Origin of the sequence: Paractinoplanes abujensis (assembly GCF_014204895.1) — a bacterium.
GTDB lineage: Bacteria > Actinomycetota > Actinomycetes > Mycobacteriales > Micromonosporaceae > Actinoplanes > Actinoplanes abujensis.
The window spans coordinates 287,623-345,021 of the sequence record NZ_JACHMF010000001.1 but is presented as its reverse complement, the minus strand read 5'-3'; the positions used below and the strand labels follow the sequence as shown (position 1 = coordinate 345,021).

General features: G+C 69.9%; 49 protein-coding genes and 1 riboswitch (2 of these 50 cut by a window edge). Of the genes, 21 read left to right on the top strand and 28 right to left on the bottom strand.

The features are described from left to right. The 6 genes from BKA14_RS01215 to BKA14_RS01190 form a co-directional block, all read right to left on the bottom strand. Positions 1-798, bottom strand: the 5' portion of a protein-coding gene (locus BKA14_RS01215) for an esterase-like activity of phytase family protein (RefSeq protein WP_184949092.1). The gene continues 375 nt to the left of window position 1, outside the view; only the first 798 of its 1,173 coding nucleotides appear in the window; its start codon is at positions 796-798; its stop codon lies beyond the left edge, outside the window. Positions 799-859: 61 nt separating this feature from the next. Then, positions 860-1,807 carry a glycosyltransferase family 2 protein gene (locus tag BKA14_RS01210; protein WP_184949091.1) on the bottom strand — a complete coding sequence of 316 codons (948 nt, stop codon included), beginning with the start codon at positions 1,805-1,807 and terminating at the stop codon, positions 860-862. Positions 1,808-2,150: 343 nt separating this feature from the next. Continuing rightward, complete coding sequence (locus tag BKA14_RS01205; RefSeq protein WP_184949090.1) at positions 2,151-2,498, bottom strand: hypothetical protein; 348 nt, start codon at positions 2,496-2,498, stop codon at positions 2,151-2,153. A gap of 34 nt (positions 2,499-2,532) precedes the next feature. Beyond that, on the bottom strand, positions 2,533-3,702 hold the full coding sequence (locus BKA14_RS01200) for a cytochrome P450 family protein (protein WP_184949089.1): 1,170 nt from the start codon (positions 3,700-3,702) through the stop codon (positions 2,533-2,535). A gap of 16 nt (positions 3,703-3,718) precedes the next feature. Further along, positions 3,719-4,780, bottom strand: coding sequence for a winged helix DNA-binding domain-containing protein (locus BKA14_RS01195; RefSeq protein ID WP_184949088.1), 1,062 nt, complete (start codon positions 4,778-4,780; stop codon positions 3,719-3,721). A gap of 9 nt (positions 4,781-4,789) precedes the next feature. Next, positions 4,790-6,580, bottom strand: coding sequence for a thiamine pyrophosphate-requiring protein (locus BKA14_RS01190; protein ID WP_184949087.1), 1,791 nt, complete (start codon positions 6,578-6,580; stop codon positions 4,790-4,792). A gap of 69 nt (positions 6,581-6,649) precedes the next feature. On the opposite strand from BKA14_RS01190, the gene BKA14_RS01185 reads away from it, so the two are divergent. Beyond that, positions 6,650-6,904, top strand: coding sequence for a hypothetical protein (locus tag BKA14_RS01185; RefSeq protein WP_184949086.1), 255 nt, complete (start codon positions 6,650-6,652; stop codon positions 6,902-6,904). Here BKA14_RS01185 and BKA14_RS01180 read toward each other — a convergent pair. The 7 genes from BKA14_RS01180 to BKA14_RS01150 all read right to left on the bottom strand — a co-directional run bounded on the left by BKA14_RS01180 (position 6,893) and on the right by BKA14_RS01150 (position 15,548). After that, positions 6,893-7,597, bottom strand: coding sequence for an alpha/beta fold hydrolase (locus BKA14_RS01180; RefSeq protein ID WP_184949085.1), 705 nt, complete (start codon positions 7,595-7,597; stop codon positions 6,893-6,895). The genes BKA14_RS01185 and BKA14_RS01180 overlap by 12 nt on opposite strands. A gap of 65 nt (positions 7,598-7,662) precedes the next feature. Beyond that, positions 7,663-8,709, bottom strand: a complete 1,047-nt coding sequence (locus BKA14_RS01175) for a M24 family metallopeptidase (protein WP_239092850.1) — start codon at positions 8,707-8,709, stop codon at positions 7,663-7,665. Further along, positions 8,693-10,087, bottom strand: a complete 1,395-nt coding sequence (locus BKA14_RS01170; protein ID WP_184949083.1) for an alpha-amylase family glycosyl hydrolase — start codon at positions 10,085-10,087, stop codon at positions 8,693-8,695. Before BKA14_RS01170 ends, BKA14_RS01175 begins: the two co-directional genes overlap by 17 nt. Then, positions 10,084-11,748 (bottom strand): SulP family inorganic anion transporter, encoded by a 1,665-nt coding sequence (locus BKA14_RS01165; protein ID WP_184949082.1) that lies wholly within the window; start codon positions 11,746-11,748, stop codon positions 10,084-10,086. The genes BKA14_RS01170 and BKA14_RS01165 overlap by 4 nt, the downstream gene beginning before the upstream one ends. 128 nt (positions 11,749-11,876) lie before the next feature. Further along, on the bottom strand, positions 11,877-12,311 hold the full coding sequence (locus BKA14_RS01160; RefSeq protein ID WP_184949081.1) for a hypothetical protein: 435 nt from the start codon (positions 12,309-12,311) through the stop codon (positions 11,877-11,879). Between the two features lie 41 nt (positions 12,312-12,352). Further along, the gene (locus tag BKA14_RS01155) at positions 12,353-13,225 is read right to left on the bottom strand and encodes a patatin-like phospholipase family protein (RefSeq protein WP_184949080.1); all 873 of its coding nucleotides are present in this window, start codon (positions 13,223-13,225) and stop codon (positions 12,353-12,355) included. Positions 13,226-13,235: 10 nt separating this feature from the next. Then, on the bottom strand, positions 13,236-15,548 hold the full coding sequence (locus BKA14_RS01150; RefSeq protein WP_184949079.1) for an ATP-dependent Clp protease ATP-binding subunit: 2,313 nt from the start codon (positions 15,546-15,548) through the stop codon (positions 13,236-13,238). 203 nt (positions 15,549-15,751) lie between these two features. On the opposite strand from BKA14_RS01150, the gene BKA14_RS01145 reads away from it, so the two are divergent. After that, the gene (locus tag BKA14_RS01145) at positions 15,752-16,540 is read left to right on the top strand and encodes a hypothetical protein (protein ID WP_184949078.1); all 789 of its coding nucleotides are present in this window, start codon (positions 15,752-15,754) and stop codon (positions 16,538-16,540) included. A 7-nt stretch (positions 16,541-16,547) separates the two neighbouring features. On the opposite strand, the gene BKA14_RS01140 is transcribed toward BKA14_RS01145, so the two are convergent. Next, positions 16,548-16,751, bottom strand: coding sequence for a hypothetical protein (locus BKA14_RS01140; protein ID WP_184949077.1), 204 nt, complete (start codon positions 16,749-16,751; stop codon positions 16,548-16,550). Between the two features lie 69 nt (positions 16,752-16,820). Here BKA14_RS01140 and BKA14_RS01135 point away from each other — a divergent pair, with 69 nt between their 5' ends. The 4 genes from BKA14_RS01135 to BKA14_RS01120 are packed head-to-tail and all read left to right on the top strand — an operon-like array spanning position 16,821 to position 19,123. Continuing rightward, positions 16,821-17,201: a YbaB/EbfC family nucleoid-associated protein gene (locus BKA14_RS01135; protein ID WP_184949076.1), complete on the top strand. Its 381-nt coding sequence runs from the start codon at positions 16,821-16,823 to the stop codon at positions 17,199-17,201. After that, positions 17,191-17,508, top strand: a complete 318-nt coding sequence (locus BKA14_RS01130; RefSeq protein WP_184949075.1) for a type VII secretion target — start codon at positions 17,191-17,193, stop codon at positions 17,506-17,508. The genes BKA14_RS01135 and BKA14_RS01130 overlap by 11 nt, the downstream gene beginning before the upstream one ends. Continuing rightward, a complete protein-coding gene (locus BKA14_RS01125; protein ID WP_184949074.1) occupies positions 17,505-18,746 on the top strand; it encodes a WXG100-like domain-containing protein in 1,242 nt (413 codons plus the stop codon). The genes BKA14_RS01130 and BKA14_RS01125 overlap by 4 nt, the downstream gene beginning before the upstream one ends. Continuing rightward, positions 18,743-19,123 (top strand): hypothetical protein, encoded by a 381-nt coding sequence (locus BKA14_RS01120; RefSeq protein WP_239092849.1) that lies wholly within the window; start codon positions 18,743-18,745, stop codon positions 19,121-19,123. The genes BKA14_RS01125 and BKA14_RS01120 overlap by 4 nt, the downstream gene beginning before the upstream one ends. Here BKA14_RS01120 and ku read toward each other — a convergent pair whose 3' ends face one another. Then, positions 19,124-20,092 (bottom strand): non-homologous end joining protein Ku, encoded by a 969-nt coding sequence (gene ku / locus BKA14_RS01115; RefSeq protein ID WP_184949073.1) that lies wholly within the window; start codon positions 20,090-20,092, stop codon positions 19,124-19,126. 109 nt (positions 20,093-20,201) lie between these two features. Between ku and BKA14_RS01110 the strand changes: the two genes are divergently transcribed. Continuing rightward, positions 20,202-22,007 (top strand): sensor histidine kinase, encoded by a 1,806-nt coding sequence (locus BKA14_RS01110; protein WP_184949072.1) that lies wholly within the window; start codon positions 20,202-20,204, stop codon positions 22,005-22,007. A gap of 125 nt (positions 22,008-22,132) precedes the next feature. Here BKA14_RS01110 and BKA14_RS01105 read toward each other — a convergent pair whose 3' ends face one another. Then, complete coding sequence (locus tag BKA14_RS01105; protein ID WP_184956482.1) at positions 22,133-24,085, bottom strand: cellulase family glycosylhydrolase; 1,953 nt, start codon at positions 24,083-24,085, stop codon at positions 22,133-22,135. Between the two features lie 234 nt (positions 24,086-24,319). Between BKA14_RS01105 and BKA14_RS01100 the strand changes: the two genes are divergently transcribed. Next, on the top strand, positions 24,320-24,784 hold the full coding sequence (locus BKA14_RS01100; protein ID WP_184949071.1) for a hypothetical protein: 465 nt from the start codon (positions 24,320-24,322) through the stop codon (positions 24,782-24,784). Positions 24,785-24,851: 67 nt separating this feature from the next. On the opposite strand, the gene BKA14_RS01095 is transcribed toward BKA14_RS01100, so the two are convergent. Continuing rightward, positions 24,852-25,445: a hypothetical protein gene (locus BKA14_RS01095; RefSeq protein ID WP_184949070.1), complete on the bottom strand. Its 594-nt coding sequence runs from the start codon at positions 25,443-25,445 to the stop codon at positions 24,852-24,854. Between the two features lie 54 nt (positions 25,446-25,499). On the opposite strand from BKA14_RS01095, the gene pepN reads away from it, so the two are divergent. Next, positions 25,500-27,929 carry an aminopeptidase N gene (gene pepN, locus BKA14_RS01090; protein WP_184949069.1) on the top strand — a complete coding sequence of 810 codons (2,430 nt, stop codon included), beginning with the start codon at positions 25,500-25,502 and terminating at the stop codon, positions 27,927-27,929. Between the two features lie 345 nt (positions 27,930-28,274). Beyond that, complete coding sequence (locus BKA14_RS01085) at positions 28,275-29,138, top strand: sulfotransferase domain-containing protein (RefSeq protein WP_184949068.1); 864 nt, start codon at positions 28,275-28,277, stop codon at positions 29,136-29,138. 96 nt (positions 29,139-29,234) lie between these two features. Here BKA14_RS01085 and BKA14_RS01080 read toward each other — a convergent pair whose 3' ends face one another. Together BKA14_RS01080 and BKA14_RS01075 are read right to left on the bottom strand one after the other, a co-directional pair. Beyond that, positions 29,235-29,657: a DoxX family protein gene (locus BKA14_RS01080; protein ID WP_239092846.1), complete on the bottom strand. Its 423-nt coding sequence runs from the start codon at positions 29,655-29,657 to the stop codon at positions 29,235-29,237. A 37-nt stretch (positions 29,658-29,694) separates the two neighbouring features. Further along, positions 29,695-31,299: an RICIN domain-containing protein gene (locus tag BKA14_RS01075; RefSeq protein WP_438861867.1), complete on the bottom strand. Its 1,605-nt coding sequence runs from the start codon at positions 31,297-31,299 to the stop codon at positions 29,695-29,697. Between the two features lie 257 nt (positions 31,300-31,556). Here BKA14_RS01075 and BKA14_RS01070 point away from each other — a divergent pair, with 257 nt between their 5' ends. Continuing rightward, positions 31,557-32,978 carry a WGR domain-containing protein gene (locus tag BKA14_RS01070; protein ID WP_184949066.1) on the top strand — a complete coding sequence of 474 codons (1,422 nt, stop codon included), beginning with the start codon at positions 31,557-31,559 and terminating at the stop codon, positions 32,976-32,978. Here the strand turns inward: BKA14_RS01070 and BKA14_RS01065 are convergent. From BKA14_RS01065 to BKA14_RS01055, 3 genes are all read right to left on the bottom strand, one after another. Next, entirely contained in the window at positions 32,975-34,093 is a 1,119-nt protein-coding gene (locus tag BKA14_RS01065) for a glycoside hydrolase (RefSeq protein ID WP_260416725.1), read from the bottom strand. The genes BKA14_RS01070 and BKA14_RS01065 overlap by 4 nt on opposite strands. A gap of 70 nt (positions 34,094-34,163) precedes the next feature. Beyond that, on the bottom strand, positions 34,164-36,374 hold the full coding sequence (locus BKA14_RS01060) for a M4 family metallopeptidase (RefSeq protein WP_184949065.1): 2,211 nt from the start codon (positions 36,372-36,374) through the stop codon (positions 34,164-34,166). A gap of 243 nt (positions 36,375-36,617) precedes the next feature. Beyond that, positions 36,618-37,169, bottom strand: coding sequence for a LysM peptidoglycan-binding domain-containing protein (locus tag BKA14_RS01055; protein ID WP_184949064.1), 552 nt, complete (start codon positions 37,167-37,169; stop codon positions 36,618-36,620). 2 nt (positions 37,170-37,171) lie between these two features. Then, positions 37,172-37,329, bottom strand: a riboswitch (cyclic di-AMP (ydaO/yuaA leader). Positions 37,330-37,529: 200 nt separating this feature from the next. Between BKA14_RS01055 and BKA14_RS01050 the strand changes: the two genes are divergently transcribed. Then, positions 37,530-38,690 carry a serpin family protein gene (locus BKA14_RS01050; protein ID WP_184949063.1) on the top strand — a complete coding sequence of 387 codons (1,161 nt, stop codon included), beginning with the start codon at positions 37,530-37,532 and terminating at the stop codon, positions 38,688-38,690. Here BKA14_RS01050 and BKA14_RS01045 read toward each other — a convergent pair. Beyond that, positions 38,687-39,118, bottom strand: coding sequence for a universal stress protein (locus tag BKA14_RS01045; protein WP_184949062.1), 432 nt, complete (start codon positions 39,116-39,118; stop codon positions 38,687-38,689). The two genes, BKA14_RS01050 and BKA14_RS01045, sit on opposite strands and share 4 nt — an antisense overlap. Positions 39,119-39,274: 156 nt before the next feature. On the opposite strand from BKA14_RS01045, the gene BKA14_RS01040 reads away from it, so the two are divergent. Continuing rightward, complete coding sequence (locus tag BKA14_RS01040; protein ID WP_184949061.1) at positions 39,275-41,152, top strand: universal stress protein; 1,878 nt, start codon at positions 39,275-39,277, stop codon at positions 41,150-41,152. On the opposite strand, the gene BKA14_RS01035 is transcribed toward BKA14_RS01040, so the two are convergent. Then, positions 41,130-42,239, bottom strand: a complete 1,110-nt coding sequence (locus tag BKA14_RS01035) for a M50 family metallopeptidase (RefSeq protein ID WP_184956480.1) — start codon at positions 42,237-42,239, stop codon at positions 41,130-41,132. The genes BKA14_RS01040 and BKA14_RS01035 overlap by 23 nt on opposite strands. A gap of 58 nt (positions 42,240-42,297) precedes the next feature. Between BKA14_RS01035 and BKA14_RS01030 the strand changes: the two genes are divergently transcribed. Then, complete coding sequence (locus BKA14_RS01030) at positions 42,298-43,602, top strand: SWIM zinc finger family protein (RefSeq protein ID WP_184949060.1); 1,305 nt, start codon at positions 42,298-42,300, stop codon at positions 43,600-43,602. Beyond that, the gene (locus tag BKA14_RS01025) at positions 43,599-46,217 is read left to right on the top strand and encodes a DUF6493 family protein (protein WP_184949059.1); all 2,619 of its coding nucleotides are present in this window, start codon (positions 43,599-43,601) and stop codon (positions 46,215-46,217) included. Before BKA14_RS01030 ends, BKA14_RS01025 begins: the two co-directional genes overlap by 4 nt. 44 nt (positions 46,218-46,261) lie before the next feature. Here the strand turns inward: BKA14_RS01025 and glgX are convergent, their stop codons facing one another. Together glgX and BKA14_RS01015 are read right to left on the bottom strand one after the other, a co-directional pair. Further along, on the bottom strand, positions 46,262-48,367 hold the full coding sequence (gene glgX / locus BKA14_RS01020; RefSeq protein WP_184949058.1) for a glycogen debranching protein GlgX: 2,106 nt from the start codon (positions 48,365-48,367) through the stop codon (positions 46,262-46,264). A gap of 94 nt (positions 48,368-48,461) precedes the next feature. After that, the gene (locus BKA14_RS01015; protein WP_184949057.1) at positions 48,462-48,668 is read right to left on the bottom strand and encodes a hypothetical protein; all 207 of its coding nucleotides are present in this window, start codon (positions 48,666-48,668) and stop codon (positions 48,462-48,464) included. A 67-nt stretch (positions 48,669-48,735) separates the two neighbouring features. Between BKA14_RS01015 and BKA14_RS01010 the strand changes: the two genes are divergently transcribed. From BKA14_RS01010 to BKA14_RS00985, 6 genes are all read left to right on the top strand, one after another. Next, on the top strand, positions 48,736-49,707 hold the full coding sequence (locus BKA14_RS01010) for an aldo/keto reductase (protein WP_184949056.1): 972 nt from the start codon (positions 48,736-48,738) through the stop codon (positions 49,705-49,707). Between the two features lie 22 nt (positions 49,708-49,729). Next, on the top strand, positions 49,730-50,272 hold the full coding sequence (locus BKA14_RS01005) for a TIR domain-containing protein (protein ID WP_184949055.1): 543 nt from the start codon (positions 49,730-49,732) through the stop codon (positions 50,270-50,272). Positions 50,273-50,926: 654 nt separating this feature from the next. After that, positions 50,927-52,186 (top strand): CHAT domain-containing protein, encoded by a 1,260-nt coding sequence (locus BKA14_RS01000; protein ID WP_184949054.1) that lies wholly within the window; start codon positions 50,927-50,929, stop codon positions 52,184-52,186. A gap of 40 nt (positions 52,187-52,226) precedes the next feature. Beyond that, a complete protein-coding gene (locus tag BKA14_RS00995; RefSeq protein WP_184949053.1) occupies positions 52,227-54,272 on the top strand; it encodes a cellulose binding domain-containing protein in 2,046 nt (681 codons plus the stop codon). A gap of 286 nt (positions 54,273-54,558) precedes the next feature. Next, entirely contained in the window at positions 54,559-54,903 is a 345-nt protein-coding gene (locus BKA14_RS00990) for a hypothetical protein (protein ID WP_184949052.1), read from the top strand. A gap of 9 nt (positions 54,904-54,912) precedes the next feature. Beyond that, entirely contained in the window at positions 54,913-55,218 is a 306-nt protein-coding gene (locus tag BKA14_RS00985) for an antibiotic biosynthesis monooxygenase family protein (RefSeq protein ID WP_184949051.1), read from the top strand. Between the two features lie 110 nt (positions 55,219-55,328). On the opposite strand, the gene BKA14_RS00980 is transcribed toward BKA14_RS00985, so the two are convergent. Further along, the gene (locus BKA14_RS00980; RefSeq protein ID WP_184949050.1) at positions 55,329-56,291 is read right to left on the bottom strand and encodes a hypothetical protein; all 963 of its coding nucleotides are present in this window, start codon (positions 56,289-56,291) and stop codon (positions 55,329-55,331) included. 14 nt (positions 56,292-56,305) lie between these two features. Then, positions 56,306-57,399: the 3' portion of an OmpL47-type beta-barrel domain-containing protein gene (locus BKA14_RS00975; protein WP_184956479.1), read on the bottom strand. It continues 394 nt past the right edge of the window; the window shows 1,094 of its 1,488 coding nt (coding positions 395-1,488); its start codon lies beyond the right edge, outside the window; it ends in the stop codon at positions 56,306-56,308.

Here is a 57,399-nt window from a genome sequence, read left to right as displayed (position 1 = left end):
GAAGTCGGGGTTGTCGAGCTGGTAGGCCCAGCGCCGGCCGGTGTAGGACCGCGTACGAAGGTCGAACTCGTTGAGGCGCAGCGAGCCGGCCGGGTCGCCGGTCACCGTGCCTTCGAGCAGCGCGTACAGGTGCCGGCCGTCGGGGGCCAGGGCCAGGCCTTCGAAGCCTTTGCTGCTGCGGGCGGTGGCGGTTTCCCCCGTCCGGGCGGCGGTTTCGGGCGCGATCACGCCCGGCAGCGCGACCGGCGCGTCCAGCAGCCGGCCCGCGCGGTCGAAGTGCAGCAGGTAGGGGCCGAATTCGTCGCCGATCCAGTACGTGCCGTCGGCCGCCCGCACGATCGACTCGGGGTCGAAGTCGGCTCCGGTCAGCACCCGGTCGGCTCGGGTCAGCTTCCACGGGACCTTGGTGTCGGGGTCGGTCAGCGTGATGCCGCCGAGCACGTCCACGGTCCCGGTGCGGAACGAGGGGGCCAGCTTCTGCACGCGCAGCAGGAAGTCGCCCGAGTTGGCCTGGTTGCCGTAGCCGTTGTCGGAGAGCACGTCGAAGGTGCCGTCGCCGTTGTCGACGATGCCGGAGAAACCTTGGATCGGCTGGTCGGCGAAGGGCGCGGTGAAGCCGTTGAGGTTGCCGGTGACGAGCGCGCCGGAGGGCTCGCTGCCCGCGACGAACGTGCCGGCGGGCAGCGCGGCCCAGCCGGTGAGGGTGGGCTTGGTGACGTGGCTGCCGCCCGCGTACGAGGGGGTTCCCACCAGTGTCGCGGTGAGGGCGAGCAGGCCGATGACGGCGATCTTTCGCATGAGCCCGGACGTTAAGGACCCCGGGTTAATCGGCGGCGACGAATGGCTGACCGGATGCAGGTCAGCGGGTGGCGGCCTCGGACTCGCCGAGGGTGGAGATCGTCTCGACGCCACCGCCGAACCCGGCCGCGGCCACGGCGGCGATCACGGTGGCGGCGCGCAGGGCGTGGAAGCCGCCGCGGCCCAGCGTGGCCGCCTTGAGGTTGCGGGCGACCGCGCGGGGCAGCGTCCGCCGGATGTAGTCCTGCTCGGCGCCGAGCTTCTGGTCCCGCGGCAGCAGGCCGGCCATCTGCACTTTGCCGCGTCCCTCGGCGTAGCAGCGGCGCAGGAAAAAGCGGAAGGTGGAACGGTCCAGGGGCACGTCGTGCTCGATGACCGAATCGGGCACGTACATCCAGTGGCCGCCGGTCTCGGCGCTGATCCGCAGGCAGAGCTCGGTGTCCTCGGGACGGTTCTGGTCGCCGAGCTTGCCGAAGCCGACGCGGAATCCGCCGACTTTTCCGAAGGCTTCGCGGCGGACCATCATGCTGGCCGACCAGACGTTGCGGATCTCGGCGACCGAGGTGGGCATTCCCGCGTACGAGACGCCGACGGTCCAGAGCAGCTCGTCGGGCATCCAGCTGGGCCGGGTGCGTTCCCACGCCGGGACGATGAGGCCGCCCGCGCCGACCACTGCCGGGTTGACGAACGGGCGGGCCAGGTTGCCGAGCCAGGTGGGGTGGGCGACGGTGTCGTCGTCGAGGAAGGCGATCAGCTCGGACCGGGAGTGGAAGGCGCCGGTGTTGCGGTTGCCGGAAGCCCCGCGCAGCGACGTGTTCTCGAGCACCGTGACGCCGGGGAATTCGGCTTTGACCCGCTCGAACAGGTCGGGGTTGTGGTCGACCACGACGATGATCTCGGCCGGGGCTGTTTTCTGGTGCTGCGCGGAGGTGACCGTACGGCGCAACGACGCCCAGCGGCGTTCGCTGTGCGTGGGGATGACGACGCTGGCGTCGATGCTCTCGGTCATGACAGGGCGCTCCATGAGGGCGTGAAAGCCAGTTGATCAACTGGCTTGCGGGACCCTACACAGGGAATCTATGAATTGCATAAGAGAGCAGCCGGGGCCTATTTAGAGTTCGAGAACAATTGTTTCTGGCCGGAAAACGAAGCGGACAATTATGGGCAGGACGGCGCCCGAAAGCTTTTTGCCGCAACGAATTCGGAGGCGAACGGCTGAGGGCTGATCATCCGTTCGGCGCGCTTTGTCGCGCGAGTCACGGGCGGGATTGAATCAGCCCTCGGCCTGAATCCAGGAACGCCGTCCGGAGTCGGCATCACGCAATGTCCGGCCGGACACGAAGCGTGACGGCTCAGCGCCAGAAGACGGCGACCGCGGCGTTGGCCAGGGTGAGCGTGATGATGCCGATGAAATGGCCCTTGTTGACGTCCGCGCGCTTGCGCGAGAAGAAGACCATGATGAAGATCAGGACGGCCAGCAGCAGCTTGACGCCCAGCTTGACCGGGCTCGGTTCCGCGTCGCCTCCGCCGCGCAGTGGGGCGGCCAGCCCGAGGCCCGACACCAGCTGGATGATCGAGCCCCACAGCACTGCCGGGTTGATCCGGAACTTGCCGGACAGGAACTGGGTGATCGCCCCGCCGAGCAGCAGCGCGAACCCGATCAGGTGGACGAAGAGCAGGATCAGCCGGAGTGCTTCCACGCCGGAAAGCTTGCCAAACCCGCCGAAACCCGGCTCACCCGGGGGTCACGGGCAGGGTGAACAGCCCGCGCAGCAGCAGACCGGGGCGCCAGGCCAGCTCGGACTCGTCGACGGCCAGCCACAGATCCGGGCACGAGGCGGTCAGCGCGGTGAAGGCGATCTGCGCCTCCAGCCGGGCCAGGGGCGCGCCCAGGCAGTAGTGGATGCCGTGCCCGAAGGCCAGGTGCGGGTTGGGGGCCCGGTCGAGCTCGACCGCGTCGGGGCCGGGGAAGCGGTCGCCGTCGCGGTTGGCCGACAGCAGCCCGATGAGCACCGGCGCCTGGGCGGGGATCGTACGGCCGCCGATGTCGACGGCCTCGGTGGTGATGCGGAACGTGGCCGTCTCGACCGGGGACTCGTACCGGAGGAATTCTTCGATCGCCGTGGGGATCAGCCCCGGGTCGGCGCACAGCCGCTGCCAGCGCTCGGGCTGGGCGAGCAGCAGATACATGCCGTTGCCGATCAGGTTGACAGTGGTCTCGTGGCCGGCGATCAGCAGCAGGAAGACCATGGAGATGAGCTCGTCCTCGGTCAGGCTGTCACCGCTGTCGCGCGCCCCGATCAGGCCGGAGAGCAGGTCGTCACCGGGCTCGGCGCGGCGGGCGGCCAGCAGCCCCTGGATGTAGCCGACCATCGCGGCCGCGGCCGAGGGGAACTGCTCCTGGTAGGCGACGCCGCCGACGATGATGTTGGACCAGGCCCGGAAGGCGTCGCGGTCGTCGGCCGGAATGCCGAGCAGTTCGCAGATCACCTGGATGGGCAGCGGGAACGCGAACGCGTCGATCAGGTCGAACGGATCATCGGGAAACTGGCGGATCAAGCTCTCGGTGATGGCCGAGATGCGCGGGCGCAACGCCTCGATCCGGCGGGCCGTGAAGGCGGCGGTGACCAGGCGGCGCAGGCGGGTGTGGTCGGGCGGGTCGACGGCGAGCATGTGCCGGGACAGGGCGCGGTCGATGGCGCTGGAGGGATGCCGGTCGTCGCCGCCCGTCTTGGAGAACCGGGGGTCGGCCAGGGCGTGCCGGGCATCGTCGTAACGCGTGATCAGCCAGGCGACCGCGCCGCTGGCCAGCCGCACCTGCCGGACCGGGCCCTCGCGCCGCCAGGACGCGTACGAGGGGTGGGGGTTGGCATGAAACGTGGGATCGGCGAGGTTGTCCGGCATCCATGCGCCTCCGGCGTTATCGGCGGATTTCCACCACCGTACGCCCTTCGAGGCCGTGCCACGCCCGGAGCCGATCGCCCTCGTGCTCGACGGCCTCGGCCCCGTCCGGCCCGAACAGCGTGACCTGCACATCCTTCTCGGTGGGCCGCCACCGGCCCGCGACACGCCCGCCAACGAGGACAAAACGGGTGCCCTCGACACTGAGTCCGCGATGGGCGTCGTCGATGATGCGGCTGCGGTCGTCGAAGCCCAGCACCACGTTGTCGAAGGCGGGCAAGAACCGCGGCGGCGCATTCTCCGGCCCGCTCTCACCGAGGTCCCCGTCCAGCACGTCGAAAAGCTCCCTTCCCCGTACGTCGCGGAAGGTGCGCAATTGTGGACGGAGCCGGTTGAGCGACTCGCGCAAACCACTCAACCCCGACCACGCGCGAATGTCGGCCGACGCCGCCGGGCCGAATGCGCGCAGATAACGCAGAACCAGCTCGTCGGCGTTCCCGGCCGGTTCGTGCGGGCGGCCCAGCCAGGCCTCGATCGTGGTGTTGCGGGCCGGCGCCTTCTGCCCCCACACCCCGCGCGGCGTCACCTGCACGAGCGGAACGAGCGAACTGAGCATGTCGCCCAGCGCGCGCGGCGCCACCTCCGGCCACCGCTTCCCCACCGCCCGCCCCGCCTCGGCCAGGATGCTCGGCTGCGCGGCGAAGATCGGCAGCCCGGCCGCGGCCAGTTCCCCCAGGTCGACGCCTTCGAGCTCGCGGCGATACACGGCCCGCATGCGCGCCTCGAGCATCGGCTGATGCAAACCGCGCAACTGCACGCAGTCGTCCGCCGTGACCAGGTGGATCGTGCGCCGCATGAGCAAAGTGCGCACGACCTTGCGCGTTTCGAGCAACTCCACGAGCTCGGCCGGCTCGAACCCGTCGAGCCGGCTCCACAGGCCGTAGTAGGGCTCGTGCGGTTCCTGCGCCTGCAACCCGCACAGATGCTCGATGGTGCCCGACGCCGTCCGGGTGTGCCGCCGGTCGAGCATCTGACGGGCGAGCAGGGCCCGGTTGAGCGCGCGGTTGTCGAGCACCGTCATGCGGGCAGGTTAGTCGGTGTACCCCTCGTCGGCGCGTTCCCGGCGCAGGTGTTGCTCGGCCCGGCGGGCCAGCGGGCCCTCCTCGGCCGCGAGCCCGGTGAACATGCCCTCGACCTGCTCGGCGGTGCGCCCCGGAGGCAGCAGCGGGATGGCCGGGTCGGTGCGCGCGTCGATCACCACCGGACGGTCGGCGGACAGGGCCGTCTCCCAGGCCGCAGCCATGTCCTGCGGCGACTCCACCCGCAGGCCGCGCAGCCCGAGCAGGTCGGCGTAGCGGTCGTACGGCACGTCGGGCAGTTCCTGCGAGGTGGTGAACCGGGGTTCGCTCTCCATCTCGCGCTGCTCCCAGCTCACCTCGGCCAGGTCGCGGTTGTTCAGGACGCACACCACGAACCGCGGGTCGGCCCAGTCCTTCCAGCGCGCGGCCACCGTGACCAGCTCGGCCAGCCCGGTCATCTGCATCGCCCCGTCGCCGCTCAGCACGACGGCAGGCCGGTCGGGAGCCGACAGTTTGGCCGCCAGCCCGTACGGGATCCCGCAGCCCATCGAGGCCAGCGTGCTCGACAGGTGGGCCGGCACCCCGCGCGGCAGCCGCAGGTGGCGGGCGTACCAGTAGACGACCGAGCCGACATCCACGGCGACCTGCGCGTTCTGCGGCAGCCGGGCGGTGAGCGACCGTACGACGTGTTGCGGGTTGAGGGGTTCGGCCGGGGCGTCCGCGCGGGCCTGCGCGATCTCGTGCCAGCGCCGCACCCAGTCCTCGACCTGATCGCGCCAGGCACGGCCGCCGGACGGTTTGACCAGTGCGGTCAGCGCCCGTACGGTCTCGGTCGCGTCACCGGTCAGCGGCACCTCGATCGGATACCGTACGCCCAGCTGCCGCCCGTCGATGTCGATCTGCACCGCCCGCGCCTGCCCGGGCACCGGATAGAACTCGGTCCACGGGTCGTTGGTGCCGATCAGCAGCAGCGTGTCGCACTCGGACAGCAACTGCTGGCTGGCCGTGGTGCCGAGGTGGCCCATCACGCCGGTGTGGAAGGGCAGGGTCTCGTCGAGCACCGGCTTGCCCAGCAGGGACGCCGTGACGCCGGCGCCCAGCCGCTCGACCAGCTCGACGATCTCGGTCGCCGCCCCGTAGGCGCCCTGGCCCACCATGACGGCCACCCGTTGCCCACTGGAGAGCACGTCGGCCGCCGCACGCAGGTCGTCGTCGTAGGGCACGACCCGGGCCGGCCGCAGCCCCGGGCTGGTCATCATCACGCCGTGCTCGTGGGTGCTCTCGTCGGGCGCCGGGGCCGTCTGCACGTCGTGGGGCAGGATCACGCACGTCGGGCTGCGCGTCGCGAACGCCGTACGGAAAGCTCGGTCGAGCAGCATCGGAAGCTGCTCGGGAGTGTGCGCGGTCTGCACGAACTGCGCGCACACGTCGCCGAACAGCCGCTGCAGGTCGATCTCCTGCTGATACGAGCTGCCCAGCACCGTCGACGCCTGCTGACCGACGACAGCCACGACCGGCTTGCCGTCCAGCTTGGCGTCGTAGAGCCCGTTGAGCAGGTGCACCGCGCCCGGCCCCTGGGTCGACAGGCAGACGCCCGCGCCACCGGTGTACTTGGCGTGGCCGACCGCCATGAACGCCGCGTTCTCCTCGTGCCGGGCCTGCACGAACAACGGCTTCCCGGCCCGGCGCAGCGCCCCCATCACGCCGTCGATGCCGTCGCCGGCGTACCCGAAGACCCGCTCGACACCCCACGCGGCGAGCCGCTCCACCACCAGATCCGAGACCGTGCGCTCGTTCGTCATGGATCGCGACTACCCCACCCCGCAGCGGGTATCCGTAGGACATCCACCCCTTCGTCCCAGGAGCTCGCCATGACGAACCCCTCAGGTCCGCAGGCTGTCCCGGTCGCCGCCGCGCTCTCCGACGACTTCGGCGACAAGGTGCGCGAGGAGACCGGCGCCACCGCGGACGGCCCCACCGTGGGCGCCGCCGACGCCGACGCCGACGCGGTGGCCTCCGGCGCCGGGCCGGACGACCGCCGCCTCACCGACGTCACCCGCGACTCCGACGGCGTGCCGGTCGGTGCGGATGACGTCGAGGAGGACAAGCGGCAATCAGGCGCCTGACGCCGCCTCCCCGATCAGTTCGACCAGCTGAGCGGCCTCGGGGATCGCGACCGTGTGCGATCCCCCGGCCAGCTCGACCGTGCGCCGCGAACCGGCCCGCTCGGCCATGAAGCGCAGGGCGGCGACGGGGATGTTGAGGTCGTCGCTACCGAACAGGAACAAGGACGGGATCGACTTCCACGCCGGCTCGCCGGGGGACGCCTCGCCCAGGGCGGCCTCGGTGATCGGGCGCTGCGTGACGGCCAGCACCGCGGCCGCTTCGGCGGACGAGTCGGCGGCGAACTGGTGGTGGTAGAGCTCCTGCTTGATGTAGAGGTCGGTGCTGCCGTCGGGCAGCTTGACCGGGCTCAGGGTCTCGCCGAGCGAGCTGCCGGGGAACTTGCCGGCCAGGTCGCCCGCGCTCTCCCCCAGGTCGGGCGCGAAGGCCCCGACGTACACCAGCGCCTTCACGGCCGGGTTGCCGGTGGCCGCGTTGGTGATCAGCATCCCCCCGTACGAGTGCCCGACCAGCACCACGTCGCCCTCGATGGAGGCCAGGGTGGCGCGCAGGTAGTCGGAGTCGTACTTGACGCCGCGCAGCGGGTTGGCCGCGGCGACCGCCGGGTAGCCCTGCGCCTTGAGCAGTTCGATAACGCCGTTCCAGCTGGCCGACTCGGCGAACGCGCCGTGCACAAGAACGATCGTCGGTTTCATGACTCCCCCAAGTCTCGCGGTTCAGGTCCCCCGAGTCTGCCCCCGGTGTTCGCTGCGGGGAAAGATCAAACGACTGTGACGATCGTTCTTTCGGTGTTGTTCAGCCGCCGGCCGCCGTCGGGGGTCACGGTGACGATGTCCTCGATGCGGACCCCGAAGCGGCCGGGCAGATAGATTCCCGGCTCGATGGAGAAGCACATGCCCGGCACCAAAGGCTGAGTTTCCCCGCGTACGAGATAGGGCGGCTCATGCGTCTCGAGACCGATGCCGTGCCCGGTGCGGTGAATGAAGAACTCGCCGTATCCCGCGTCCACGATGACCTGACGAGCCACGCGGTCGATCTCCTGACATTCCACCCCCGGCCGTACGGCGTCAGAAGCGGCCTGCTGCGCAAGGCGCACAATGTCGTGGACCTCTTGTTCCTCGCCGGTCGGCCGTCCGACATGCACAGTACGTGTGGTGTCGGAACCGTAGCCGTTCTTGAGGCCGCCGAAATCGAGCACGACCATGTCGCCGTGCGCGATGACGCGGTCGCCGGCCTCGTGATGCGGGTTCGCCCCGTTCGGCCCCGCGGCGACGATCGTGAAGTCGACCTGTTCGTGCCCGTTTTCCTGCAGGAGGCGGGCCAGGTCGGCGGCCACGTCTTTTTCGGTACGCCCGCCAAAACGTAGTTCCTTGACGGCGTCGAACGTCTTGTCGGCGGCCACACCGGCTGCCGCGAGTCGTTCGACTTCGTCGGCGTCCTTGACCGCGCGCAGCATGGGCAGCGCTTTGGTCATCGACGTGAAGGTGAGCCCCGGCCTCTGCAGTTCCAGCAGGTGCATGGCCCACGCCGAATCCGAGATGGCGTAGCGGCCTCGGCCGAGTCGTCGCGCGACCAGCTCGTAGGGGTCGTCACCGTCCGACCAGGTCTCCGCGTCGATTCCCTCGGGTTTCTCCAGCCGCGGCACGATCAGGTGCGGCGTCTCGCCGTGCCGCAGGATCAGCATCGTGAGGCGCTCGGTCACCGGTGGTTTCAGGCCCGTGAAATAGGTGAGATCGGGGCCTGGCGTGATGAGCAAGCCGTCGAAGTCTCTGGCTTGCTCGAGCGCTTCATCAGATCGCCAGGACATGGCACCCCCACGGCGGCAGCTCGACATAGAGACCCTCGGCGGCCAATTCTCTGCCGTCGCGGTCGAAGACCCGGTCGTCCAGCAGATCGGTCAGCCGCCGATCCGACCCGTCCGAGAACCACGGTGCCCGTACGCGGGTTCGCGCGGTGCTGTCGGCGAAATTGATGACGACGAGGTGGCGGTCGTCGCCGTTCTGCCACGTCCAGGCCAGCACGTCGTGGTGGTCGAGCAGGTGCCACTCACCGGTGTTGATTCTCAATCCGGTCAGCTTGCGGTAAAAGGCGAGCAGTTCCTCGTCGACCGGCTCGTCGGGACAGCGGCCGAGGAAGACCGGAAGTTTGACGCGGCGGCCCTCGAATTGGCCGTCGTGCCAGAGGGTGGCGCCGGGCAGGGTCGCGATGGCCACGGCGGCGGCCCTGTTCCGGGGGCCGAGTGCGGCGGCGGCACGGGGTTCGTCGTGATTCTCGGTGAAGCGGATCAGCCGGTCCTGATAGGCGCGGTCGGCCTTCAAATGCTCCCGTACGGCATTCGCGTCCTCATGGGCGAGCCGGTCGTAGAGCCGCTTGTCGTAGCAGAGGTGGAAACCCTGCTGCTGAAGCGTCCACTCGGTGTCCCAATAGGCCTCGGCGATGAGCAGAAAATCGTCGGGCAGGGCTTTGATGACCGCGGGCCAGAACTCCTGCGCCGGTTTCGGGCCCGCGTGCTCGCCCCACGTGCCGGCGAAGATGTCGTTGAACATCAGCATGGCCATGTCGACGCGGACGCCGTCGCACTGCTCGGCGATCGTGTTGAGGGTTTCCGCGGTGGCCTTGCGCAGGCCCGGGCTGAAGGCGTTGAGCTGGGCCACGTCGGGCCAGGGCGGGAAATACGGGTCACGGCCATGAGCGATGATGCGGTCGCCGGCCCGGAACCAGTCGGTGGGGTTGTTCACGAGGTCCTCGGGGGTGCCGTTGATGAACCAGTCGGGGTATTCGGTGATGGCCGGGTGGTCCGGGGCCACGTGGTTGGGGACGTAGTCGAGGATCAGTTTCTGGCCGCGCTTCTTCAGCTCCTCGCGGGCCGCTCCCAGGCCGTTTTGTCCGCCGAGTGCGCGATCGACTTCGTAGCGGCGGACGCAATAGGGCGATCCGACGACATCCTCGGTCACCAAGTCGGACAAAGCGGACTGGAAGTCGCGCTGCAGGCCCTCGTCGGCCAGGGCGATCTCCAGGCCGGCCGGGCTGCGCTCCCAGACGCCCATCAGCCAGACCGCGTCGCCCCTGGACGTCACGTCGTCCCAGACCTCGCCGGGCACGTCGCCGAGCGTCACCGTCCGCCCGTACCGGCGGCTCAGGCCGGCCAGCCACGGCCAGGTGTCGATCTCGTAGACCGCCGTCATGCGTTGCTCCTTCGGAAGGCTGCCACTGCATCATCCAACGTCGGGTAGAAATGCGCCGGGTCGATGGTGCCGGTCAGCCCGTAGCGGTCGATTTTCTGCTTCACCGGCATCTTCATCCCGGCGAACACGAGCGAGATCCCCCTGGCGTTGAGCTCCTGGTCGAGCTCCTCCAGCATGTCCGCCGCAGTGGTGTCGACGTCGGTGATCGGCTCCGCCGCCACCAGAACCCAGCGCGTGCCGTCGGTCGCCAGGTGCCGGATCTCCTCCCGGAACGTGCGCGCGTTGGCGAAGATGAGCGGCGCGTCGAACCGGAAGATGACCAGCCCCGGGGTCTTGCCGGCGTCCGGGTATTGCTGCAGGTCGTGATACCCGTCCACGTCGGCCGGCTTGCCCAGTTCCGTACGGTAGGGCCACCACGCGCGCCGGAACACATTGAGCACCGACAGCGCTACCGCCCACGCGATACCCGGCAACACACCCAGCACCGCCACCCCGACAAACGCGGCCGCCGCCAGCGCGAACTCGATGCGCCGCTGCTGCCACAACCGGACCATGCCCTTGACGTCGGCCAACCCGATACTCGCCGCGATGACCACCGCCGCCAGCATCGGCTGCGGCATGTCCTTGAGCAGCCCCGGCACCAGAACCAGCAGCAATGTGATGGCGACCGCCCCGACCAGCCCCGTCACCTGACTCCTGGCCCCGGCCGAGAAGGCCACCGCCGTACGGGACCCGCTCGTGCTCACCGGAAACCCCTGAAACAGCCCCGCCGCCAGGTTGGCCGCCCCGATCCCGCCCATTTCCTGATTGCCGCGCACTTCCTGCCGCGTGCGCCCGGCGAAAGCCGACGCGGTCGAGATCGTGTCGGTAACCGAAACGAGCGTGATCCCGACGGCCGCCGCCGCCAGCACCCCCAACTCGCCCAACGAAACGGTCGGAATCGTGAACGGCGGAAACCCCTGCGGCAGCGCCCCCACCACATCCACGTCGAGGTCCAGGAGCGAGACCGCGCCGATCGCCCCCACCACAGCCACCAGAATGGCCGGCACCTTGGGCAGAAACTTCTGCAGAACCAGAATGATCAGCAGCCCACCCCCACCGACCGCCAGGGCCGCCGGCACGGTTTCGTCCACCCCGGTCACGAAGCCCGTGATGTCCGCCCACAGCCCGTCCCCCTCGGTGGAGAACCCGAACAGCTTGGGCAGCTGCCCGGCCAGAATCGTGACCGCCAGCCCGTTCACATACCCCAACTGCGTCGGATGCGAGAGCAGATCCGCCACGAACCCCAGCTTGGCCACCGCCGCCACAGTCATGAAGAGCCCGACCAGCAGAGCCAGCACAGAAGCCAGCGCCACCGCCCGGCCCGGGTCCCCACCCGCCACCACCATCGGCACCACAACAGCCGCAATCATCGGCCCCAGGGCCGAATCAGGCCCCAGCACCAACACCCGGGACGGCCCGAAAACGGCGTAGGCCAGCAAACACAGAATCGACGTGTAGAGCCCGGTAATGGGCGGCAGCCCGGCCAACTCCGCATAGGCCATCCCCTGCGGCACCAGGAGCGTGGTCAGCACGACCCCCGCGACCAGGTCCCTCGGGAACCACTCGGCCCGGTAGGTGGTGGCCACCTCGATCCCCGGCACCCAAGCCAAGCTGCGCATCCGTCTCCCCTCACCACCGTGAGGACACCCTAGAAGGCGAACCGCTCAAGTCCCTGCGCGAGCTTGGTCAACACAAGACTCGGCCGGTGGAACGGTCGAGGCTTAGGGCCTGTGGCGCGACGACGGCCTCAGTGAGTGCCGTCGGCCTGGAAAGTCATTGCCGCGCCGGAGCCGCTCACTGTTACGCGCTCGTCGCCGATGAGCAGCTTTCGGATTGCCGGCCAGGCACGGCGGTAGTCCTCGTCGGTGATGCCCAACGCGGTGACAGCGGCCTTCAGGTCCTTGCCCGTCATGGGCGCCGCTGCTTCTTTGAGCGCCAGCACGACGAACTCGCCCGGGTCGGCCTCGAAACCTTTCCGCAGAGCTTCTGGGTCGACCAGCGACTGGAATCGCAGGGACCCCCGGGCGCAGAGGAACTCGTAGTCGCCGAGTTTGACCTCCTCGTCGCCGCCGTTGTCCCATTTGACCTGGTAGAGGTCACCCTCCTGGGAAACAACGGTTCCCACTCGGATGACTCCGTTTGCCGTGTAGGGCAGTCGAACGACAGCCTGCTCAAGGTTCACGGTTGTCATTTTACTGGCCCGTCGACCCGGGTGCCGTTGCTTCAGTAGCCGGCGTCGTCGAGGGCCTTGTTCGTCAGGTCGCGGCCGATCGTGATCAGGTCGGCGGCGCGGTGGAAGTCCATGATGCCGCTGGTGCTGACCGGGACCGTGATGTGGATGTCGGGTGGCAGGCCGGCCATCCGGTAGCGGGCGATCAGGTCCTGCATCGCGTCGAGGGACAGGCCGAGCACGTCGGAGATGCGCAGGTCGTCGGGGATAGGTGAAGCCGGCGTGGCCTGCGCACTTCTGCTGCTGAACACCTGGCGCAGGCGAGCCCAGGAGGGGGCCGCGGCCGCGCGGACGGGGCTGGCGGGCTCCTGCGCCGGCCGCGGCGCCTGCAGCGACACCGCGACGGTGAGGTCGGCGCCGGAGGCCGCTGTGGGCTCGATCGGGACGGGGTTGAGCAGGCCGCCGTCGGCCAGCAGGCGGCCGTTGACCACGACCGGGGTGATCACGCCAGGGATGGCGATGGAGGCGCGGATGGCCGAGCGGAGCTGGCCTTTCTGGAACCAGACCTCGCGCCGGTTGGTGAGGTCGGTGGCGACTGCCGTGTACGGGATCGGCAGGTTTTCGATCTCGACGTCGGTCAGGAAGTCGTTGAGGTGATTGATCAGCCGGTCGGCCCCCATGGCGCCGGCGGCTGACCATTTGGGGTCGATCAGGCGGAGCACGTCGGGGCGCTTGAGCGCGACGGCCCACTCGGTGAACGCTTTGAGCCGGCCCGCGGCGAAGATGCCGCCGACCAGCGCGCCCATCGAGGTGCCGGCGACCGCGACGATCTCGAAGCCGCGTTTCTCCAGCACCTCGATCACGCCGATGTGCGCGTAGCCTCGGGCGCCTCCCGACCCCAGTGCGAGCGCAACCCGTTGTGACATGTCCCCGATGCTAATCGGCGACCGGCTGGCGTTCGGTGAACAGCAACCCTTCGTCGTCGGCGTCGATCACCACCTGGTGTCCGGGGCGCAGCTCGTTGAACAGGATCTTCTCGGCCAGCGTGTCCTCGACCTCGCGCTGGATCGTGCGCCGCAGCGGACGGGCCCCGAGCACCGGGTCGAATCCTCGGGCGGCCAGATGAGCGCGGGCTCGATCGGTGAGCTCGAGGGCGATGTCCTTGTTGCGGAGCTGGGCCTCGATGCGGTTCATCATGATGCCGACGATCTGCAGCACGTCGTCGTGCCCGAGCGGCGGGAACACGATCGTGTCGTCGATGCGGTTGAGGAATTCGGGGCGGAAATGCTGTTTCAGCGCCTCCCGCACCTGCCGTCCGGGAGCTTCCTCGACCGCGCCGAAACCGAGCGGCACTCCGGAGAACGAACGTGTGCCCAGGTTGGTCGTCATGATGATGACCGTGTTCTTGAAGTCGACGATCCGGCCCTGCCCGTCGGTCAGCCGGCCGTCCTCGAGAATCTGCAGCAGGGTGTTGAACACGTCGGGATGGGCCTTCTCGACCTCATCGAAGAGCACGACCGAGAACGGCTTGCGGCGGACCTTCTCGGTGAGCTGGCCGCCCTCGTCGTAGCCGACGTATCCGGGTGGGGCGCCGACGAGCCGGGACACGGTGGAACGGTCGTGGAATTCCGACATGTCGAATTGCACCAGCGCGTCGTCCGAGCCGAACAGGAAGGCGGCCAGCGCCCGGGCCAGCGAGGTCTTTCCGACGCCGGACGGTCCGGCGAAGATGAACGACCCCGAGGGCCGCCGGGGATCTTTCAACCCGGCCCTCGTACGGCGGATCGCGCGCGACACCGCGGCCACGGCCTCACCCTGACCGACAATGCGGCGGTGCAGTTCGTCCTCCATGTGCAACAGCCGGACGGTTTCCTCCTCGGTCAGCTTGAAGACGGGAATGCCCGTCCAGCCGGCCAGCACCTCTGCGATCTGCTCGTGGTCGACCTCCACCAGCTTCTGGGCCACCGCTTTCTTCTCGTCGTCGCGAATCCGGGCGGCCCGCTCGAAATCCTGGGCGTCGATCGCCGCTTCCTTCTCGCGCCGCAGCCGGGTCAGCGCGGCATTGCGGCCGGGCTCGGTCAATTGCCGGATCCGGGCCCGGGAACCGGCCTCGTCGATCAGGTCGATCGCCTTGTCGGGCAGGAAACGGTCGGCGACGTAGCGGTCGGCCAGAGTCACCGCCGCGGTCAGGGCGCCATCGGTGTAGGAGACCCGGTGGTGGGCCTCGTAACTGTCGCGCAGCCCTTTCAGGATCTCGATGGTTTGCGCGTACGTGGGCTCGTCGACCTGCACCGGCTGGAAGCGCCGGGCCAGCGCCTTGTCCTTCTCGAAGTGCTTACGGTATTCGGTGGTGGTCGTGGCGCCGATGGTCTGCAGCTCGCCGCGGGCCAGCATGGGTTTGAGGATGCTGGCGGCGTCGATCGCGCCTTCGGCCGCGCCGGCGCCCACGATCGTGTGGATCTCGTCGATGAACAGGATGATGTCGCCGCGGGTGTGGCATTCCTTGACGACCTTTTTGAGGCGCTCCTCGAAGTCGCCGCGGTAGCGCGAGCCGGCCACGAGCGAGCTCATGTCAAGCGTGTAGACCTGTTTGGCGCGCAAATTGTCGGGGACGTCGCCGCGGACGATGCGCCGGCTCAGTCCGTCGACGACCGAGGTCTTACCGACTCCCGGCTCGCCCAGCAGGATCGGGTTGTTCTTGGTGCGGCACGACAGCACGACCATGACGCGTTCGACTTCCGGGTCGCGGCCGATCACCGGGTCGAGTTTGCCGTCGCGGGCCAGCTGGGTCAGGTTCACGCCGAACTGGTCGAGAATCGTCGACGGAAGCGCGACGGCCGTCTCGGGAGCCCCTCTGAGCAACGTCAGCACGGCATCGCGTACGGCGTCCGGGGCGGTCGGCAAAAGGCCTTTGTCCTCGCGGATCAGACCCAGCAGGATGTGCTCGGTGCCGATGTAGTTGTGGCCGAGCTGCAGAGCTTCGCGCAGCGACAGTTCGAGCACTTTCTTGGCCCGCGGAGTGAACGGCATGTGAGTGCCCGGAGTGGTGGTTCCTTCCGGCAAGTGGTCGCGAACAATGTCGGCGGTGATGCCGACGGTGCGCAAAGCCTGGCCGGCGATGCCGTCGCCCTCGGCGATGAGACCCAGCAGTAGATGTTCGGTGCCGATGCTGGGGTGGTTGAGCAGGCGGGCTTCTTCTTGAGCCAGCACCACAACTCGGCGGGCCTGGTCGGTGAACCGTTCGAACACGACACTCACGTCCTCGCGGCGAGGGCCCACGCACCTCACCCGGAATAGACGCATGCGTCATCGGAAAAGGGTGAAATGCGCTGAGTCCTAGCCTCTTGGCGTGAACGCGCGGCCCGCGTGGGGGGCCTCGCTCCGCTCGTGCAGGCGCGCTGCCCCCTCAACATACAACCGTCGTCCTACGATGGCCCGGAGGGAGGACAGCGATGACCGGAACGAAGCGACGCCATCCCGTGCCCGACCGAGCCCGCCGCCGTGCCATTCGCGCGCTGGCCGCCCAGCTGGGGGTGGCTTACTCGGTCGCGGCGCGGCTGCTGGCCAACGAACATCGTCAATTGCTGTTCGCGCAGCGCGAACAACGCACCTTCCACGCCCGGGTCCGCGACACCCGCGAGGCGGTGGATCTGCCGCTGGGCCGGGCCGCTCATCTCACGGCGCGTTTCCCCCGTTTACGCACGCCCGCCGGCGTCCTTTACGACGGGCCGGGCCGGCAGACGATCCTGGCCATGCTCTACGCGACGCTGCTGCACGAGTCCCCGCATTTGCGGCCGGCCGCCGAGGAGCTGTCGTGGGTGGCCGAGCTGGGCGAGGAAGCCGCCGTCGACATCACGTGCGTGGCCCTCGACCGGGCGGCCCGCCTGCTGCTCGAAGAAGATTCCTGGCACCTGTGGACACGTATCGAGGCGGCCCTCACCGCGGGCGAGACGGGCACCGACCGACACGTACGGAATGTAGCGATCACGCTCGCGCGGGAACTACGCACGGTAAGCCTGCGCGGCTCGCTGCCGGGCGCACGGCAGACCCTGGACGCCCTGCTGGTCGAGCCGTACCAGGGCCACGCCCCTGGCAAACGACTGCGCTCGGCCACGGTGGTCAAGGTCCACTGGGGGCGCTCGGGCCCGCCTAACGCCTACGAAGTACAGGCCGATCTGCGGTCGAACACCCGGGTTGTTCCGCCCAATACCGCAGGGGACAGCCGTACGGCCTCGGTGTGACCACCACTTAGGCCGCCGGAAAGCGGCGCAGGTGAGGGCCGGCGGCTGCGCGATGGAGGGTGAAGGCCCAGAGCGCGACGCCCAGGGCCAGGACGAGCAGCACGGCGGGGTGCAGGCCGAGCGTCTCCGAGAGCGGCCGAGCGAAGAGTCCGAGCGCGGCGACGACGACCGCGCAGTAGAGAGCGTCCAGGCGGAGCGAGAGGCGGCCCATCCCCCGATCGTAGGGCCGCTTTGCCCGGCCTCGGTATGGTCGAGAGCCGTCGATGGGAACGGGGGCAAGATGTCGGACGACGCTGAGGGGTGGGTCCGGTCGTGGTCGGCGTCGGTCTCGGAGCAGGCGGCCGCCACGCAATCCATGGCGGACCAAGTCAGCCGGCTGGAGTCAACGGCCAGCGACCGTGAACGGCTCGTCCGGGTAACGGTTGACGGGTCGGGCTGTGTGACCGGGCTGGAGTTGGAGCCGGAGGCGCGGCGGTACGACATGGATCGGCTGGCCAAGGAGATCCTGCGGACGATGCGTCAGGCCCAGGCGCGGCTCACCGAGCAGGTCGCGGCGATCGCCGAGCGCACGGTCGGGGTGGACACTCCGACGGGGCGGGCCGTCGTCTCGGGCTTCGAGAGCCGGTTCCCGGTGCGGAACGAGGACGACGATGGGCGATGAGTCGGGCTTCGAGGTTCAGGGCGACGCGATCATGCGGCACGCGTCCACGGTCGACGACGTCGCCGAGCAGGTGGCTCAGGGACGGTCGGCGGCCTCGTCGGTGGTGATCGGGCGGGATGCGTACGGATTCCTCTGCCAGTTGATTCCGTCCCTGCTCGACCCTATACAGGACGCGACCGTGAACGCGCTGCAGGAGGCGACCGACTCGCTGCAACGGGCCAGCGATGACCTGCGGGCCACCGCCCGGGAGTACAACGCGTCCGACGAACGTACGGCTGGGGCGTTCCGGAACGGGTCGGGCCCGTGAGCGATGTGGCCAACCCGCTGATCGCGGAGCGGGAGGACAGCACACGCTGGTTCAGCGGCATCTTCCTGGCCGAGGATGTTGACTCGCTTATGGCGTCCTTCAACGGGGGTGGCTGGATCGACCCGGCCATCGGCGGGATCGCGGCCGGGCTCGACGCGCTGGCCTTCGTCACTGATCCGCTGGGTCAGCTCGTGTCGTGGGGCGTCGGCTGGCTCATCGAGCACGTCAAGCCGCTGTCCGACGCGCTGGACGCGCTGGCCGGGGACCCCGATCAGATCAACGCGTACGCTCAGACCTGGAACAACGTCTCCGGGGCGATGACCGCAGCGGGGACGACGCTGCACGACGGTGCCGTACGGCAGATCACGACCTGGACGGGTGTCGCGGCCAGGTCGTATCGGCACGTCGCCGGCGAACACGAGGCCGCCATGCAGGCGCTGGCCAAGGCGGCCGCGGCGCTCGGGCAGATCACCGCTGGGGCCGGGATGCTCGTGGCGACCGTACGGATGATGGTCCGTGACCTGATCGCCGATTTCGTGTCGGTGCTGGCCGTACGCCTGTGGGAATGGCTGGCCGAGGCGGGCCTGACGCTGGGGCTCGGCACGCCATGGGTGATCGCCCAGGTCAGCACGCTCGTCGGGAAGTGGGTCGCACGGATCGCGAAGCTGCTCGACGGCCTGGTCGGCAGCCTGCGACGGCTCACCCCGATGATGCGCACGCTCGAGAAGACCATCGACGACATCAAGGCGGTGCTGCGCAGGCTGGGCCGGGGCGCCGACACACCGGGCACCACGCCAGCCCGCGACACCCACCTGTTCCACGCCGAGGCCGACCCGCTGCGCCGGCACGGTCCCGCTCGCGAGACCCATCCGGCCGAGTGGGAGGCGGCCATGCGCGAGGCGGAGGAGGCCGGGGTCGAGGTCGTCGTGCGGGACGGCGCGATGGCGTATGGGCCCGCGCCGTCGGCAGGAAGCCCGGGGCAGATGATTCTGGACCCGGACGCCTCCTACGGCGCCCTGCTGCACGAGATGTCACACTTGCGCGACGACCGGGCCGCCGGCTGGGAGGGCATGGCCGGCGCAATGGGCGACCCGCGTGCCCGATACCAGAACGAGGCGCGCGCTTACCAGCAAGAGATCGACTACGCCCGGTCGATCGGGGACCAGGAGTCGGTCGACCGGCTGCACGAGCTGCTGCGGCAGGAGTACGAATACATCTTCGGAGAGGCACCACCATGACGATCCCGCCGCCGCCGGCGCTGCCGCCTGAGCCGCCCGTACGGGATATGACCGTGGGCGAGTTGCGGGCGCTCGTGGAGAGGCGTGACGTCTATCGGGCCAAGGCCGTGTTCGAGCTCGCCGCGCGAGCCGCGGCGGACGACGGCGCGGCCAATGCGCTCGCGGCGTTGAGCCGGTCGGAGCTTCTACAGAACGATCGGCTGCACGGCTACGTGTCGCTGGCCTGGGCGGCGATCACCGGGCTGCTCGCCGCCGAGACGCCGCATGCGCGCGACACGGCGTACGCAGCGTTCGCCGACCTTCCGCCGGGCGACCGCGAGCAGTTTCTCACGTACCTCAGGGTGGAGGCGATCGAGGACGCGCACCCCCGGCTGTGATCAGGCGGCCTTGCGGACGGCCTTCTCCAGTTCGGGGCGCGACATCGACGAGCGGCCGGGCACGTCGAGCTTGCGAGCCAGCTTGAGCAGCTCGGCCTTGGACAGGCCGGCGACGTCGGGCTTCTTCCCTTTCTTGGGAGCGGTGGCCGGCTTCTTGGAGGCGGCCGACGCCGGGGCGGCCGCTCGGCGTTTCGAGGCGGCCTCGACGCTCTTGCGCAGGATCTCGAACAGGTCCGAGGCCGCGGTCGGGTCCGGGGCGGGGTCGGCGGTTTTGACCTTCTTGCCCTTCGACTTGGCCTTGACCAGGTCCTTGACCCGGTCGGTGTAGGTGTCGCGGAAGTCGGCCGGCTTCCACGGCCCGGACATCGAGTCGATCAGCTGCTGGGCCATGTGCATCTCGGCCGGCTTGGCCTTGTTGCGCTGGGGCAGCGAGTCGACCTGCTCGTCGGGGTCGCGTACCTCGTCGGCGAAATACATGGTCTGCAGCACGAGCAGCTTCTTCTCGGGGCGGATGGCCGTGAGATACTCCTTGCCCCGCATGACCAGTGTGCCCACCGCGGCCCGGCCGCTGTCGGCCATGGCGTCGCGCAGCAGGCCGTACACCTTGGCCGTCTCGTCGCTGCCCGGCCCCAGCCAGTACGTCTTCTGGTAGTACAGCGGATCGATGTCGGCCAGCTCGACGAACCGGTGGATGTCGAGGCTCTTGGAGCGGCCCGGCGCCACCGAGTCGAGTTCTTCCTGGTCGAGCATGACGTAGTCGCCGTCGCCGACCTCGGCGCCCTTGACGATGTCGTCGTAGTCGACCTCTTTGCCGGTGCGCTCGTTGATCCGCTTGTACCGGATGCGGTCCGAGGTGCCCTTCTCGAACTGGTGGAAGCTCACCTCGTGGTCGTGGGTGGCCGAATACATCGCCACGGGAACCGACACGAGGCCGAAGGTGATCGCCCCGGTCCAGATGGGTCGCGCCATGCACGGAGGGTTACCCTCGCGACCGCGCCGGAAACGAAACGTCTGAGAACTCGCTGATCAACGCCGGGAACCGGCACAATGCCCCGCGAACGGGCGTATTTTCGCAAATGTGACCCCCAGCGCCACCCCCGCTCCCCGGCCGACCGGGGTACGCCGGTCGGTGGTGGCTGTCGTGCTGGTCGCGCTGGTCGGCCTGAGCGGGACCGCGCTGTCCGCCCTCGCCTTGCGCAACGCCGAGGACGACCGGAACAACCGGGCCGTCGGACAGCGCACAACGATCATCGCGCAGGCCATCTCGGCCGAGGTCGACCGCTACACGGCCTCATTGCTCGACCTGGCCGCGGCCGTCGGGGCCCAGTCGTCACTCGAGGCGGCCGAGTTCACCGCGATCACCGCCGCGGTCGACCGGGAACGGTTCCCCGGCGGCACCGGGCTGGCCATGGTCGTGCCCACGCCGACCAGCGGGGTGGCCGCGCTGCAGGCCCGCTGGCGGCAACTGGGAGCCACCCGGCTGACCCTGCGCCCGAACGGCGCCGCCACGCACCGGTTCGCGGTACTCGACAAGGGGCTGGACGACACCGGCAGCGTGGCCGGGCTCGACCTGTCCCGCTCCCCGCAGGCGGTCGAGGCCATGGACGCCGCCGAAGCCGGTCGCCGGGTCACCGTCAGCCGCACGTACCGCCTGCTCAAGGACTCGGACCGGCCGTTCGAGGAGCGCCAGCTGTCGTTCGTCTTCGTCGCCCCGGTCTTCGCGACCTCCCCCGCCGCGGCCGACAACGGCCGGTTCCGGGGCTGGCTGGTGCTGGGCGTGCGCGGCGGTGACTTCCTCAGCGAGATCGTGGCCGACTCGGCCGGTGTCAGGGTGGCCGTCACCCTGCTCGACGACGGCTCCGGCGACCCCCTGCCCCTGGCCGTCTGGAAACCGGAGATCCCGCTCGACTCGGGCGTCGAACCCCACGAAGCGCCGGTCGAGGTGGCCCAGCGTTCCTGGACGCTGCGGGTCGAGGGCACCACCCGGCTGCTCACCGATACCGTCCAGAGCTTCGACGAGCTGGCGTGGCTGGTCGGGATCGTGCTGACGGCCCTGCTGGTCGCGCTTACGGGCACCATCGCCACGTCCCGCAACCGGGCGTTGCGCCGCGTCGACGAGGCCACCGCGGCGCTGCGCACCGACATCGCCCGCCGCGAAGAGGTCGAACACCGGCTGCGCCAGCGCGAAACCGAGCTCGTCGGGTTCGCCGGGGTCGTCGCGCACGACCTGCGCAGCCCGCTCGCACGGATCATGGGCTACGCCGACTTCCTGCAGGAGGAGGCGTACGACCGGCTCGACGACATGCAACGCGACTTCCTCACGCGGCTGCGCAAAGGCGCCGACCACATGCGCGTGCTGATCGACGACCTGCTCGACTACGCCACCGCCGAGAACCGCACCATGGCCAACGTGCCGGTCGACCTGCACCGGCTCGCCGAGGAGATCACCCGCGAACGCTCCGGTGACCGGCCGGCCGACGTCGTGGTGGGTGAACTGCCGACGATCCACGGCGACCCGACGCTGCTGCGGCAAGTACTGGACAACCTCATCGGCAACGCCATCAAATACACGCCCGCCGATCGTGAGCCCCGCATCCGGATCGGCTGCCGGCCCGAGGGCGAGGGACGCTGGCGCTGCGAGGTCAGCGACAACGGCATCGGCATTCCGGAACGGGATCGGGGGGCGGTGTTCGACGCCTTCACCCGGGTCGGCGGCAGCGAGAACTTTCCGGGCACGGGATTGGGGCTGGCCATCGTGCACCGCATCATTGAACGGCACGACGGCCGCGTCGGCGTCGACGCCAATCCCGAGGGTGGGAGCGTTTTCTGGTTCACCGTGCCCGCGGAGATGCCCTCAAGAACCAGTCAAGAACAGATGTCCTAGCGGGGTGGTGGGTGCTGGCCGTCGCTCCCGCGGGGACCCGGCCGGCCCGAGCAGGGCGCTGGCGCGCCCTGAACGCTCGAGCCGGCCGGGCGACGTGAGTGAGTGGTTGCGCCCCGACCCGAAGATCAACTCAGCGTGCAGGTGATCGGGTCGGGGGTGGTGGCGGGGCCGGTGCCGATGAAGCCGAACGTGGTGCTCGCGTTGGCGGCCAGACTGCCGTTGTGGGCGGCGTTGGTGACCGTGACGGCCGGGGTGGTGAGGACGCCGTTCCACAGGGAGGTGACTGCGGTGCCCGACGGGTACGTCCAGTTCACGGTCCAGCGGGTGCCGGCTGAGGTGCCCGTGTTACGTACGGTGACCTCGGCTTGGAAACCGCCGGACCAGGAGCTCGTGGTCTTGTAGGTCGCCGCGCAGCCGCCGTTGCCGCCCGGAGTGTCGCCGCCCGCGGTCGTCGTCACGGAGCGTGCGGCCGAAGCGGCTGAGACGTTGCCGGCTGCGTCGCGGGCGCGGACGCTGAACGTGTAGGCGGTGGACGGGGTGAGGCCTGTGACGGCGTACGAGGTGCCCGACACGGTGGCGATCACGGTGCTCCCGCGCAGGACGTCGTACGAGGTCACCCCCACGTTGTCGGTGGACGCGGCCCAGCTCAGGCTCACGCCGGTGCCGGTCACGCCGGTGGCCGTGGGCTGACCCGGCGCGCTCGGGGCCGTCGTGTCACCGGGGCCACCCCCGCTGCTGTAACGCTGGCCCAGGCTGATGCCGGTCGTGCTGCCCGCGCCACCCAGCGGCACCTCGTGGTCGAGGCTCACGAACTTGTTGCTGTACTGCCACAGGGCGGGCTTGAGCAGCGCGTACTTCTGCTCGTCCCAGGTCTTCCAGTCGTCCAGCAACAGGCCGCCGGTGTCGCCCGAGTTGGGGTTGAGCACCCAGAACGTCTGGTGCAGCTTGTGCTCGACGATGAGGTCGCGCAGCGCGGTCATCCACTTGTCCTGGCGGGCGTCCTGCCCGAGCCGGCCGCCCCATTCGCCGATCAGCAGCGGCGCGGTGCCGTTCTCGTGGATGTAGAACCAGTTGGGGCGCCACACGTCGTTGGTCAGCGTGGTCTTGTCGAAAGGCTTGTCGAACCACGGCTGGTTGAAGACGAGCGGTCCGTAGTCGTGCGGACTGTAGACGAGTTGGTCCTGGTTCGCGCCCAGGTTGATCGGATAGTCCTTGACGCCGCGCAGGTTGCCGCCCCACCAGTTGTTGTAGTAGTTGGGCGACAGGTCGGGGTTGGTGTTGGGCGAGCTCCAGGTCTTGCCCTCGCGCGGGTAGATCTCCTGCCCCTCGACCAGGATCAGCACCTCGGGGTTGATCGCCAGGATGCGCCGGGCGGCCGTCTCCGCGGTGTTCTTCCAGTTGTCGACGTCGGTCGTGTTGTCCCACTTCGCGCGGGTGGTGTCGTTGGCCGTACCGTGCGGCTCGTTCTTCAGGTCGAAGGCGACGAGCGTGTCGTTGGTCTTCCAGCGCGTGGCCGCCCACTCCCACGCCTGGTAGTACAGCTCCGGCGTGATCGTGCCCTTGTACCAGACCGGATGAATGTGCCCGGAGTTGTCGGCTTCCGCCGAGTGCACGTCGAGCATGACCTTGATCCCGTACGTCTCGCACAGGCTCAGCCAGTACTCGAAGATCTGCAGGCTGTTCTTGCCCTCGAGCTCCGGGTTCGCGTACGTGTTGACGTTGGGCGCGGTGGCTTGGCCGTTCTTCCACTCCAGCAGCAGCTGCGTCGAGATCGGCACCCGCACGATGTTGATGCCGCGGTCCGCCATCGACTTGGTGACCTGCGTGATGTTGGCCGACCAGAGCCCGTGGAAGACGCGTTCGGACGCGTTGAAGCCGAACCAGTTCACGCCGGTCAGCCAGACCGGGTTGCCCCCGGCGTCGACGATCTGGTTGCCGGACACGTGCAGCCAGTCGCTGCCCGCGGCGGCCGCCGCTTGCTGTTGCACGGTGCTGGCTGCTTGTTGATGCACGGTGCTGCTCTCCGTCGCGCCGGCCACACCTGGCCACGCCAGGGTAAGGCCGAGCGCGACGGCCAGGCACTTGCTTGCTCTCTTGAGGAACACATGAACTCCCGGATCGAGGACGGGGATCGGGTTTTCCGGCGCTGCGGGAGCGAGACATCAGTGGGAGCGCTCCCAGCGACAGTATTTAATGAGACTGACATCTGGACAAGACTTTCGACCCCATCGACAAACCTCGCTACAGCTCGTATGGTGCAGGATCGTTGGGAGCGCTCCCAGCAATCCCTCTCCCCCGGAGGTCAGTTCCTCATGGTTCGCATCCCCAAGATCGCGCTTCTGGCGGCCGGCGTTCTCGTGATCGCCTCGGCCTGCGGCACCGCGACGAACTCCACCACCACGGCCGCCCCCGCCTCGGCCGCGCCGGTCACCACCGCCCAGGCGGCGACCAAGTCCACGTGCGAGGCGCTGGGTCAGGCATACGGGAAGAACATGGCGCCCTTCGCCGAAGCCCTCACCAAGTACGTGGCCGACCGCAAGACCATCGCCACCGCGCAGAGCTCGCTGGCCGCCTTCGCCACGGCCGTCCAGGAAGCCACCGCCACCAGCAAAGACGCCCAGATCAAGGCGGACGGCAAACAAGCCGCGGACAAGATGCACGCCAAGTCCACCGACGCCAAGTTCTTCAGCGCGATCAAGACCAGCAAAGACGTCGACAAGACCCTGGGCCCCACCATGAGCGATTGGCTCTCCCCCGTCCAGCGCCACTGCTCCTGACGGCCCGCCCCGGTCCCGCCTCCCGACGGCAGGGCCGGCGACTCACCGCAGGAGCAGCCCGGGCGGCTCAGGCGGCGAACAGCCCGGGCAGGCCCCCGCTGACCGACTGCCGCGCCACCGTGAGCTGGCCGACTGCCACCCGCTGCTCCTCGGCCAGCACTTCGGCGGCCACGTCGGCCACGTACGCCTGCTGGCGCACCCGGACCGCCTCGGCCGACGCACTTTCGTACAGTTCGCGCGCACTTTGCACCGCGTTCTCGCGCCCATCCAGGCCGGTGCCGGGCACGTGCCGCCAGATGGCGTCGAGCTGGGCGGCCGAAAGATCACCCCGCCGGTAGGCCTCCAGCGCCGCCCGCTCGACCAGCCGCCACGGTTCCTCGCCGTCGGGACGCGGCCCGTACTGCGCCTCCCGATACTGATATTCGGCCTCGTCGCGCGCCCGTTCCGCCGAGTCGGCACGGTTGCGGGCCGCGTCCGCCGCGCGCTGGGCCTGCTGCGCCGCCGTGCCGACGGCCTCCACCTCGGCCGCAAGATCCTCGAGCGGCTCGGTCACCACCGGTCCCGGCTCGGCGGCCCGGGCGTGCTGGCGCCGGGCCAGCAGACCCAGCAGAAACAAAAGCGCAGCACCGAGCAGAAACACGTTGACGATGATCAGTGGCATGCGTCCGGTTTAACCACGAGGCGATCCAGCAAACCCGCACTTACGATCGTGCGCATGACCGTACGGAGCCTGACCCAGGTCGAAGCCGAGGAGCGCGCGGCACTCATCGCCGTCGAGCGTTACGACATCACGATCGACCTCACCGACCTGCCGACCGGCTCCGCCGTGACCTGCGTGTCGACGGTGACCTTCGGCTGTCGCGAACCGGGGGCCTCCACTTTCGCCGACTGTGTGGCCCCGATCGTCTCCGCCACCCTCAACGGCGAGCCGCTGCCGCCGGCCGTGGGCGGGCGCATCCCGCTGACCGGCCTGGCCGAGCACAACGTGCTGCGCGTCGAGTCGGTGCAGGCCGACACCACCGACGGGCCGGGCGTGCACAAGGCGGTCGACCCGGCCGACGGTGAGGTCTATGTCTGGACGACGTTCTGCCCCGACGAGGCCCGATACGTTTTTGCGTGTTTCGACCAGCCCGACCTTAAGGCGCCGCACGCTTTCGTCGTCACCGCGCCGACGTCGTGGCTCGTAGGCAGCAACAGCGGCACCCCGGCGGTGGAGGAGCGGGACGGCGCACGGCGCTGGACCTTCCCCGACACTCCGGTGCTCTCCACGTACAACTGCGTGGTCAACGCCGGTCCGCTGCACGAGGTGCGCCGGGAGGCCGGCGGGTACGACCTCGGCCTGTTCTGCCGCCGTTCGCTGGCGCCGATGCTCGACCGCGACGCCGACCGGATCTTCACCGTCACCGAGCAGGGCCTCGCGTTCTTCGGCGACGTCTTCGGCCGGCCGTTCCCGCAGCGCGAGTACAACCAGATGTTCATGCCCGAATTCGGCGGCGCGATGGAGAACTGGGGCTGCGTGACCTGGGAGGACAGGTTCCTGCAGCGCTCCGAGCCGACGCCCGCGGAGCAGGAATCGCTGGCCGTCGTGCTGCTGCACGAGTTGTCGCACATGTGGTTCGGCAACTTGGTGACGATGCGCTGGTGGGACGACCTGTGGCTGAACGAGGCGTTCGCCGAGTTCGCCTGCTACTGGGCCGCCGTCGGCGCGACCCGGCACACCGACGCCTGGGTGGGGCTGCTGGCGAGCGAGAAACTCGTCGCCTACCTGGCCGACCAGGGCCCGGTGTCGCATCCGATCCGTCAACCCGTACGGGACGTCGCCCAGGCCGCGTCCATCTTCGACGCGATCACCTACCCCAAGGGCGCGGCGGTGTTGCGGCAGCTCATGACGTACGTGGGGGAGGACCGCTTCGTAGCCGGGATGCGGTCGTACTTCGCCCGGCACGCGTGGGGCAGCACGACCCTGCAGGATCTGATCGACGCCCTGGCCGAGACCTCGGGCCGCGACCTGAACACGTGGCGGACGGGCTGGCTCGAGACGGCGGGTGTCGACACCTTCACGTTCGAGCCGGGCACGCTGACCGGCAGCGGACCGGCGGGCCTGCCCCGGCCGCAAGTCCTCGCCATCGGTTCTTACGTGTTCGACGACGGACGGTTACGGCGCACCGCGCTGGCCACCGTCGACGTGCAGGGCGCCTCCACATCCGTGGTGATGCCCGAAGATGCCGACTTCTACTTGGTCAACGACGAGGACCTGACGTTCGCGACGACCCGGCCGTCGGCCCGCGATCGGGCAACCCTCGTCACCGCGGCCGGCGCGCTGCCCACCCCGGTCTCGCGTGGCGTCGCCGTGGCCACCCCCGACGAGGCGCTGACCTGCCTGACCTCGGTCCTCACCGGGGAGACGTCGGACGCGGTGATCGAGCCGTACCTGCGACTGGCCGGCAACGCCGCCGAACTGTGGGCGGGCGACGACCGGCTGATGACCGACTTCTACGCGTTGTGTGCGCGGCTGGCCGAGCAGCCCGGCCGCGAACAGGTGGCGTTGCGCGGCATGATCCGTTCGGCGCCGGATCTCGACGCGATCGACCGGCTGCGCGACCGGGCCGGCGACGACATCGACCTGCACTGGCGCTGCCTGATCCGCGCGGCCGAGCTCGGGCAGGAGACCGACTCCCCCGTACGGGATCTGCTCGCCCGCGACCCCGACCCGGACGCGACGTTCCGCGCCCTGGCCGTGCGCGCGGCCCGCCCGGACGCCGACGAGAAGGCCGCGGTGTGGCAGATCCTGACTGTTGACCGGTCCGTGCCGGTGAGCTCGATGAGGGACGTCACGACCGCGTTCTGGCGCCCCGGTCAGGACGCGATCCTGTCCGGTTACGGCGACATGTACCTGCGCCTGCTACCGACCTTCGACCGCGGCGGCATGGTCCCGTCGATGGTCTACTCCTCGCGGCTGCTCCCCCGATTCGGCACCACTGCGGACTTCCCGGCCCAAGCCGAACGGGCCGTCACCGACGCCGCCCCGGTGATCCGCCAGACTGTCCTGGAGTACGCCGACGAACTACGCCGCATGATCCGCGCTCGAAGCGGAGCCGCCCAACCCACGCCCGGCCCGAGCCGCACAACCCGCGCTCAGCCGTGACCTGCCGGGCGCGCGCCCAGCTTTGAACCGCACGACCCTCGCCCGCCGTGTACCGACTGGTCCACACGCCGGTTGGCCCGTCCGCTGCTCGTGGCGCCGGCAGCCATGCTCGGCTGCCGCCGCCTTCCTACTGCCAGTTCTCCACGGTGCTATCGGCTGGTATGCGGAGCGACTCCACCCCCTGCCTCGTTACCTCTCCCGGGGGCTTGCGCTTTCAGCAACCTCCCAGGCGTCATGTTCTCTATTTCGATCGATTTTGTTATAAGGTCTTTGGACGCCACTCGGATCAAGATCATTTAGCCAGCGAACCCGCGATTTCGTACGCAAAGGACACGGGCTCGGACGATGTTGAACAGCGCTGTCATGCTCGCCAAGCAACGCACGCCGGAGCCGGTGCGCGTTCTGGCCCGCCGTGCGCAACTCGAGGCGTACAACACCAAACTGCGGATCACCGTGCCGGTGGAAACCCGAAGCGAGTTCGAGAACGTCTACCACTGCGCGGTCCGCAAGACCGCCAGCCAGTGGATCAAGGCGGTGTTCAGCGACCCGCTCGTCTACCGCCATTCCGGCCTGCTGACGTACGACCCGCGCTTCTACAACTGGAAACACCCGCGTGTGGTGCCGTCCCAGCGGATCGGGCTGTCGCTGTTCTTCCCCCGGCCCCGGTTCGACAAGATGCCGAAGCCGGAGAAGTATCGAGCATTCTTCGTCATGCGCGACCCGCGCGACATGGTGGTGTCGAGCTACTTCTCCACGCGCAACTCGCACGGCCCGATGGGTGACGTGCTCGAAGTGCGCAAAGTGCTGCTCGAAAAACCGCGCAAGGAAGGCCTGCTCTGGCTGATCGGCGACATGGCCCGGAAGAACCGATTCGGCGCCATCCGCTCGTGGATCGACGCGCCCGCCTCCGACGAGGTGCGCCTGGTCAAATACGAGGACCTGACCGGCGAACACCAGGCCACCGAGATGGAAGCGCTGCTGCGCCACTGCGGCATCAATTTGCCCACCGACGACCTGGCCACGGTGCTCGACCGCTACAGCTTCACCAAAATGAACGAACGCCAGGGCACAGCCACGGTCTCCCACTACCGCAAAGGCCAGCCCGGCGACTGGGCCAACCACTTCGACGACGACATCTACGAGGCCTTCAACAAAGCCACCGGTGACCTGGTCAAACGTCTCGGCTACCCGACCTTCGACCAGCAATAGGGCCAGCGCCGCCTGCTCGGGGTTCAGCTGCCGCCGGACGAAGCCGGGACCATCGGGGTGGCCGATGAGCACATCGGCCGGAATTGCGGGGGCTTTCTAGGTAAGGCCGGCCTCTTGGCGCCGAGACGCCGGAGCGGGGCCGGCCGGGCGGGTGGCGGCGAGGGCCCAGGCGACCAGTGCGGGCTGGCCCAGCAGACGCAGCGCGCGCTTGGTGTCGGTGTCGAGGCCGAAACCGTCCTTGCGTTCGACGAATTGGGCGATGTTGCCGGGGAAGACACCGACGAAGAAGGCGGCCACCGCCTTGCCGAGCAGGCCGCGGGCCGGTTGTTTCCAGGTGGCCAGCAGGGCCGTGCCGATCGCCAGTTCGACCACGCCGGAGGCCAGCACCACCTTGTCCGGGTCGGCCGGGAACCAGGACGGGACCTGGGCCTGGAATTCCCTGCGCTGCGTGGTCAGGTGGCCGGCCCCGGCGGTGAGCAACACACCGCCGAGGGCCGCCTGCCCGAGTGCTCGCGTCAATCGGCTCATGCTCCGGACTTGCCCCCGGCGGCGCCGATCAACACCAGGTGAGCGTGGAATTCGACCGCGTCACATTGCTGATCGTGTTGTTGCTTCCCGCGCACGGGCTCCACGTGATGTTCGTGTTGGCGACCGTCAGGTTGCGGAAGCTGATGCCCGACGACGGGGCGAACTCCGCGCGGGCCGCGATCCGGACCTCGCCGCCGCCGCTGATCGTGCCGGAGACCCCGGCGATCACGACGTTGTAGCAGTTCTCGACGAGCACGGAATTGTTGCCCGTGTTGGCGATGTCGACCCGGTCGATGGTCGCACCGCCGCTTTCCGAGACGCAGAAGATGCCCCGGCCGCCGCCGCGCGCCTTCACGGTGCCGACCTTGACGGTGTTCGGGTACGCGTCGCCGACCCGGCCGTTGCGGTTGGCCATCCGGAAGGCGGCATAACCCGTACCGGCGCCGGCGTTCTCCGCGTCGACGGTGCCGACCGTGGCGTTGATGGTCTGGTTGAGCAGCAGGCCCGATTCGCCGACGTTGCGCGCGGTCACGGTGCCGATGGTGATGCCGTCGACCCCGTACGTCTCCATCGCGTGTGAGGACGCCCCGGAGACGTACACGGAATCGACTTTGACGTTGCGGGTCCACTGGCTGGTGTCGCCGCGATTGTCGATGCGCACCCCGAGGCCGGCGCTGAGCCGCATGTCGATCTGGCCGAGCCACACGTTGGTCACGTTGCGCAGGAAAATGCCGTAGATCGGCGCGCCCGTGACGTTCAGATAAGGCACCTCAATGGCGCTGACGCCGCGGGCGTAAATGGGCGCGTAGTCACCGCTGCCGAAGCCGGTCACGTTGATGGTGCCGCAGACCGAGAGCGACGTGTACGAGGCCAGGGAGATGCGGCTGCCCGCGGTCATCGAGCCGTTGCCGCGTACGACAACGCGCTGGATCGACGTGCGCCCGGCCGTGAGGCTGCCGATTCCGGCCTGCACCGCCGCGCGGAAGTCGGTGCCGCTGTAAACGCTCGCCCCGGAGGCGTTGCGCGCCGTCCAGGTGCTGCCGCTGACGGTCACCTCGGACTGGAACGTGCCCGAGCCGCAGCCGCCGGCGGAACCGCCGCTGCCTACCTGCACCAGTTGCCATTGCTGATTGGCGCCGTCGAGGTCACCGTATTGCGCGACGATCGCACCGTCCGCGGTGGACCATTCCCACGTCTCCACGGCCTTGCCGCTGTGCCGATTCAGCAGCCGCACGTATCCCCCGGCGGAATCCTTCAGCGTGAAATGCTGCCGGGTCGTGCCGTTGTCGGTGTTCTGGATCAGCTGGGTGCCGTCGGTGGCGTTGGGCAGTTCGAGCACCAGCCCGCTGTGCCGGCTCTTGATTTTGTAGTAGCCGCTGCCCGCGTCGACGAACTGCCATTGCTGCCAGTTGCCGTCGTTGCGGGTGAACTGGGCGATGCCGGCCCCGGCATGGGTGGCCCGGTTGTAGACGTCCATCGCCTTGCCGCTGTTGCGGTTGACCAGCACGTACCAGGCGGCGGTACTGACCGTGGCCGCCTGGGCCGTGGGCAGGCCGACGAGCACCCCGGCGCCGGCCGGCATCGTGACGACGAGACCGATCAGGGCGGCCCGCCATCGACGCGGTTTGTCCATCTCAGAATCCTTTTCGCATGCTGTTATCGTTCACATAGATAGATGTCCATGCAGTGTGGGCACGCTCCCACGCGATGTCAAGGTGGGGCCGGGCCGTCCGACCTGTCGCAGTGGCGGCACTGCTGGCAGCCACGCTCATCGCGCTGCCGCTCGGCCCGACCCGTGACGACGTCCTGTGTGGACCCGGCTGAATTTTGTCGTACCCGGACGCTAGCTTCGGGGCCATCGAAATCAGTGCTGCGAAAGGTGGCCCCCGAATGCCGGCCGAGACGACGTACCTCGAGCTCTCCGAAGACTCCGGAAGCGCGCACAAGTTCTATGAGGTGACCGTCGACGGCGTGGACCTGACGATCCGGTACGGGCGCATCGGCGATCGGGGGCAGGTCAAGCAGTCGTCGTTCACCACCAACGACAAGGCGCGGGCCGAGGCGTCCAAGAAGATCGGGGAAAAGGTCCGCAAGGGGTACGCCCCGGCGGTGCCGGGCGGCCGGCAGAAACGCGCGGTGTCCCGGCGTCAGATCGTCAGCACCCGCTCGACGGCCACGCGCGCCCCGATCCTGTGGCGCTACGACTCGGGCAGCCCCGCCTTCGGCATCTTCGTCGACGACGACGTGTGCATGGTCGGCAACGAGAGTGGCCTGATCACAACGCTCAGCCACGGCGCCGAGGTGCTGCAGCAGTTCCGGCTGCCCGACGGCGTGAAGTGCATCGTCGCCGACGCGGGCTGGATCTACGCAGGCTGCGACGACGGCAACGTCTACGACCTGTCGGGCAAGGTGCCGCGGCTGGCCTACCGGATCGACCCGTCGATCGACATCTACTGGCTCGACATCCACGACGGCGTGCTCGGCGTCTCCGACTCCGGCGGCGGCATCGCGACGATCGACCACGAGGACGAGTTCCTCTGGCGTCGCCCGGGCCGGGGCAGTTCGGCGTGGATGGTCCGCTGCGACGCCGACGCCGTGCATCACGGCCACTCCAACGGCGTCACGAGCTACGACTGGCGTACGGGGAAGGAATTGTGGAACACCCCGACCGGCGCGGTGCTGTTCGGGTGGCAGGAGCGCGACACGCTCTACGCGGGCACGGCGACCCGGCAGGTGGTCGAGCTGGGTAAGAACGGCACACACCGGCAGACGTATCGCTGTGATGCCCCGGTCTACTCGTGCGCCACGTCCAAGGACGGGCGTTACGTGTTCGCCGGCGACAGCAGTTCGTCGATCTACTGTTTCGACGTCAGCGGCACCCGGCTGTGGAAGCTCGGCACGGGCTGCGGCTCGGCCTACTCGATGCAATATCGCGACGAGCGGCTCTACATCGTCACCACTAACGGCGCGTTGGCATGCATCGACGCGAGCGAGGCGGCCGTTCAGTCGGCGGTGACGGGCACGATTCCCGAGCCGATCGACGTCAAGGCGCCGCCGCGCATGCCCGCCGTCGCGCCGTCGACCGCTGTCGAGGTGATCCACGACGTCGACGGCGGGGTGGTCGTCGAGTGCGTCGAGGAGGGTGGCCGCCTGCGGATCCGGGTGGTCAGCGGCGGCTATCACCGCGACTGGCAGGTGCAGTTCCCCAAGGGAATCCGCGAGCGCGGCAGCCGTTACGTCGTGACGGGTGTGCGGGAGGCCGCCCGCGGAGGCTTCTACCGGACGTACGGGGAGATTCGTCGTTTGCTCTAAAGGGTCACATCGTCGATCTGGATGGTCGGGACGGACGCGGCGGGGAAGGAAGCGCGGACGGTCTTGTCGGTGATCTGCAGGTCGGTGCGGGAGGTGTAGCGGTCGGTGGCGGCGGGGACGGTGGTCCAGCGGGTAACCGGGCCGGCGGTCCGGCCGAAGCGGGACAGGTCGAGGGCGATGGTCTGCGCGGCGCCGGTGTTGACGGCGACGACGACCAACCGGCGGGCCGACCGGTCGTAGGCGGCGGCCGCGTAGCCCACGCCGGTGTCGATGACGCGCATGCCGGGCCGGATGTGGCGGGTGAACTGGGCCAGGACGTACAGCTTGGTCTCGATCGGCCCGGCGGTCAGCGTGCCGCCGTCGTAGCGGATCAGGCCCCAGCCGGCGCTCGAGTCCATCACCTGCCAGTAGACCCAGGCCGTGGGGTGCAGCCAGCGCCAGTCCAGGCACAGGTTGGCGGCGAGGATCAGCCCGGTGCCGTCGCCGTCGCCGGTCTCGGAGTTCCAGAGCACCTTGCCGGCCGCGCGGACGTCGGTGAGGAGCAGGTCGCGGCGGCCGCCCGAACCTTGATAGCCGTGCACGTTGACCTGGCCGATCAGGGCACGGGTGGCCGAGTCGAAGCCGGCGAAGGTGCTGCGGGCGACGTCGTAGTTGGTCTCGTCGGAGGCGGCGATCGTGACGCCGGTCAGGCCCTGGCGGTCCAGCTCCGACCGGAGCTGGGCCAGGACGCTGCGCTGAGTGGTGGCGCCGATGAAGCAGCCCTCCTGGGTGCCGTCGGCGCGCCACCAGGTCGAGGACGGCTCGTTGAACGGGTCCACGCTGCGGAAAGTGACGCCCCAGTTGTCGCGGGCCCGGCGCGCCACGATCGCGAGGTGCGCGGCGTGCTGGGTGTGGTTCCACGACTGCAGGTTCAGGCCGCCGTCGGCTGCCCCGGACGGGTTGTGGTTGAGGCACATCCACCACATCGGGGAATTGGCGAACAGTTCGGTGATCGCGCCGCGCTGGGCCGCCTTGACCCGGGGCGGCGCGCTGCTTGGCGTCGGCGTTCCAGTTCCAGGCGGTCGTCGCCGGGTCGGGGTTGCGCCAGCCCTGCCAGGCGCCGTAGTCGGCGGCAGTGGCGCCGGCGGGGTGGGCAGCGAAGAGCCCGCCCCTCGTCGTTGAGGAGCGGGCCCGATCAGGAGGAGGCTAGACGGAGAGGGTCCAGCTGGTCAGGGTGCCGGTGTCGGCGCGGGCCGCGTCCTGCACGCGCAGGGTCCACTTGCCGTTGGCGGTCTCCGACGACAGGTCGACCGGGTAGCTCTGGTCGATGTTGTCGGTGCCACCGCCGGCCCGGTTGTGCAGCACGTAGGCCGTGCCGTCGGGGGCGATCAGGCTGACCACCAGGTCACCGATGTACGTGTGCTGGATCTTCACGTCGACCGAGCTGGCAGTGGACGGGGTGGCCGCGCACTGGCCCAGCTCGACCTCGCTGGTGACCGTGGTCAGGTCGGGGATCGGCACGGCCGTGGCGTTGGTGACGGTGCAGGCCGCGACGCTGCCGACCTTGACGGTCAGCGGCTTCGAGCGGGTCAGCGAGGCCGCGGTCGCGGTGATGGTGACCGGGCCGCTGGTCCGGGTGGCGTCCGGGGCGGCGCTCACGGTGATCGTGGTCGACTCCCCCGCCGTGACGGTGGCCGGCTCGAACGAGACGGTCACACCGGCCGGGGTGGCGCCGGCGCTGAAGGTGATCTCCTCGGCCTCGCCGTTGACCACTGCGGTGGTCGCCGTGACGGTCGTGGACTCGCCGGGGCCGACTGCGGCGTTGTCGGCGGACAGGGTCAGCGCGAAGGCGTTGCCGTCATAGCATTCCTCGTCGTTGCCGGCCACGTTGACCGAGGTCCACGCGGTCTGCACGGCCTTGTACTCGGCGCTGCACAGGCCGTACAGGTCGGTGGCGGCGGCCAGCGAGTAGGCGCGGGCGGTGTTGGCCGGCGTGGTCGTGTTCACGTAGCCGGTGTTCGAGACGAAGTACGCGTCGAGCGCCCGGAACCAGATCTTCGCGGCTTTCTCCTTGCCGATGCCGGTGACCGGCTCGGCGGCGCCGCAGACCGGCGAGGTCCCGTACGGGGTCGCGCCCGAACCTTCGGCCAGGTTGAAGAAGAAGTGGTTGGCCACGCCGGAGGAGTAGTGCACGTCGACGCTGCGCGTGGAGGTCGACCAGCAGCTGTGGGAACGCCCGTCGAGGGCCGGGTTGTACATGTAGCGCAGCGGCGAGCCGTTGCCGTTGATGTCGATCTTCTCGCCGATGTCGTAGTCGCCCGCGTCCTCGGTGCTGCCGGCGTGGAACTCGACCATGCTGCCGAAGATGTCGCTTGTGGCCTCGTTCAGGCCGCCCGATTCGCCCGAGTAGGTGAGCCCGCCCGGCACCACGTTCTCGGTGACGCCGTGCGACATCTCGTGCCCGGCCACGTCCAGCGCGACCAGCGGCTTGGCGTTGCCCGTGCCGTCGCCGTAGGTCATCTGGGCGCCGTCCCAGAAGGCGTTCACGTACGCGTTGCCGTAGTGCACGCGGGAGGGGACACCGCGCCCGTCGCCGAAGATGCCGTTGCGGCCGTGCACGTCCTTGAAGTAGTCGAACGTGACCGCGGCGCCGAAGTGGGCGTCCACGGCGGCCGACTGCCGGTCGGCGGGTGCGCCTGTGCCCCAGGTGTTGTCGGCGTCGGTGAACGTGGTGCAGGTGCCCGACGTGCGGTTGTTCATGTCGCAAGTGGAACCGTTACCGCGTACGGGATCGATCAGCGTGAAGGACTCCCCGGCCGGCGTCGATTCGAGCGCGACCGGGCCCGAGTAGATGCTGTTCCCGGTGCCCGCGATGTTCTCGATCTCGTCGTACGAGCCGACGACCTTGCCGGTCAGGGCGTCCGAGATGACGTGGAAACGGGACGGGGTCTGACCGTCGGGCTGCCAGCCGGTGATGACGGTCTCCCACGACAGCGTGCCGATGCCGCTGCTCGCGTCGACGAACAGCTCCGGCGTCCCGGCCTGGGTGATCGTGCCCCGGAACTGGCCCTTGGCCGTGGCGGCGGCGCCGGCGGCGGTGACCGACGGCTTGGTGCCGAGGCTGAGCGGTTTGGCCAGGCCGGCCGACGCACCGGCGAACTTCCCGGCCTTCGTACGGATGATCACGTCACCGCCGTAGACGCGCAAACCGTCGTAGGTGCGGGTGTAGCGGGTGATGCCGTTCTTGTTGCTGTAGACCGTGTAGCGGTCCTTGGCCGACTTCTTGATCGCCGATCCGGCCTGGTCGATGAGCGACGAGCCGGGGGTGACCGGCGCGGCGGACGCGGTTGTGGCGGTGGCCACCAGGCCCCCACTGGCCAGGGCGATGGCGCCGGCCAGCGCGACAGCAATTCTCACGTGTTTCCTCCCCACGAGGTACAGACATCCACGTCTGTCTATGCGAGAGATCCTCACAGTTCGCGGGACGGCGCGGGGAGAAATCGCCTGTAAAGTTTAAGTTTCCATTTAGTTGGGTCGATGTCCAGCTTGTCGCGGGGCAGCTCACGGGGCGAATTCGGGCACCGATCCGGCTGTCCACACAGTGGGACGCGGCGCGCGCGTCCGGCCCGATCGGCAAACCGGGCCGGACGCGCGGACGACTCAGAGGGCGAGCCGCTGACCGGGATAGATCAGGCTGGGGCTCTTGAGCACCGTCTTGTTGAGCTGGTAGAGCGCCTTCCAGCCGCCCTTGACGTGCTGCTTGGCCGCGATGGAGGCCAGCGTGTCACCGGAACGCACGACGTAGTGCTTGCCGGAAGCGGGCTTCTTGGCGGGCGCGGCCGGCTTCTTCGCGACCGGCTTGGCGGGGGTGCCACCCTTCTTGCCGCACGTGGGCCAGGCCCCGATGCCCTGCCCCTTCAGCACCTTCTCAGCGATCTTGATCTGCTCCGCCTTGGTGGCCTTGTTGGCGGTCGGGGCATATTTCGTTCCCCCGTACGCCTTCCAGGTGCTGCGGCTGAACTGCAGCCCACCGTAGTAGCCGTTGCCGGTGTTGATGCTCCAGTTGCCGCCGGACTCGCACTTGGCGACGGCGTCCCAGTTCACGCTCGCGGCCTGGGCCGGCGACGCGGGGCCGAGCAGGCCCACCGCGCCCGCGACGCCCGCGACCGTCAGGCCGAACGCGACACGGGTCTTCTTAGCGATCTGTGCCATGAAAGAGCTACCTCCACGCCTGCGAGGTGAGCTGTCGGGTTCGGGCTGGGCTGCCCGGCCGCGCGCAGGCGGCTTCACCCCGAGGCGCGCCGGCTGGGAACAGCGGCGCGCCGAGGAACTTGTGGGTCCCCCGCTCCATGCCTGGGTTCGTTTCCGCACGGGCGGCGGCAGGATTCGGCGTTCCGCCCGGGGTGCCCGCGACTGCGGGACTCGGCCGACGGTAACCAGGCGACGACCCGTACAGCCAAATCCGCGGGCCGAATCGTGAACTTCGACTCATCGATCCGGGAACCCTGGAGGCCCGTTCCTAGTCTCACTGGTGTGATCCGTGCCCTAGCAGCGTTTGTCCTGGTCTGTGGCGTGTTGGCGACCGCCGCGTGTGGTGGCGACAAGGTGCCCGGTGACGCCGCTCGCATCAAGGTGAAGCTGGTCGCGACCGACGCCGCCCCGGTGGCCCGGGCCGTCAACACGTTCGGCTTCGACCTGTTCGCCCAGCTCGACGAGAAGGACGCGAACACGGTCACGTCCCCGGTGTCGGTGTCCGTGCTGCTGGCCATGGTGTCGGCCGGCGCCGACGGGGACACCGCAGCCGAGATGGCGCGGGTGCTGGGTCTGCGCGAGGGTCAGGACGAGCGGGTCGGGGCGCTGCTGCGGGAGCTGGCCGACACCGAGGACGTGACGTTGTCGGTGTCCGACGCGCTGTACAACAACGGCCCGCTCGAGGACGACTACGCCGACTTCGTGCGGCACAGCTTCGGCGGCACCGTGGAGGACGCCGATCTGGGGTCGGCGGAGACGGCTGAGAAGATCGACGACTGGGTCGACGAGAACACCGGCGGCCGGATCAAGGGCATCGCGCGCGACCTCGGCCTGCCCAGCGCGCAAGCCACCCTCGTACTGCTCAATGCGGTGTACTTCCTGGGGACGTGGCAGAACGAGTTCCTCATCTTCCTCATCACGCGCGACGAGAAGTTCACCACTCCCGGCGGGCCGGTCACGGTGCCCACAATGCACCACTCGGGCGGTTCCTACGGCTATGCCGAGCGCGACGGCTTCCGCATGCTTCGTCTCCCGTACGGCGAAAACGGGCGCTACGGGATGGAGATCATCCTGGCTGAGGACGGCAAGATGGCCGGTGCCGCCGACTGGCAGGCGCTGAGCGGCAGCCTGGCCCCGCGCGGTTTCGAGGACATCGCGCTGCCCCGCTTCGAGCTGCGCTGGGCCGGCCAGCTCACCAAGCCGCTGCAGAAAATGGGCATGACCAGCGCGTTCGACCCGGCACGGGCGAACTTCCGGCCGATGTCACCGGACGGCCGACGGCTCGAGCAGGTGTATCACAAGACGTACATCCGGGTCGACGAGAAGGGTACCGAGGCGGCCGGAGTCACGGGCGGGGTCATGACGACCTCGGCCCAGGTGAACCCGGCCGTGTTCCGCGCCGACCGCCCGTTCCAGTTCACGATCTCCGACCGGCGGACCGGCACGATCCTGTTCCTGGGCGCCGTACGGGATCCGCGTTAACGCACGACGGTGACCGGGCATTTCGCGTACGCGGCGACGTGCTGACTGACCGAGCCGAGCACGAGACCCGCGAAGCCGCCGTGCCCGCGATGCCCGACCACCAGCAGGTTCTTGCCCTCCGACTCGTCGATCAGGACCTTCGCCGGGCGTCCCTGCCGGACCTGAGCCCGTACGGGCACCGGCGGGTCCTCCCCGAGCTCCTCCTTGATCACCTGGAGCAGCTCCTCGGTGGTGGCCTGGCTGGGCTCGGCCACCGCGTGTTCGGAAACGCTGGGCCCGCCCGCCGGTGGCAGCAGCGTGTGCTCCCACACGTTCAGCACGAGCAGCTCGGCGCCGTGGTCCGCCGCCTCGGCCGCGGCCCAGGTCAGGGCCTTACGGCTGCCGGGTGACCCATCGACGCCGACAACGATCGTCGTCCATGTGCTCATGCGCTCATTACAGGCCGTACGGCGTCCGCAGAGCAACGCCGCGGCCGGGAAACGGCGGCCAGACGCACGTATCGACATCTCTGCTTGCGAGTGCCCGCGGATCGGTTTAGCGTCGAATTCAAGTGTGATCCAGATCACGGTCGAAGGGGGATCCCCATGACCACCACGACGTCGGACACGGTTTCGACGGGATCCGGGGCGGCCGAGCACAAGCCACTGATGTCCAGCTCCGCCCTGCTGATGATGAACCTCGGCTTCTTCGGGGTGCAGTTCAGCTTCGGGCTCACCCAGTCCGCGGTGAACCCGCTGTTCCTGCTGATCGGCGCGAGTCCCGAGCAGCTGCCGATCCTCAACCTGGCCGGGCCCGTCACCGGTCTGCTCATCCAGCCCTTGATCGGAGCGATCAGCGACCGCACCTGGCATCCCCGGTTCGGCCGGCGACGACCGTTCATCGTGGTCGGCGCGATCCTGTGCGCGATCATCCTGTTCGCGTTCCCGTTCGTCGGCGTGCTGTGGCTCGGCGTGATCTGCTTCTGGCTGCTCGACGCGGGCAACAACACCTCGATGGAGCCGTACCGGGCGTTCATCTCCGACCGGCTGCCCAAGTCGCAACTGGCGCGCGGCTTCCTGACCCAGAGCATGTTCACCGGGGCCGGCGCCGTGCTGGCCAACGTGTCGCTCTTCGCGCTCCAGAAGGTCGAGGCCCTGCAGACCGAGGCGGGCAACGGGGTCCCGTACTGGATGTTCGCCTGCTTCATGATCGGCACCGTGTGCATCCTGCTCACAGTGCTCACGGCCATGGCCCGTACGCGGGAATTGAAGCCGTCGGACGACGAGCTCGAAGAGATGGCCAACGCGCCGCGCGGGCTGGGACCGGCCGTACGGGAGATCGCGGACGCCGTACGCGCGATGCCCGTGGCCATGCACAAGATCGGGGTCGTCTTCGCCTTCCAGTGGTACGCCATGTTCATCTACTGGCAGTTCCTGGCGGTCAGCCTGGGCGAGACGGTGTTCGGCGCCAACCCCGAGCAGGGCGGCTCGGCCTGGGACGACGCGATCGCGTGGAGCGGTCTCGAGAACGGCGCCTACAACTTCGTCACCATGGTTTCGGCGCTCTTCCTGGTCGGCTTCGCCCAGCGGATCGGGGCCAAGCGGGTGCACGCCATCGCCCTCGGCCTGGCGGCGCTGGCACTGGTGTGGCTCGCGCACATCGACAACCAGTATCTCGCGCTGGTTCCGATGATCGGCGTCGGCATCTTCTGGGCCAGCGCGGTCGGCGTGCCCTACCTGATGGTGGCCAGCATGGTCCCGGCCAAACGGACGGGTGTCTACATGGGCATCCTGAACATGATGATCGTGGTGCCGATGCTGGTGCAGACGGTCACGTTCGGCTGGATCTACGAGCACTGGCTGGACGGCAAGGGCAGCAACGCGATCATCCTGGCCGGGGTGCTGCTGGGCATCGGCGCCGTGGCCATGCTGTGGGTCAACCCGCCCGACGAGGCCGACGAGTCCCCGATCGTGCCCCTGGGCGGCCGGCGCAGCATCACTGTCTACGACCGCGTGATCGTCGGTTCCGACGGCACACCCACTTCCCTGTACGCGGTGGATCGCGCGGCCGAGGTGGCGCAGGCGGCCCAGGCCCGTCTGGTGGTCGTCACCGCGTATCGCGAGGCCTCCGACGAGCCCGCCGCCAGCGAGCCCGGCCTGCACCGCGACATCAGCGGCATCGAGGTGGCCCGGGAAGCCTTGAGCAAGTCGGTCACCGGGCTGACCCGCGAGCGGGCCCGCTACATCGAGCAGGTGCTGGTGCGCGGTGACCCGGCCCAGGCGCTGCTGGACACGGTCGGCAACAACCCGGCCAACCTGATCGTCGTGGGCAACCGCGGGCTGGGCGCCGCCCAGGGCGCGCTGCTGGGCTCGGTGCCGGCCGGGGTCGTCCGCAACGCCGTTTGCGACGTCCTGGTCGTGCAGACCTCCGCTTTGGACGAGGAACGGCTGTTCCGCGCGTCTACCCCAGGCGAATCGGATTGACGATGTCGGCGGTGATGGTCAGCGCCATCACCGCCCCGCCCAGCACTATCAGCACCATCGTGGCCGGGAACAGGCGGGTGAAGTCGACCGGGCCCGCGGCCGGGCGGCCGCGCAGACGGCGGACCAGGTCGCGGACGCGCTCGAACCAGACCACCGCGATGTGACCGCCGTCGAGCGGGAGCAGCGGCAGCAGGTTGAACACGGCCAGGAACAGGTTGAGGCTGACCAGCAACAGCAGGAAGGTGGCCCACAGGCCGCGTTCGACGGCCTCTCCCCCGAGCCGGCTCGCGCCGACCATACTGATCGGGGTGTCCGCTTCGCGTTCGCCGCCGATCGCCTTGACCACGGCCGGGATGCGCTCGGGGAAGGCGGCCAGCTGGCGCACCGACCCGCTGATCAACTCCCCGGTGAACGCCGCCGTCTCGGCCACGCCACCCTTGAGGTACGCCGGCGGGGGTTCCGGGGAGGCGCCCATCCGGCCCTGAGCGACGTCGACGCTCAAGGTCAGCGTCTCGCCGCCACGGTTCACGACCAACGGGGTCGGGCCGTCGGATGCCCGCACGGCGGTCAGCACGTCGGCCCAGCGCGGGGTGGGCGTGCCACCGATCGACGCGATCCGGTCGCCGGGTCGCAGGCCGGCCTCGGCCGCCGGGCAGACCGCGCCGACGCAGGAAGTGGCCGCGACGACGGGCTCGGTGACGGGGCGCAGATTGGGCAGGCCGACGGTGACCGCCATCGCGTAGAGGATCGCCACGGCCAGGATCACATGCATGACCGGGCCCGCCAGCATGACCGTCGTGCGTTTCCACGCCGGATAACGCCACATCGCGCGCGGCTGCTCGTCCGGGCTCAGCTCGTCGAGCGCGGTCAGGCCGGCGATGTCGCAGAACCCGCCGATCGGCAGGGCCTTCAGCCCGAACTCCGTCTCGCCGCGACGGAACGAGAACACCGTCGGGCCGCGGCCCACGAAGAACCGCCGCACCTTCATGCCGAACGCGCGGGCGGCCAGCATGTGCCCGGCCTCGTGCCACGCGAGCGACAGGCAGATGCCGACAACGAAGAGCAAGGCCCCCGACCCGTACGCCATCACGGGCCCGATCGTAGGCGATGAAAAACTGTCGTAGGGGTCCTCTAAGTTCTCCGGCATGGTCAGCGCAGCGGCGTACGCGTATCTCGGGTCCTCGGCCCTCGCCCGGGGCGATCTCACCCTGCAGACCTCGGGCGGGCCGGCCGCGCATCCGCGGTTCTTCACCGGTTTCCTGGCGAGCCCGGCCGCGACGGCGACGGGTCTGCTGGCGGTGGCCGAGGTCGCCCGCAGCCGCTATTACCGTCCGCTCGACCCGGTCAGCCTCGATCCGGTGGTGACGGCGGGCTCCGACCGGCTGCGGTTCGAGTCGTTCTCCGGCTGCTGCGGTGTCTACGCCCGGCTCGACGTGCTGCCCGCGGGCATCGACGGCGAGATCGTCGCCCACGGCACCACCAATGTCGACGTCAACGTGCCGCTGCAGCGCGCCCTCGCCCGGGTCGGCCCGGCCGATCCGATGCACCTGGCCGTCGGCCCCGACGAACTGGCGGTCACCACGTTCGACGGCCCGGTCGTCGAGCGCAAGGTGCCGCTGCCCACCCGCTGGTTGCGCGGCTTCGCCGAGGCGCAGGTGCTCACTTCCCGTTTCGACCCGCGCGCCGAGCTGGCCGTGGCCGACGCGCGAGCTCTGCTGCAGCGGATGAGCGCGGGCGACCGCTCGGTGCTGTGGGCGGTCCCGGCCGGCCGCACGCTGCGCGTCACCTCACGCCCGGGGCCCGGGGCCGTCTGCTTGCCGGGCGCCGGTCGCCTCGCCGCGATAAAACCCTTCCTTCGGCACGCGACCCGGTTGCGCGTCTACGGTCCGGCCATCACGGCCGGCTCCGGGCCGGTGGCCAGCACGTGGGAGCTGAGCAACCCCGCCCTGCGGTTGTCGCTGACCCTGTCGCCCGAGCCCTACCGCGGGTTCTCGGGCGAGGGCGCGGTGCTCGAGGCACTCGCCGCCGACGAGGCCGCCGACGACGCCGAGCTGATCAGCGCGCTGCTCTCCTGGGATCCGAAGATCGACGTGGATGCGCTGGCCGTCGCCTCCGGGCTCGACGCGGGCCGGGTCCGCGACGCGCTGACCCAGCTCGGCACGGCCGGGCGGGTCGGCTTCGACGTGGCCGAGGCGGGCTATTTCCACCGCACCCTGCCTTACACAGTGGAGGGCGCGGCCCGGATGAACCCGCGGCTGGTGGCGGCGCGGGCACTGGCCGAGTCGGGCGCGGCGAGCCTCAACGGCGTCGTCCGCAGCGGTGACAACACCTATCATGTCCGCGACGGCGAATCCTGCACATGCCCGTGGTGGGCCAAACATCGCGGCGGACGCGGGCCCTGCAAGCACGCCCTCGCCGTCCGCATGGTCCGGGCCGAGGTGCCCGCATGAACCTCACGGGGGAAGTCCTGCGCGACCACATCGGCCAGGCCGGCCCGGACGCGGTGGCTGCCGTGCTGGTCGCGGCGGCCGAGCCGGAACGCGTCGCGCTGGCCGCCGGCCTCGAGGCTTTCCTCAAGTCGATGGAGCCGGAGGACTGGTGGCGTTCCCGGCACGACCCGACCGGCGGGCTGGGTCTCGCGGTGCTGGGCACGATGCCCACCGCCGCCCGCGCGGCTGCCCTGCTCAACCGGCGCGACATGCGCGACAAGTGGGGCCGGATCCCGGTCGCGCAGGCGCTGAGCGTGGTTCGCGCCCGCGAGCTGCCCTGGCTCGGCGACCTGGCCGGCCGTCTCGTCACCAGGCTCCGGCCGGAGGACGCCTGGCAGGGCGGCTGGTCGTTCGCGGCGGCCCTGCTGACCGAGTCGGGCGCGGCCGTGCCCATGACCGAGGGCTTCGTCGGCGGGTGGCTCCTCGACCTCGAGCAGCAGGATTCCCGCCGGCGCACGGCCTTTGTCGACCGGCTGCGCGAAACCCCGCATCTGGACACCCTGCTGCCCGCCGTGTTCGAGATCGACGGGCTCGGCGCGCACCTCGGCACCATGGTGTGGGACATGGAATCCGGCGGCTGGACGGGCCGGCCCGCCTTCCCGGCCGCGGTCGCCCAGCTCGTCGCCGAGGGCCGCCTCGACCGCGCCACGGTCCTGGCCGCGACCGTCGACCGGCTGGTCCGCGGCGACCGCCCGGCTTTCCTGCGGCCGTTCGCCCTGCTGCACGACGAACTGGCGCCCACGCTCGACGAGCAGACCGGTCACGCGACGGATTACGCACAACTACTGCCGGACGCGCCGTCCACGATCGCCGGCACCGCCCAGCGGGCGCTACGGGCGGTCGACGACGCCGGCCGGCTCGAACTCGACACGCTGCTCGACGTCAGCCGGCCCACGCTCGTGCGCAAGGAGAAGACGCTCGTCAAGACCCAGCTGACCTGGCTCGACAAGGTCGTCCGGCGCGAGCCCGGCCGGACCGGCGACATCCTCGAGACGGTGGCGGCGGCGTTCGACCACCCGGCGCTCGACATCCAGGAACGCGCGCTCGTTCTGATCGAGAAGCACGCCCGTGGGCTCGATCTGTCCTGGCTGGCCGACGCGGCCGCCGGTCTCGGCGGCGACCTGCCGGTCCGCGCCGCGCGCTTGTCCGGCGCCCCCGCCCCGGTCGTCCCCGGTGTCCCGGCGGCATTGCCACCGCCGTCCGCGCCGGCGGCCCTGCCCGAGCCGATCGGCAGCGTGACCGAACTGGCCGAGGAGGTGACCGCGCTGCTGCACGAGGAGACGCTCGTCGGCTGGGAGCGGGTGCTGGCCGGGCTGGTGGCGCTGCGCGCGGCCGACGACCTGTCGCCGCTGCGTCACGTGGCCGACCGTGCGGGTGAGGCCCTGAGCCCGCACGGCTGGAACGAACGGCGTGCGGCGCTCGGCGTGGCGATCCGCGGCGTCCTCCGGGGTGGCCCCAGCGAGCTGCGGGAGACGGGCCGGGCCTGGCGGCGGATCGTCGACGGCCTGCGACCGCCCGATCTGACCGGGGATCCGACCAGGCTGCTGGCCCTGCGCATCGCCGAGGTGGCGGAGCGGCTCCATCAGGCGTCAGCGGTCGTGCCGGTGGCGACGCCGACCCACGTGAACGGCAACCTCGACGCCGCAGTGCTGGTGGAGCGGCTGCGACGGGCCGAGGCGCAGGGATGGGAGCCGCTGCCGCTCGACTTCGAGCAGGCGCTGCTGCGGCTGCCGCGCGGCACCGCCCCCGCGATCGCAGACGGCCTGACCTCCGCGGCCGGGCGGCGGCTGGCCGAGTGGCTGGCCGGTGGCGGCCTGCCCGACCCGGCGAGCTCGCGGGTGCGGCAACCCGCCGGAAAGGTCCACTCCTGGCATGTCGGGCCACCACCCGGGATCGGACGGGTTCTGGTCACCCTCGACCCGGTCCGAGCCGGTGTTCTCTCCGTCGAGGACCAGCTGGTGACGCTGACCCGCAGAACCACCATGGGCTACGACAGCGAGGTGTCCGAGCCGGTGACCTTGGCCACGGCCCTCCCGCACCACCGGGAGATCGTCGCCGCGTGGGCGCTGCCCGGGCTGGCCGACCAGGACGAGCGGGGCGACCCGGTGGTGCTGCCGCTGCTGGCCGAGAACGACGGCCCGTTCGGCCCGGCGATGTCGCTGGCCGTGGCCTATTCGCTCGGCGCGCGCCACGAGTCCGACCGGGCCGCCGCGGTCGACGCCTTCCTGGCCCTGGCCGCGCGTGGAACCAGCGGGTTCGGCGCCGCGGTCGGGGGTGATCTGGGCGAGCTCGGGGCGCTCGGCCTAGTGAAGCTGAATCGGGCGGTGCTGCCGCTGACCGACGCCCATCGGGCCGGGGCCTCGGCCGCGGTCTGGGAGGTGCTCGCGGCCGCCCTGCCCCTCCTGCTGCTGGCTGCCCCGCGCGGGCTGCCCGACCTGCTGGAACTCGCGTCGCTGGTCGCTCCGGCCGTCGGCGCCCACGACGAGATATCGGGGCTCGTCGAACTGGCCGCACGGAAGGGGGGCAGCCGCATGCTCAAGGAAGCCCGCAGACTGCAGGCGGTGCTCACGGCGTGAGGTGCCACCGGCCCGCCGGGCGCACCCGGCGGGCCGGTGCCGGGTCAGTACGCGCAGCGCAGCACCAGCATGGCGTGCGGGGCCAGGCGCAGACCCTCCTGGGCCTTGGCCGTGGTCGCCTTGGCCAGCAGCGGGTCGGCCGTGTCGACGGTGATCTCCCACGCCTGGCCGTAGGCCGGGTCGGGCAGGGTGAACTCGACCTCCTCGGGGGCGGCGTTGAACAGCAGCAGGAACGAGTCGTCGACGATCCGCTCACCCAGGGCGTCCGCCTCGGGGATGCCGTGGCCGTTGAGGAACACGGCCAGCGTGCGGGCCGCGCCGGGGGCCCAGTCCTGCTCCTGCATCGGGCTGCCGTCGTGGCGCAGCCAGGCGATGCCGGGCAGGCCCGTGTCGCCGGCGGGCTCACCGGTGAAGAACCGGCGGCGGCGGAAGATCGGGTGGTCGGCCCGCAGGCGGGTCAGCCGCCGGGTGAAGACGGTGAGCACGTCGTGGTGACGGGCGTCGGCCCAGTCGATCCAGCTGATCTCGTTGTCCTGGGCGTACACGTTGTTGTTGCCGCCCTGGGTGCGCCCGAGCTCGTCGCCGTGGGCGATCATCGGAACGCCCTGGGACAGCAGCAGCGTGGCCAGGAAGTTGCGCTTCTGCCGTTCGCGCAGCGCGATCACGGCGGGGTCGTCGGTCGGCCCCTCCACGCCGCTGTTCCACGAGCGGTTGTGGCTTTCGCCGTCGCGGTTGTCCTCGCCGTTGGCGTCATTGTGCTTCTCGTTGTAGGAGACCAGGTCCTCCAGCGTGAAGCCGTCGTGGGCCGTGACGAAGTTGATCGAGGCGATGGGGCGCCGGCCGTCGATCTCGTACAGGTCGGAACTGCCCGCGAAGCGGGAGGCGAACTCGCCGAGCCCGGACGGCTCACCGCGCCAGAAATCCCGTACCGAGTCGCGGTATTTGCCGTTCCACTCGGTCCAGAGGGGCGGGAACCCGCCGACCTGGTAGCCGCCGTCGCCGACGTCCCACGGCTCGGCGATCAGCTTGACCTGCGACACGATCGGGTCCTGGTTGACCAGGTCGAAGAACGCCGCGAGCCGGTTCACCTCGTGGAAGTCGCGGGCCAGCGACGCCGCCAGGTCGAACCGGAAACCGTCGACGTGCATCTCGGTGACCCAGTAGCGCAGCGAGTCCATGATCAGCCGCAGCGACTCGTGGTGCCGGACGTTGAGGCTGTTCCCGGTGCCGGTGGTGTCGTAGTAGTACTGCTTGTCCTCCTCGACGAGCCGGTAGTAGGCCGGGTTGTCGATGCCGCGGAACGACAGGGTCGGCCCGAGGTGGTTGCCCTCGGCCGTGTGGTTGTAGACCACATCCAGGATGACCTCGATGCCGGCCTGGTGCAGCGCCTTGACCATCGACTTGAACTCCTGCACCTGTCCGCCGCGGCCGCCGAACGAGGCGTAGTCGTTGTGCGGGGCGAAGAAGCCGATGGTGTTGTAACCCCAGTAGTTGCGCTGCCCGCGCTCGACCAGGTTGCTGTCGTGCACGAACTGGTGCACCGGCATGAGCTCGACGGCGGTCACGCCGAGCTCCTTGAAGTGCTTGATCATCGCCGGGTGGGCCAGGCCGGAATACGTGCCCCGGACGTCCTCGGGGACGTGCGGGTTGCGCTCGGTCATGCCCTTGACGTGCGCCTCGTAGATCACCGTCTGGTGGAACGGGATGCGCAGCGGGCGGTCGTTGGCCCAGTCGAAGTACGGGTTGATCACCACGGACTTCATCGCGTACGGGGCCGAGTCCTCGTCGTTGTACGCGTCGTGGTCGTCGAACCGGTACGAGAACAGCGCCTCGTTCCACTCGTAGTGGCCGTCGATCGCCTTGGCGTACGGGTCGAGCAGCAGCTTGCTGGGGTTGCAGCGGAGACCGGCGGACGGGTCGTTCGGACCGTGCACGCGGTAGCCGTAACGCTGGCCGGGCACGATGCGCGGGAGGTAGCCGTGCCACACCATCGCCTCCCGCTCGGGCAGGTCGATGCGGGTCTCGGTGCCGTCCTCGTCGAACAGGCACAGCTCGACCCGCTCAGCAGCCTCCGAGAACAGGGCGAAGTTGGTGCCGCCGCCGTCGTAGGACGCGCCCAGCGGGTACGGCGAACCGGGCCAGATCTTCATGGGTGACGACTCGTCTCTCTCGCGAACATGGCGACGCGCGCTTACCCATTTCCGGCCCGATTCACCGCCGGCGAGTCGTAGACCACTCTTACGGTCAGTTGGGCCCGCTCCGGCCGTCGGCGGTGGTGCCGTCCGGCGACGGCGGCAGCACCCGGTCGCTGCCCGGGGCGGAGGCGGCGCCCGCGTCCTCGCCCGTCAGATCGTCGACCTGCCCGTCCTGCGAGTTGGTGGCCATCGCCTGCTTCAACTCGGACAACGGCAGTTTGTTCTCGTCGCGCCAGACACCGGTTTCTTCGCTCATGGGCTCCCGACTACCCGCCCGCCGCGAGCCCATGCGCCCTCGGCCCGACCGGCATAGGTTGGGCGGCATGGAGTACACGCGTCTGGGAAGTTCGGGTCTGAAGGTCAGCCGCATCGCGCTGGGATGCATGAGCTTCGGGGAGCCCGACCGCGGCAGCAACCAGTGGACGCTCGACGACACCGCCGCCGAACCGATCTTCCGGCAGGCCCTCGAGCTGGGCATCACCTTCTGGGACACGGCCAACACGTACAGTGACGGCACGTCGGAGGAGGTGGTCGGCCGGGCCATCCGCAAATACACCGACCGCGACTCGATCGTGCTGGCCAGCAAAGTCTTCTTCCCGGTGGGTGACGGACCGGGCGGCCGGGGCCTGTCCCGCCGGGCCATCCTCCAGCAGATCGACAACTCGCTGGCCCGGCTCGGCACGGACTACCTCGACCTCTACCAGATCCACCGATTCGACCCGGAGACGCCGGTCGAGGAGACGATGGAGGCTCTGCACGACGTCGTACGGGCGGGCAAGGTCCGCTACCTCGGCGCGTCCTCGATGTGGGCCTGGCAGTTCGCCAAACTGCAGCACGCGGCCGACCTCGGCGGCTGGACCAGATTCGTGAGCATGCAGAACCAGTACAGCCTGGTGCAGCGCGAGGAGGAACGGGAGATGTTCGGCCTGCTGGCCGACCAGGGCGTCGGGTCGCTGCCGTGGAGCCCGCTCGCGAAGGGCCGCCTGGCCCGGCCGTGGGACGAGCGAGGCTCACAACGGGCCAAGGTCGACCCGCTGCACGCACGCTACGAAGGCGACGAGAACCGTCCCATCGTCGACGCCGTACGCCGGGTGGCCGAGGCCCGTGGTGTGCCGATGGCCCAGGTCGCGCTGGCCTGGGTGCTGCGCAACCCGGTCGTCGACGCGCCGATCGTCGGCCCCACCAAGTCGCATCATCTGACCGACGCCGTCGCGGCCCTCGACCTCGACCTGACCGACGAGGAGGCCGACGCGCTCGAAGGCGATTACACGCCCCGGCTGCCGTCCGGCTACTGACGGGGCTGACTACTATCGGCGCATGCCTGACGCACGCGACGTATTTGTGGTCCATGGCCGTGACGACCAGGCGAGGAAGGCCTTGTGGGCGTTCCTGCAGGCGCTCGACCTGCGGCCGCTCGACTGGGAGCAGGTGCGCAGCCGTACGGGGAAACCCACGCCGTACATGGGCGAGATCCTGCGCGAAGGCTTCGCCACCAACCAGGCCGCCGTGGTGCTGATGACCCCCGACGACGGGGCCTGCCTGCACCCGTCGCTGCGAGGTGCGGACGAACCGTCGTACGAGGTCGAGGTGACCGGTCAGCCCCGGCCCAACGTGCTGATCGAGGCGGGCATGGCCCTGGCCCTGCAGCCCGAACGCACCGTCATCATCGAGATCGGCCGGCTGCGTCCCGCCTCGGACATGGCCGGCCTCAACACCGTCCACTTCAACGGCACCCCGGAAAGCCTGAACAAGATCGCCGGGCGGCTGCGGTCGGCGGGGTGCGCGGTCGACACGACGGGCACCGACTGGCTCGACGTGACCCGCTTCCAGAACCTGGACGCCTACACCCGCAAGTTCTGACCCCTACGCACGCCCGGCGGCGGCCCGGCTCACGCCGCCGCCGGGCTATCGCGCCGTGCACCTATCGCATGCCGGCCTCCACGCGCACCCACTCATCGCGCCGTTCACCCCATCGCCCCCCCGCCCACTCGAGAGCCCTGCCATCACGGGCCTCCGCCCATCCCGCCTTGACCTGTCCACCCGTCTCGCGTCGGCCGCCCGTCCGGCCCCTCCCCCGTCGTCTGTCCGTCAGAAAGAACAGTGACGGGGAAGGGGTGACGCCTGGTGGACGGATGGGAGCGGTCAGCTGTCGAGGGCGCGGGTCTGTGGCCGGCGGACGGACGGCAGCGGACGACCGCCGGGGACGCGCATCCCTGGTCAGCGGGCGGACGGGGGCGATCACCTGTCAGAACGGGCGGGTCGGCTGACGGACGGGACCAGCCGACCGCGGGCGAGGCGGCCCGATCTGTCCTGGGTGGTGCGTATCCGCGACAGGTCGGTGGGCGGGAGCGACTGCTCGCCGGGGAGGAGGGGCTGCGGCTGGTTCGGTGGCTCAGCGAGCACCTGGATGCGCCCGCCCAGCGGTGGGACTCGGTCGCTCGGCGGGCGCTCGGGCTGCTCGAGGAGGGTGGGCTGACGGCGGCGCGGGCGGCTGCGTCGTTCACCATCGGGTCGGTGCTTCACCGCCGGGGCGATCAGACCGCCTGGGCCGTCGACTGTCTCCGGCGCAGCCGGCGACTGTGGACGGAACTCGGCGACCCCGAGGGGCAGCTCACGGCGGCGGAGACCTTGGCGCTCGCCCTGTCCGATCTGCCGGGCGGGTTCGCGGAAGCCCAGCTGCTGATCGCCGAGACGCTGGAACCGGCCCGGCAGGCGGCGTACGCGCTGGCCCGCCGTGGTGAGGCCGGAGCCGCGGTCGACCTGGTGGAGCGCACCCGGGTGCGTGCCTTCGGGGGCGATGTTCTCGCCGGCCGCGTCGACTTTCCGGTCGCGTACGTGCTTCCCGCGTCGACGGGGACCGCGGTGCTGTTGGCGCGCGGCGGGCAGGTCGACGTCGCGATCTTTCACCAGCCGGACGAGCGGACTGTCGCCCCGCCGGACGAGCGGCCGGGTGGGGCGCCGACCGATGCCGTACGGCGGGTGGCCGGGCCGCTCGGGCGTCTGCTGCAACCGGTGGTCGACGCGCTGCACCGGGACGGCGAGGAACGGCTGACCGTCGTGGCCACCGGGGCCGCCACCTGGTATCCGTGGGCCGCGGCGGAAGTCACCGACCCCGCGACCGGTGAGCGGGTGCCGGTGGGCGACCTGCTGACGTTGTCGCTGGCGTCGTCGGCTGCGATGGCCGGTGAGAGCCGACGGCGGGCGAGCGAGGCCGAGCCGGGTGGGGCTGTCATCTTCGCGGATCCGGAGCGCAGCCGGGCCGAGGCGGCCGAGGTGGAGGGCTCGTTCGGGGGCACGGCCGCGGTGCTGATGGCGGGCGAGGCGACCCGGGCGGCGTTGCTGCGGGAGTTGCCGGGGTGCCGGTATGCCCACCTGGCCTGCCCCGGGTTCGACGACCGGACCGAGGCCGAGCCGACACGGCTGGTGCTGACCGGGGGTGAGGTCACGCCGGCCGACGTACGGGCTCTGCCGCCGTTGCAGGCGCGCCTGGTGTTTCTGAGCGCGTGCCCGACCGGCCCGGACGACACGATCGGGTGGCCCGGCACGCTGCTCGCGGCCGGGGTGGCGGCTGTCGTGAGCACGTTGTGGCCGGTCGACGGGCGGGTGACCGCGCTGATGGCAGGGCGGTTCTATCGGGAGCTGGCGCTTCTGCGGCGACGCGGGGCGGCCGAGGACGTCGCGCTGGCGTTGCGGCGGAGCCAGCACTGGTTGCGTACGGAAAAGGGGTTGGCCGACCCGTATTTCTGGGCGGGTTTCGTCGTGTACGGATCCTGACTCGGCCGTTCATTGACAGTTGTCACTCCGTACGCCGACGATGGGAGCGCTCCCATTCGTTCACTCTGCGGAGAGTCCTGTGAAGAGATCCCTCCTGAGCGCCCTCCTGCTCGTGGCGGTCGCGCTCGCCCCGCCCTCCCCCGCCCTCGGCGCCCCGGCCGACCCCGTCCACGTCGACGTCGACGTGCGGGCCGGGCTCGCCCCCGTCGCGACCGGCGCCCTCGGCGTCAACCACGCCATCTGGGACTCCCAGCTCGGCACCCCGGCCGTGTCCGACCTGCTCAAGGACGCCGGCGTGCAGATGCTGCGCTACCCGGGCGGCTCCTACGCCGACATCTACCACTGGCGCGACCACACCGCGCCCGGCGGCTACGTCGCCCCCGGCACCGACTTCGACACGTTCATGGCCGGGGCGCGGCGCACCGGGGCCGAGCCGATGATCATCGCGAACTACGGCACGGGCACGGCCCAGGAGGCCGCCGACTGGGTGCGCTACGCCAACATCACCAAGGGGTACGGCGCCCGGTTCTGGACGATCGGCAACGAGAACTACGGCAACGGGCACTACGGCTCCGAGTGGGAGGCCGACAACCACGCCGACAAGAGCCCGAAGGAATACGCGGCCAACGTCGTCGCGTACTCGCAGGCCATGAAGGCCGTCGACCCCAGCATCAAAGTCGGCGCCGTGCTCACCATGCCGGGCAACTGGCCCGACGGCATCGTCGGCACCGGCGACACGGGCACCTGGAACGCCGAGGTGCTGACCCGGGCCGGCGCGGCCATCGACTTCGTCGACGTGCACTGGTATCCCGGCGGCTCCTCCGCGGCCGAGACGCTCACCAAGAGCAGCCACATCCAGGACGCGGTCCACCTGCTGCGGCAGCAGATCTCCCGGTACGCCGGCCAGAACGCCGACCGCATTCAGATCAGCATGACCGAGACGAACGTCGACGTCGGCCGCAACACCCAGCCCGGCGCGCTGTTCCTGGCCGACGTCTACAGCGGGCTACTGGCCCAAGGCGTGTTCACCGTGCACTGGTGGAACGTCCACAACGGCCTCGGCACGGTGTCGACCGTGGCCGGGCAGACCGACTACAACGACTTCGGGCTGCTCTCCAGCGGCAACTGCAACGCCGACAACACGGTCTGCCAGCCGCCGCTGAACACGCCGTTCGCGCCGTACTACGCGCTCAAGCTGATGGGCGCCTTCGCCCACCCGGGCGACCGGTTCGTCTCCGCCGGCACCGGGGACCCGCTGGTCGCCTCGCACGCCGTCCGCCGCCCCAACGGTGACCTGGCCGTCCTGCTGATCAACAAGGACCCGGACAACGCGCGGACGGTGGCCCTGAACTATCACGGCTTCACCCCGGCCGCGGGCGCGCCGGCCGTGACCACCTACACCAACGGCGCCGACGGCCTGACCACGGCGACCACCGGCAGTGCCACCGGGCAGACCATTCCCCCGTACGGGATCTCGCTGGTCACCCTGCACTCGGCCAACAGCGGCGCCCTGCTGCCCGCCGTAGGCCGCCCCACCGCGACGACGACCGATCGCACGGCGACGATCTCGTGGCCCTCGGCCGGTTCCGGGCTCAAATACGAGGTCTACAGCGCCGGTTCCCAGCTGGGCGAGACGACGTCGACGTCCCTGACCGTACGCAACCTCGAGCCCGGCAAGCGCTACACGATCAACGTCGTGGCCCGTGACAACTCCGGTCGCACCTCGGCCGCCTCGCCGCCGCTGACGTTCACGACCGGAACCCCGGCCGACGCGCCCTGCACGGTGAAGCTGCGCGACACCAACGACTGGGGCAACGGGTACGTCGGCTCGATCGACATCACCAACAACACGGGGGCGCCCGTCACGAACTGGACGCTGACGTTCGCGTGGCCCCGCTCGTGGCAGAGCCTGGGCAGCGGCTGGAACGCCACCTGGACCGCGGACGGCCGCACCGTCCGCGTCACCAGCGAAAACGCGCTGGCCGCGGGCGCCACCACCAACGTCGGCTACGTCGGCAACTACAGCGGGCCCAACGTGCTGCCCGAGGTGTTCACCCTCAACGGCAAGGTCTGCACGACCGCCTGACACCAGCTCCCGGCCCGGACTTCTTGCGCCGGGCCGGGAGTCTTCCTCACCCGTAGTACGCATGAGCGGCCGTGGCCGCCACACCGCCGGCCGGGCGGCGAGCAGCCCTTCGGTGCGGGCAATCAGCTCGACCGCGGTAGCGAGAAACGTCAGGAGTCGTGCCTGGATCGGCGCCGAGACCTCCGGCCCTGCGCCCCGAGGTGGCAGCCGCGGCCCGCCACCTCCCCGACTAACCGGGGGCAGATCGGGTAGCCGTATCCCGAGAATCCCGACCCGAGGAGTGCGGATGACCAAGCCGATCCGGGTGACCGGTCCGGCCCGTGCCGGCTGGGGCGCCGCCCTGCTGCTGGTCCCGGAACCCCTGCTGCGACGGGCCGCCGGCGCGCCCGTCCCTGCCGCGGCGACGACAGTGGCCCGGGTGCTGGGCACGAGACAACTCGTGCAGGCCGTCGTCATGACCGCCGTGCCCGGTCGCCGGGCTGCCGGGCTCAGCGCGGCCGTCGATGCCCTGCACGCCGCCACCGGGGTGGCCCTGGCCGTCGCCTCCCCGCGCTGGCGCAGGATCGCCCTGGCCGACGCGGCCTTCGCCACCGTTCTCGCCGTCGCCGCGTGGCGCAGCCGGACTCCGTAGGCTGAGCGGATGATTGCGCGAATGTGGCGAGGCTGGGTCGCGTCGGAGCGGGCCACCGAATACGTGGCCTACATCGACGAGACCGGCATGGCCGAGTACAAGGCCACTCCCGGCAACCTCGACGCCCAGATGTGGACCCGCGACCTGGGCGACGGCCGCACCGAGGTCGTCACCGTCAGCTGGTGGGAGTCCCTCGACACGATCAAGGCCTTCGCCGGCGACGACATCAGCCAGGCCGTCTTCTACCCGTCCGACGACAACTTCCTCATCGACCGGGAAACCACAGTCACCCACTTCGAGGTGACCGGAACCTGAACCCGAGCGTCGGCGCCGCGCATCCAGCCGGTGCGATGGCCTTGCCTGAGGACAGGACGTAGGCCGGCCCCGGACCGGGGCGGGTCCGGGGCCGGCTGGTGGAAGGGATGTCAGAGGTCGGCGGGACCGGCGGCCGTGGCCTCCTGGACCGCGTCGGTGCGGCGTTCTTCGGCCTTGGCCGAGTCGTCCGTTCGGGGGGCGGCGGGGCGGGGCGCCGCCGAGCGGGCCGCGGCCGCGGCGCTGTCGGTGACGGTGCCCTTGCGGATGCGGTTGTTGACGGCGATCTGGGCGGCCGGGTTGTTGCCGGTGGCCGTCAGGGTGCCGTCGATGATGTTGTCGTCGACCGTGACGCCGCCGGTGGTGCTGGTGACGCTCACGTCCTTGCCGAAGAAGCCGCCGGAGGCGCAGCTGTCGAGGGGGCCGTTGGGGCCGAGCTGCACGCCGCCCAGGTTGCCGGCGAACGTGGCTTTGCCGCGCACCGAGCTGCCGCAGACGACGCTGCCGGTGGCGCTGTTGAGCACCGACAGCGCGCCGTCGACGAACGAGTCGTGCACGTCGGTGTAGTACGAGCCCGTGCTGTTGAGGCTGCCCGTGACCGACGTGTTGTTGTCGAGCCGGACCTCGCCCGCCTGAGCGCTGACGTTGCCGGTGATCGTGCTGTTCTCGACGAACAGGAAGCTGTCGATCGTGGTGGTGCCCTTGGCCCGTACGGTCACCGTCCCGCTCGACGCGTCCTTGAGGAAAACGCCGTAGCCGCCCGCGGCCAGGATCACCGGGCCGTCGATGGTGGTCGTGGAAGCGTCCAGGTAGCCGTTGCCGGCCACCCGCACCTCGCCCGAGAACTTGCCGCCCGCCACGACCAGGTTGGCCCCGGCCTGCACGCTGATGTTGCCGGTGACGACGGTGCCGGTCAGCGAGCACGACTCACCGGCCGGGACGAGCAGGTCGTTGGGCACGGTGACCGCGCCGCCGGTGCCGATGCAGTGGGTGACCAGCGCGGCGGTGGCCGGTACGGCGGGGATCAGGCCGGCCAGCAGACCGGCGGCGGCGAAGGACGCGAAACGTTTGCGCATGATGTGGTTGCCTCTCATCGAACGAGGGAGCCGATGTCGGAACGGGCGGCCGCGCGGACGATCGTCCCCTGCTGCCGTTTGGTGAGGGTGCCGCCGGCCACCAGCGCGGCGGTGACGGTCTCGACGTGCCGCACGAACGCGGCGTGGTTCGGGTAGGACGCGTACTCGTCGATCAGGTCGTTGATCGTGCACCCGTCGCCGGTGTCGGAGTTGGGCACGCCCGTGTCGTCGCCGCCGATGATCACCGTGGTGCGGGTGTCGGGCACCTCGCAGGCGTCCGAGCCGGTGCCGACGACGGTGAAGGTGACGGTCTGCTCGGGCGAGGTGTTGCCCGCCGTGTCGGTGGCCCGGGCCCGTACGGTGTGGGCACCGAGCCCGGTCACCACGACCGGCTGGGCGTAGGCGAGCCAGGCGCCCGCGTCGAGCGCGTACTGGATCGTCGCGACGTCCGACTCGGTGTCGTTGGCGGTCACCGTGACGGTGGCCCGGCCCACGTACGCGCCGTTCTCGTTCTCCTCGCCGTCGACCTCGGCCACCACCGTCGGCGGGGTCGTGTCGGGCTCCTCCGCGGGCACCACCGTGAAGTGCGCCATCTTCTCGGCCGAGGTGTTGCCGGCCTTGTCGGTGGCCCGGTAGTGCAGCATGTGCATGCCCGCGGTGGAGACGACGACCGGTGCGGTGTACGCCGTGAAGGCCGCGCCGTCGAGGGAGTACTCGACGCGGTCCACCCCGGAGTCGTCGTCGGTGGCGGTCAGGGTGGCCGTGGCCGACCCGACGTAGTTGCCGTCGGTGTCCCGGGTGCCGGCCACGGTGTGATTCACCGTGGGCGGCGTGGTGTCCTCGTCGGGCGCCGGCGCGACCACCGCGAACGACAGTGAGCCGACGGCCGACACGTTGCCCGCGTTGTCCGTGGCCCGGGAGCGGAACGTGTGCGAACCGGCCGCCGTCACCGCGACCGGCGCGGTGTAGGCCTGGAACGCCCCGCCGTCGAGCGAGTACTCGACGGTTTTGACGCCGGAGCCGCCGGTGTTGTCGGCGGCGGTCACCGTGACGGTGGCCGTGCCGACGTAGTTGCCGTCAGCGTCCTGAGTGCCCGCGGCGGCGGCCG

Coding starts and splice junctions, on each gene's coding strand:
- BKA14_RS01210 (WP_184949091.1), bottom strand. CDS start 1,807: ATGACCGAGAGCATCGACGCCAGCGTCGTCATCCCCACGCACAGCGAA.
- BKA14_RS01200 (WP_184949089.1), bottom strand. CDS start 3,702: ATGCCGGACAACCTCGCCGATCCCACGTTTCATGCCAACCCCCACCCC.
- BKA14_RS01195 (WP_184949088.1), bottom strand. CDS start 4,780: ATGACGGTGCTCGACAACCGCGCGCTCAACCGGGCCCTGCTCGCCCGT.
- BKA14_RS01190 (WP_184949087.1), bottom strand. CDS start 6,580: ATGACGAACGAGCGCACGGTCTCGGATCTGGTGGTGGAGCGGCTCGCC.
- BKA14_RS01185 (WP_184949086.1), top strand. CDS start 6,650: ATGACGAACCCCTCAGGTCCGCAGGCTGTCCCGGTCGCCGCCGCGCTC.
- BKA14_RS01180 (WP_184949085.1), bottom strand. CDS start 7,597: ATGAAACCGACGATCGTTCTTGTGCACGGCGCGTTCGCCGAGTCGGCC.
- BKA14_RS01175 (WP_239092850.1), bottom strand. CDS start 8,709: ATGTCCTGGCGATCTGATGAAGCGCTCGAGCAAGCCAGAGACTTCGAC.
- BKA14_RS01170 (WP_184949083.1), bottom strand. CDS start 10,087: ATGACGGCGGTCTACGAGATCGACACCTGGCCGTGGCTGGCCGGCCTG.
- BKA14_RS01165 (WP_184949082.1), bottom strand. CDS start 11,748: ATGCGCAGCTTGGCTTGGGTGCCGGGGATCGAGGTGGCCACCACCTAC.
- BKA14_RS01155 (WP_184949080.1), bottom strand. CDS start 13,225: ATGTCACAACGGGTTGCGCTCGCACTGGGGTCGGGAGGCGCCCGAGGC.
- BKA14_RS01145 (WP_184949078.1), top strand. CDS start 15,752: ATGACCGGAACGAAGCGACGCCATCCCGTGCCCGACCGAGCCCGCCGC.
- BKA14_RS01140 (WP_184949077.1), bottom strand. CDS start 16,751: ATGGGCCGCCTCTCGCTCCGCCTGGACGCTCTCTACTGCGCGGTCGTC.
- BKA14_RS01135 (WP_184949076.1), top strand. CDS start 16,821: ATGTCGGACGACGCTGAGGGGTGGGTCCGGTCGTGGTCGGCGTCGGTC.
- BKA14_RS01130 (WP_184949075.1), top strand. CDS start 17,191: ATGGGCGATGAGTCGGGCTTCGAGGTTCAGGGCGACGCGATCATGCGG.
- BKA14_RS01120 (WP_239092849.1), top strand. CDS start 18,743: ATGACGATCCCGCCGCCGCCGGCGCTGCCGCCTGAGCCGCCCGTACGG.
- ku (WP_184949073.1), bottom strand. CDS start 20,092: ATGGCGCGACCCATCTGGACCGGGGCGATCACCTTCGGCCTCGTGTCG.
- BKA14_RS01100 (WP_184949071.1), top strand. CDS start 24,320: ATGGTTCGCATCCCCAAGATCGCGCTTCTGGCGGCCGGCGTTCTCGTG.
- BKA14_RS01095 (WP_184949070.1), bottom strand. CDS start 25,445: ATGCCACTGATCATCGTCAACGTGTTTCTGCTCGGTGCTGCGCTTTTG.
- pepN (WP_184949069.1), top strand. CDS start 25,500: ATGACCGTACGGAGCCTGACCCAGGTCGAAGCCGAGGAGCGCGCGGCA.
- BKA14_RS01085 (WP_184949068.1), top strand. CDS start 28,275: ATGTTGAACAGCGCTGTCATGCTCGCCAAGCAACGCACGCCGGAGCCG.
- BKA14_RS01075 (WP_438861867.1), bottom strand. CDS start 31,299: ATGGACAAACCGCGTCGATGGCGGGCCGCCCTGATCGGTCTCGTCGTC.
- BKA14_RS01070 (WP_184949066.1), top strand. CDS start 31,557: ATGCCGGCCGAGACGACGTACCTCGAGCTCTCCGAAGACTCCGGAAGC.
- BKA14_RS01055 (WP_184949064.1), bottom strand. CDS start 37,169: ATGGCACAGATCGCTAAGAAGACCCGTGTCGCGTTCGGCCTGACGGTC.
- BKA14_RS01045 (WP_184949062.1), bottom strand. CDS start 39,118: ATGAGCACATGGACGACGATCGTTGTCGGCGTCGATGGGTCACCCGGC.
- BKA14_RS01040 (WP_184949061.1), top strand. CDS start 39,275: ATGACCACCACGACGTCGGACACGGTTTCGACGGGATCCGGGGCGGCC.
- BKA14_RS01035 (WP_184956480.1), bottom strand. CDS start 42,239: ATGGCGTACGGGTCGGGGGCCTTGCTCTTCGTTGTCGGCATCTGCCTG.
- BKA14_RS01030 (WP_184949060.1), top strand. CDS start 42,298: ATGGTCAGCGCAGCGGCGTACGCGTATCTCGGGTCCTCGGCCCTCGCC.
- BKA14_RS01025 (WP_184949059.1), top strand. CDS start 43,599: ATGAACCTCACGGGGGAAGTCCTGCGCGACCACATCGGCCAGGCCGGC.
- glgX (WP_184949058.1), bottom strand. CDS start 48,367: ATGAAGATCTGGCCCGGTTCGCCGTACCCGCTGGGCGCGTCCTACGAC.
- BKA14_RS01015 (WP_184949057.1), bottom strand. CDS start 48,668: ATGAGCGAAGAAACCGGTGTCTGGCGCGACGAGAACAAACTGCCGTTG.
- BKA14_RS01010 (WP_184949056.1), top strand. CDS start 48,736: ATGGAGTACACGCGTCTGGGAAGTTCGGGTCTGAAGGTCAGCCGCATC.
- BKA14_RS01005 (WP_184949055.1), top strand. CDS start 49,730: ATGCCTGACGCACGCGACGTATTTGTGGTCCATGGCCGTGACGACCAG.
- BKA14_RS00995 (WP_184949053.1), top strand. CDS start 52,227: ATGGGAGCGCTCCCATTCGTTCACTCTGCGGAGAGTCCTGTGAAGAGA.
- BKA14_RS00990 (WP_184949052.1), top strand. CDS start 54,559: ATGACCAAGCCGATCCGGGTGACCGGTCCGGCCCGTGCCGGCTGGGGC.
- BKA14_RS00985 (WP_184949051.1), top strand. CDS start 54,913: ATGATTGCGCGAATGTGGCGAGGCTGGGTCGCGTCGGAGCGGGCCACC.
- BKA14_RS00980 (WP_184949050.1), bottom strand. CDS start 56,291: ATGCGCAAACGTTTCGCGTCCTTCGCCGCCGCCGGTCTGCTGGCCGGC.